The 57,671-nt window shown below is 70.4% G+C and carries 44 protein-coding genes and 1 pseudogene (2 of these 45 only partly in view); 13 read left to right on the top strand and 32 right to left on the bottom strand.

The genetic code is table 11. The features are described from left to right. Nucleotides 1-1,748: the 3' portion of an SCO5717 family growth-regulating ATPase gene (locus tag E0500_RS18745; RefSeq protein ID WP_309505097.1), read on the top strand. The gene continues 1,294 nt to the left of window position 1, outside the view; only the last 1,748 of its 3,042 coding nucleotides appear in the window; its start codon lies beyond the left edge, outside the window; its stop codon occupies nucleotides 1,746-1,748. Nucleotides 1,749-1,921: 173 nt separating this feature from the next. Here E0500_RS18745 and E0500_RS18740 read toward each other — a convergent pair whose 3' ends face one another. The 10 genes from E0500_RS18740 to rimP all read right to left on the bottom strand — a co-directional run bounded on the left by E0500_RS18740 (nucleotide 1,922) and on the right by rimP (nucleotide 14,694). Then, entirely contained in the window at nucleotides 1,922-2,155 is a 234-nt protein-coding gene (locus E0500_RS18740) for a DUF397 domain-containing protein (RefSeq protein WP_030585611.1), read from the bottom strand. Nucleotides 2,156-2,252: 97 nt separating this feature from the next. Then, nucleotides 2,253-3,209, bottom strand: coding sequence for a bifunctional riboflavin kinase/FAD synthetase (locus E0500_RS18735; RefSeq protein WP_131572106.1), 957 nt, complete (start codon nucleotides 3,207-3,209; stop codon nucleotides 2,253-2,255). A 165-nt stretch (nucleotides 3,210-3,374) separates the two neighbouring features. Continuing rightward, entirely contained in the window at nucleotides 3,375-7,067 is a 3,693-nt protein-coding gene (locus E0500_RS18730) for a trypsin-like peptidase domain-containing protein (RefSeq protein WP_181587047.1), read from the bottom strand. 250 nt (nucleotides 7,068-7,317) lie between these two features. After that, nucleotides 7,318-8,232, bottom strand: a complete 915-nt coding sequence (gene truB / locus E0500_RS18725) for a tRNA pseudouridine(55) synthase TruB (RefSeq protein WP_131572154.1) — start codon at nucleotides 8,230-8,232, stop codon at nucleotides 7,318-7,320. Continuing rightward, nucleotides 8,229-8,675, bottom strand: a complete 447-nt coding sequence (rbfA, locus tag E0500_RS18720; protein ID WP_131572153.1) for a 30S ribosome-binding factor RbfA — start codon at nucleotides 8,673-8,675, stop codon at nucleotides 8,229-8,231. Before rbfA ends, truB begins: the two co-directional genes overlap by 4 nt. Before the next feature lie 97 nt (nucleotides 8,676-8,772). Continuing rightward, entirely contained in the window at nucleotides 8,773-9,066 is a 294-nt protein-coding gene (locus E0500_RS18715) for a DUF503 domain-containing protein (protein WP_131572152.1), read from the bottom strand. Nucleotides 9,067-9,502: 436 nt separating this feature from the next. Further along, a complete protein-coding gene (gene infB, locus E0500_RS18710; protein ID WP_131570588.1) occupies nucleotides 9,503-12,598 on the bottom strand; it encodes a translation initiation factor IF-2 in 3,096 nt (1,031 codons plus the stop codon). Nucleotides 12,599-12,775: 177 nt separating this feature from the next. Beyond that, the gene (locus E0500_RS18705) at nucleotides 12,776-13,057 is read right to left on the bottom strand and encodes a YlxR family protein (protein ID WP_131570586.1); all 282 of its coding nucleotides are present in this window, start codon (nucleotides 13,055-13,057) and stop codon (nucleotides 12,776-12,778) included. Nucleotides 13,058-13,195: 138 nt separating this feature from the next. Next, a complete protein-coding gene (nusA, locus tag E0500_RS18700; RefSeq protein WP_131570584.1) occupies nucleotides 13,196-14,182 on the bottom strand; it encodes a transcription termination factor NusA in 987 nt (328 codons plus the stop codon). Nucleotides 14,183-14,184: 2 nt separating this feature from the next. Beyond that, complete coding sequence (gene rimP / locus E0500_RS18695) at nucleotides 14,185-14,694, bottom strand: ribosome maturation factor RimP (RefSeq protein WP_131570582.1); 510 nt, start codon at nucleotides 14,692-14,694, stop codon at nucleotides 14,185-14,187. Nucleotides 14,695-14,911: 217 nt separating this feature from the next. Here rimP and E0500_RS18690 point away from each other — a divergent pair, with 217 nt between their 5' ends. From E0500_RS18690 to E0500_RS18680, 3 genes are read left to right on the top strand one after another with little or no spacing between them, the layout of a single operon-like run. Next, nucleotides 14,912-15,445 carry a hypothetical protein gene (locus E0500_RS18690; RefSeq protein WP_309505096.1) on the top strand — a complete coding sequence of 178 codons (534 nt, stop codon included), beginning with the start codon at nucleotides 14,912-14,914 and terminating at the stop codon, nucleotides 15,443-15,445. Further along, nucleotides 15,442-15,927: a ferritin-like domain-containing protein gene (locus E0500_RS18685; protein ID WP_309505095.1), complete on the top strand. Its 486-nt coding sequence runs from the start codon at nucleotides 15,442-15,444 to the stop codon at nucleotides 15,925-15,927. Before E0500_RS18690 ends, E0500_RS18685 begins: the two co-directional genes overlap by 4 nt. A gap of 38 nt (nucleotides 15,928-15,965) precedes the next feature. After that, nucleotides 15,966-16,880, top strand: a complete 915-nt coding sequence (locus tag E0500_RS18680; protein ID WP_131570580.1) for an aminoglycoside phosphotransferase family protein — start codon at nucleotides 15,966-15,968, stop codon at nucleotides 16,878-16,880. A gap of 123 nt (nucleotides 16,881-17,003) precedes the next feature. Here E0500_RS18680 and E0500_RS18675 read toward each other — a convergent pair whose 3' ends face one another. The 8 genes from E0500_RS18675 to dxr form a co-directional block, all read right to left on the bottom strand. Further along, nucleotides 17,004-18,707 (bottom strand): proline--tRNA ligase, encoded by a 1,704-nt coding sequence (locus E0500_RS18675; protein ID WP_131570578.1) that lies wholly within the window; start codon nucleotides 18,705-18,707, stop codon nucleotides 17,004-17,006. Between the two features lie 115 nt (nucleotides 18,708-18,822). Next, complete coding sequence (locus E0500_RS18670) at nucleotides 18,823-19,392, bottom strand: GNAT family N-acetyltransferase (protein WP_131570576.1); 570 nt, start codon at nucleotides 19,390-19,392, stop codon at nucleotides 18,823-18,825. Nucleotides 19,393-19,556: 164 nt separating this feature from the next. Continuing rightward, on the bottom strand, nucleotides 19,557-20,411 hold the full coding sequence (locus E0500_RS18665; RefSeq protein WP_181587046.1) for a GNAT family N-acetyltransferase: 855 nt from the start codon (nucleotides 20,409-20,411) through the stop codon (nucleotides 19,557-19,559). A 393-nt stretch (nucleotides 20,412-20,804) separates the two neighbouring features. After that, entirely contained in the window at nucleotides 20,805-21,962 is a 1,158-nt protein-coding gene (ispG, locus tag E0500_RS18660; protein ID WP_152864574.1) for a flavodoxin-dependent (E)-4-hydroxy-3-methylbut-2-enyl-diphosphate synthase, read from the bottom strand. A 207-nt stretch (nucleotides 21,963-22,169) separates the two neighbouring features. Further along, the gene (locus E0500_RS18655; protein ID WP_258572843.1) at nucleotides 22,170-22,520 is read right to left on the bottom strand and encodes a transposase; all 351 of its coding nucleotides are present in this window, start codon (nucleotides 22,518-22,520) and stop codon (nucleotides 22,170-22,172) included. A 32-nt stretch (nucleotides 22,521-22,552) separates the two neighbouring features. Next, a complete protein-coding gene (locus tag E0500_RS45430; RefSeq protein WP_131565332.1) occupies nucleotides 22,553-22,966 on the bottom strand; it encodes a recombinase family protein in 414 nt (137 codons plus the stop codon). Between the two features lie 151 nt (nucleotides 22,967-23,117). Then, a complete protein-coding gene (locus tag E0500_RS18645) occupies nucleotides 23,118-24,422 on the bottom strand; it encodes an RIP metalloprotease (protein ID WP_131565304.1) in 1,305 nt (434 codons plus the stop codon). Continuing rightward, nucleotides 24,419-25,684 (bottom strand): 1-deoxy-D-xylulose-5-phosphate reductoisomerase, encoded by a 1,266-nt coding sequence (gene dxr, locus E0500_RS18640; RefSeq protein WP_131565306.1) that lies wholly within the window; start codon nucleotides 25,682-25,684, stop codon nucleotides 24,419-24,421. Before dxr ends, E0500_RS18645 begins: the two co-directional genes overlap by 4 nt. Nucleotides 25,685-25,871: 187 nt before the next feature. Between dxr and E0500_RS18635 the strand changes: the two genes are divergently transcribed. Next, nucleotides 25,872-26,327 carry a lamin tail domain-containing protein gene (locus tag E0500_RS18635; protein ID WP_131565308.1) on the top strand — a complete coding sequence of 152 codons (456 nt, stop codon included), beginning with the start codon at nucleotides 25,872-25,874 and terminating at the stop codon, nucleotides 26,325-26,327. Between the two features lie 15 nt (nucleotides 26,328-26,342). Here the strand turns inward: E0500_RS18635 and secA are convergent, their stop codons facing one another. The 3 genes from secA to E0500_RS18620 form a co-directional block, all read right to left on the bottom strand. Beyond that, the gene (gene secA / locus E0500_RS18630) at nucleotides 26,343-29,093 is read right to left on the bottom strand and encodes a preprotein translocase subunit SecA (RefSeq protein WP_131565310.1); all 2,751 of its coding nucleotides are present in this window, start codon (nucleotides 29,091-29,093) and stop codon (nucleotides 26,343-26,345) included. 31 nt (nucleotides 29,094-29,124) lie between these two features. Next, entirely contained in the window at nucleotides 29,125-29,862 is a 738-nt protein-coding gene (locus tag E0500_RS18625; protein WP_131565312.1) for a hypothetical protein, read from the bottom strand. Nucleotides 29,863-30,003: 141 nt separating this feature from the next. Next, nucleotides 30,004-31,953 (bottom strand): acyl-CoA dehydrogenase family protein, encoded by a 1,950-nt coding sequence (locus E0500_RS18620; RefSeq protein WP_131565314.1) that lies wholly within the window; start codon nucleotides 31,951-31,953, stop codon nucleotides 30,004-30,006. A gap of 468 nt (nucleotides 31,954-32,421) precedes the next feature. On the opposite strand from E0500_RS18620, the gene E0500_RS18615 reads away from it, so the two are divergent. The 3 genes from E0500_RS18615 (at nucleotide 32,422) to E0500_RS18605 (ending at nucleotide 37,114) form a co-directional block, all read left to right on the top strand. Beyond that, nucleotides 32,422-33,435: a LacI family DNA-binding transcriptional regulator gene (locus E0500_RS18615; protein WP_131565316.1), complete on the top strand. Its 1,014-nt coding sequence runs from the start codon at nucleotides 32,422-32,424 to the stop codon at nucleotides 33,433-33,435. Between the two features lie 248 nt (nucleotides 33,436-33,683). Further along, nucleotides 33,684-35,738, top strand: a complete 2,055-nt coding sequence (locus tag E0500_RS18610) for a TIM-barrel domain-containing protein (protein ID WP_131565318.1) — start codon at nucleotides 33,684-33,686, stop codon at nucleotides 35,736-35,738. 80 nt (nucleotides 35,739-35,818) lie between these two features. Next, a complete protein-coding gene (locus E0500_RS18605) occupies nucleotides 35,819-37,114 on the top strand; it encodes an AI-2E family transporter (protein ID WP_165935054.1) in 1,296 nt (431 codons plus the stop codon). 132 nt (nucleotides 37,115-37,246) lie between these two features. Here E0500_RS18605 and E0500_RS18600 read toward each other — a convergent pair whose 3' ends face one another. The 5 genes from E0500_RS18600 to E0500_RS18580 all read right to left on the bottom strand — a co-directional run bounded on the left by E0500_RS18600 (nucleotide 37,247) and on the right by E0500_RS18580 (nucleotide 44,064). Next, nucleotides 37,247-39,715 carry a CBM35 domain-containing protein gene (locus E0500_RS18600; RefSeq protein WP_131565320.1) on the bottom strand — a complete coding sequence of 823 codons (2,469 nt, stop codon included), beginning with the start codon at nucleotides 39,713-39,715 and terminating at the stop codon, nucleotides 37,247-37,249. Nucleotides 39,716-39,815: 100 nt separating this feature from the next. Further along, nucleotides 39,816-40,661, bottom strand: a complete 846-nt coding sequence (locus E0500_RS18595; RefSeq protein ID WP_131565322.1) for a carbohydrate ABC transporter permease — start codon at nucleotides 40,659-40,661, stop codon at nucleotides 39,816-39,818. Then, complete coding sequence (locus E0500_RS18590; RefSeq protein ID WP_131565324.1) at nucleotides 40,658-41,590, bottom strand: carbohydrate ABC transporter permease; 933 nt, start codon at nucleotides 41,588-41,590, stop codon at nucleotides 40,658-40,660. The genes E0500_RS18595 and E0500_RS18590 overlap by 4 nt, the downstream gene beginning before the upstream one ends. Before the next feature lie 34 nt (nucleotides 41,591-41,624). Beyond that, complete coding sequence (locus E0500_RS18585; RefSeq protein WP_131565326.1) at nucleotides 41,625-42,956, bottom strand: ABC transporter substrate-binding protein; 1,332 nt, start codon at nucleotides 42,954-42,956, stop codon at nucleotides 41,625-41,627. 70 nt (nucleotides 42,957-43,026) lie between these two features. After that, a complete protein-coding gene (locus E0500_RS18580; RefSeq protein ID WP_165935055.1) occupies nucleotides 43,027-44,064 on the bottom strand; it encodes a LacI family DNA-binding transcriptional regulator in 1,038 nt (345 codons plus the stop codon). 157 nt (nucleotides 44,065-44,221) lie between these two features. Between E0500_RS18580 and E0500_RS18575 the strand changes: the two genes are divergently transcribed. Then, nucleotides 44,222-46,357 carry a glycoside hydrolase family 36 protein gene (locus E0500_RS18575; RefSeq protein ID WP_131565336.1) on the top strand — a complete coding sequence of 712 codons (2,136 nt, stop codon included), beginning with the start codon at nucleotides 44,222-44,224 and terminating at the stop codon, nucleotides 46,355-46,357. A gap of 253 nt (nucleotides 46,358-46,610) precedes the next feature. On the opposite strand, the gene E0500_RS18570 is transcribed toward E0500_RS18575, so the two are convergent. Then, nucleotides 46,611-47,381, bottom strand: coding sequence for a transposase (locus E0500_RS18570; RefSeq protein WP_131565330.1), 771 nt, complete (start codon nucleotides 47,379-47,381; stop codon nucleotides 46,611-46,613). Between the two features lie 191 nt (nucleotides 47,382-47,572). Between E0500_RS18570 and E0500_RS18565 the strand changes: the two genes are divergently transcribed. Together E0500_RS18565 and E0500_RS18560 are read left to right on the top strand one after the other, a co-directional pair. Beyond that, nucleotides 47,573-47,998 carry a GNAT family N-acetyltransferase gene (locus E0500_RS18565; protein ID WP_258573369.1) on the top strand — a complete coding sequence of 142 codons (426 nt, stop codon included), beginning with the start codon at nucleotides 47,573-47,575 and terminating at the stop codon, nucleotides 47,996-47,998. Between the two features lie 150 nt (nucleotides 47,999-48,148). Further along, complete coding sequence (locus E0500_RS18560; protein WP_181586818.1) at nucleotides 48,149-49,525, top strand: IS1380 family transposase; 1,377 nt, start codon at nucleotides 48,149-48,151, stop codon at nucleotides 49,523-49,525. Nucleotides 49,526-50,215: 690 nt separating this feature from the next. Here E0500_RS18560 and E0500_RS18555 read toward each other — a convergent pair. The 3 genes from E0500_RS18555 to E0500_RS43905 form a co-directional block, all read right to left on the bottom strand. Continuing rightward, nucleotides 50,216-50,932, bottom strand: a complete 717-nt coding sequence (locus E0500_RS18555; RefSeq protein ID WP_131568632.1) for a class I SAM-dependent methyltransferase — start codon at nucleotides 50,930-50,932, stop codon at nucleotides 50,216-50,218. Between the two features lie 26 nt (nucleotides 50,933-50,958). Beyond that, nucleotides 50,959-52,431: an asparagine synthase-related protein gene (locus E0500_RS18550; RefSeq protein ID WP_181587044.1), complete on the bottom strand. Its 1,473-nt coding sequence runs from the start codon at nucleotides 52,429-52,431 to the stop codon at nucleotides 50,959-50,961. Between the two features lie 363 nt (nucleotides 52,432-52,794). Then, a complete protein-coding gene (locus tag E0500_RS43905; protein ID WP_258572841.1) occupies nucleotides 52,795-53,079 on the bottom strand; it encodes a hypothetical protein in 285 nt (94 codons plus the stop codon). A gap of 200 nt (nucleotides 53,080-53,279) precedes the next feature. Between E0500_RS43905 and E0500_RS18540 the strand changes: the two genes are divergently transcribed. Both E0500_RS18540 and E0500_RS18535 read left to right on the top strand, forming a co-directional pair. Next, nucleotides 53,280-54,620, top strand: coding sequence for a tetratricopeptide repeat protein (locus tag E0500_RS18540; protein WP_220140543.1), 1,341 nt, complete (start codon nucleotides 53,280-53,282; stop codon nucleotides 54,618-54,620). Nucleotides 54,621-54,815: 195 nt separating this feature from the next. Continuing rightward, nucleotides 54,816-54,998 (top strand): annotated as a pseudogene (locus E0500_RS18535) (site-specific integrase); the annotation flags it as partial. A gap of 194 nt (nucleotides 54,999-55,192) precedes the next feature. On the opposite strand, the gene E0500_RS18530 reads toward E0500_RS18535, so the two are convergent. Both E0500_RS18530 and E0500_RS18525 read right to left on the bottom strand, forming a co-directional pair. After that, entirely contained in the window at nucleotides 55,193-55,930 is a 738-nt protein-coding gene (locus E0500_RS18530; RefSeq protein WP_131568630.1) for a GH12 family glycosyl hydrolase domain-containing protein, read from the bottom strand. Between the two features lie 160 nt (nucleotides 55,931-56,090). Next, nucleotides 56,091-57,671, bottom strand: the 3' portion of a protein-coding gene (locus E0500_RS18525) for a beta-galactosidase (protein WP_131568628.1). Its footprint extends 435 nt past the window's final position; 1,581 of the gene's 2,016 nt are visible here — the last part of the coding sequence; its start codon lies beyond the right edge, outside the window; it ends in the stop codon at nucleotides 56,091-56,093.

Genomic DNA, 57,671 nt, shown 5'->3' with positions numbered 1-57,671 from the left:
CCGGCCAGCCCCAGTACCAGACGCCTCCGCAGGGCACGTTCGGCCCCGCCCAGCCTCAGCCCGGATACCCGGCGCAGGGCGGCCAGCAGCCAGGGGTCGACCCGCGGCAGGCCCACCAGCAGGCCCAGCCCCCGCACCCGTACCCGTACCCGTACCCGCAGGCAGCCGGATACGGCTACCCGCAGCAGGCACCCCAGGCCGGTCAGCCCCAGCCGGGACAGCCGCAGGTGCACCCTGGACAGCCTCAGCCCGGACAGCCGCAGCCCGGTCAGCCCCAGGCCGCCGGATACGGCTACCCCCAGCAGGGGCCCCAGGCCGACCAGCCCCCCGCGCAGCCGCAGCAGCCCGCACAACCCGGTTACGGCTACCCGCCCCAACAGCCCGGCTACGGCTACCCGCCGCAGCAGCCCGCCGAGCCCCAGCAGCCCGCGCCCCAGCAGCCTCCCGCCCAGGCCCAGCAGCAGGCGCCCCCGCAGCAGCCTCCGGCTCAGCCCGCCGCCTACGGCAACCAGGGCTGGAGCGCCCCGCCCGGCCCCCAGGCCGGACCCGGTGCTCCCCAGCAGCAGCAAGCCGCGCCCGGAACTCCGCTCGGTTACAACGCCGCAGTCGAGCTGTCCTCCGACCGGCTGCTGCGCAACCAGCCGAAGGCCCGCAAGAACAACCAGGGCCCGTCCCGCTTCAAGTTCGGCGCCAAGAAGGAGGAGCAGGAGCGGCAGCGGAAGCTGGGGCTGATCCGTACGCCGGTGATGTCCTGCTACCGGATCGCGGTCATCAGCCTCAAGGGCGGCGTCGGCAAGACCACGACGACCATGTCGCTCGGTGCCACGCTCGCCACCGAGCGCCAGGACAAGATCCTGGCGATCGACGCCAACCCGGACGCCGGCACCCTCGGCCGACGGGTACGGCGCGAGACGGGCGCCACCATCCGCGACCTGGTGCAGGCGATCCCGCAGCTCAACAGCTACATGGACATCCGCCGCTTCACCTCGCAGGCGCCCTCGGGGCTGGAGATCATCGCCAACGACGTGGACCCGGCGGTCTCCACCACCTTCAACGACCAGGACTACCGCAGCGCGCTCGAGGTGCTGGGCCGCCAGTACCCGATCATCCTCACGGACTCGGGTACCGGTCTGCTCTACAGCGCGATGCGCGGAGTCCTGGACCTCGCCGACCAGTTGATCATCATCTCCACCCCGTCGGTGGACGGTGCGAGCAGCGCCTCGACCACCCTGGACTGGCTGTCGGCGAACGGGTTCGCCGATCTCGTCCAGCGCTCGGTCACCGTGATCTCCGGTGTCCGTGAGACGGGCAAGATGATCAAGGTCGAGGACATCGTCGCGCACTTCGAGACCCGCTGCCGCGCTGTCGTCGTGATCCCCTTCGACGAACACCTCTCGGCCGGCGCCGAGGTGGACCTCGAAATGATGCGTCCCAAGACCCGCGAGGCCTACTTCGATCTCGCCGCCATCATCGCCGAGGACTTCGCCCGTACCCAGCAGGGCTTCGGCAACCCGAGCATGCAGTACCAGCAGCCGCAGCAGGGGTACGCGCCCCAGCAGCAGCCCCAGCATCCTCAGCAACCCCAGCAGCCCTACGCCCCTCCGGGCGGCGCCCCCCAGCCGGGGCAGGGCTGGCAGCAGCCCCCGCAGCAGCCCGGCCCGGGCCAGGGCTGGCAGCAGTCGCCCCAGGATCCGCCGGCGAACCAGCCCCAGCAGGGCTCCGTACCGCCCGGCTGGACACAGCAGTAGCGGACCGGTGGCAACGACCGGTGGCAACGTCTGAGGGCCGGCACCTGCACGGTGCCGGCCCTCAGACGTCAATGCTCTGGTGTCAATGACCAGACGTCAGAGCTCTCATATCACCCGCATCACGAGTGTCACGCGCATCAGTTCCATCACGCGCTTCACGAGTGCCACTCGTATCACTGCTGGAGGTCGAACTCCCCGTCGCGCGCCCCCAGTACGAACGCCCGCCACTCCGCCGCGGTGTAGCGGAGCACCGTGTCGGGGTCCGCGGAGTTGCGCATCGCGACGGCACCGCCCTCCAGATAGGCGATCTCCACCCGCTCGTCCTGGGGCCCATCAGGGGAGCCGACCCACTCGACGCCACTGATGTCCATGGCGTACAGCGCTTCCTTCTCCTGCTCGGTCGCCACCGGGCTCACTCTCCGTTCAACTGACCTTACGGACCGGGGAGATTCTACAAACCGGCAGACCTCAGACGGACCCTTCGGGTCAGACGGAACCTTCGGGTCAGCCGGAGCCTTCGGCGGCCTCGACCAGCTCACGGCAGCGCTTCACGTCGCCCGCCATCGCCTCCAGCAGCGCCTGAAGCGATTCGAACTTCCGCTGCCCGCGCACGAAGGCGAGGAAGTCGACGGCGACGTGGAGCCCGTACAGGTCGAGACCGACCCGGTCGATGGCGTACGCCTCCACGGTCCGCTCGGTGCCGTCGAACTGCGGGTTCGTGCCGACGGAGATGGCGGCGGGCATGGCCTCACCGTCGACGTGCAGCCACCCGGCGTAGACGCCGTCGGCGGGGATGGCGGTGTGCGGGAGCGTCTCCACGTTCGCTGTGGGGAAGCCCAGTTCGCGGCCGCGCTGCGCGCCCCGTACGACGATGCCCTCGACGCGGTGCGGGCGGCCGAGGATCTCGTGGGCTCCCTCGACGTCCCCCTCGGCCACCAGACGCCGGGTCAGGGTCGATGAGAAGGGCTGCCCGCCGCCCGCCTCGCCGGTCACGTACAGGTCGACGACCTCGACCTCGAAGTCGTACGTCTTGCCCTGCTCGGCGAGGAACGCGACGTTGCCCGCCGCCTTGTGGCCGAAGCGGAAGTTCGGGCCCTCGACGACGGCCTTGGCGTGCAGCTTGTCGACCAGGACCTTGACCACGAAGTCGGCCGGCGAGAGCTTCGAGAACTCCTTCGTGAAGGGGAGGATGAGCACCGCGTCCACGCCCAGCTGCGCCATCAGTTCGGCACGGCGGTGGTGCGAGGCGAGCAGCGGGGGGTGGCTGCCCGGTCGGACGACCTCGCTGGGATGCGGGTCGAAGGTCACGACGACGGACGGAACGCCCAGCTCGCGGGCGCGGTCCACGGCGTGCCTGATGATCAGCTGGTGCCCGCGGTGGACGCCGTCGTAGGAGCCGATGGTGACGACGCTGCGCCCCCAGTCCTGGGGGATGTCCTCCAAGCCACGCCAGCGCTGCACTGTGCCTGCTCCTTGTCGAAACGTGTCGAACCCGTGTCCGTGGTTGCCGCGTACGCAGGTCTAAGGGTGCCATGCCGGTTGCTGTCGGCCCGCATCGGCATGGAGGCTGTGACAGGTGGCACGCGGACGGTTACACGACCTCCCGCAGCGCACGCCTCGGCCGGCTCACGCGGGGACCCGTACCCCCGCGAGGTTCTCGATCATCCGGCGGGCGCTCGGGCCGACCACCGCGGCCCACTCCGCCGGCGAACCGCTGAGCCATCCCGACACCTGCACCGCGAAGCCCGGGACATGGCGGGCGAGGTCCACGAGACCGCGGTCGAAGCGGGTGGCGCCCTCGGGAGTGCGGACGAGGAGGAGGCCCGTACGGCGTACGAGCTCACGGAACGACGATCCGCCGTCCCCGCCGTCGTCCCCGCCATGGATCGTCTCGCCGTCCCCGCCACGACTCGTCCCGCGCACCGCGGCCCGCAGCACCGCCTCCAGCACGGCCGGGTCCCGCTCGCTCGCCAGCAGCAGGTCCAGCAGCTCACGCCGCAGCCCGCCCGAGGCCGGGGTGTCCGGCACGGCGAGGACGCCCGCGAATGCCGCCCGCACCTGCGGGGGACCGCCCGCCAGCAGACCGGCGACCAGCGGGAACAGCACCTCGCGCGTGGCGGGCCCGTGCTCCAGCCGCCGGTCGACGTACGCGGCCACGCGCCCGGCGGCCTCCGGGCGCAGCTCCACGACCTCGCGGATCAGGGCGGCGACCTGGCGCGCGAGGACGGGTGTGGTGACGTCGGCCAGGGTCCGCAGGACCTCGTCCGAGCCCGCCCGCAGCGAGCGCAGCCGCAGCCGGAACGCGTCCAGCACCTGGTCCGCGTGCGTGGCGAGCGCGGGCACGAGCGCGCTCGCGGGCAGGTGCGGGTCGCCCGCGGCGAAGCGCTCCAGTGCCTGCGGGAGGTGGCGGGGCCGCGCCCGGGTGTCCCGGACGAGGAGGGCGAGCGCACCGCCGTGCAGGGTGATGTCGGCGGGGCGGGCCAGCAGGGCGAGCGCGACGTAGCGGATGAGCTCGCTGTCGGCCTCCGTGCGCACGTGCGGCACGGCCCGCAGCGCGTACGTGAGGGCCGCCACCCGGCGCGCCGGGCGCTCGTCGTGCGCCCACCGGTCGACGGCCCGGCACACGGCCGAGGGCTCCTCCTCGGCGAGTACGGCGAGGAGCTCGTCCCCGCGCCGGTGGGCGCTGTCCACGAGCGCTTCCGCCAGATCGTCCAGGGCACGGCGCCGATGGGTGTGCAGCAGCGCCTGGGCCGCCGTCGCCACGGTCGCGTCGGGGGTCGCGGCGAGGGGACGGTCGTCGGCGAACCAGCGGGTGAGATGGGGCTGTACGGCGGCGGGGTCGGCCGCCAGGAGCCGGGAGACGGCGTCCAGGTAGCGGGGGCCCTCGCCCGTGGATGGGTCGGCGACGACGAGGCGTCGCAGCAGGTCGAGCCGCTCCTCCTCGGGCAGCGGCAGCGCCTCCCAGAACTCCGGCCCGAACTCCCCCGGTACGCCCCGGCCCTGGGCCCGCCACAGGACGACCCACTCGGTGAGCAGCCGGAGCAGCCCCAGGTGAGCGAGCGCGTCGGGCACACGCTGCAGGGTCTCGGTGACCAGGTGCACGGCCCACCAGACGGAGTCGCAGTACGGCGCGGGCCGGTCCGGCAGGAGGGCGTCCACGGCGAGGAGCAACTCCTCCAGGCGGTGGGCGAGTTCGAGCGGCCCCTCTTCGCGTGCGAGGTGGAGCAGGGCGTGGACGACGGGGCCGATGCGGTGGCGGGGGACGGTCGCGCAGGGGGTGCCGTGAGGGGGGAGGTCGCCGTCCGGGGTGTCGGCACCCTTCGGCTCCCGGGTCGGGGCCCGGTCCCGGCCCCGGTGCACCAGCGCGTGCAGCGCCGCGTCCAGGTCGAGGTGCGTGCCCTGGATCCAGTCGGCGAGTTCCTCGTGGGCGAAGCGGTAGCCGTCGCCCACGGGGACGAGCAGGCCCTCGGTGAGCACGGCGGAGGCCCAGCCGGTGGTCCCGCCGAGCCGCCGCCCCGGCGCCGGGCCCCAGGGGAAGACGGACTCGAAGGACGTCCGGTCCAACTGCCCCTGTCCGGGCCCCAGACAGCGCCGTGCGGCCTCGTGCACCTGGCCGGAGACCTGGGCCGCGAGCCGACGTACGGCGGTGCCGCGCAGCCCGTTCTCGGCGGCGAGGCGTTCGGCGACGCGCAGGCACATCAGGTCCAGGTGGGCCGAGAGGACGTCGTGGCGGTCGACGCGTCCGTCCGGGGCGTCGGGCAGGGCGGCCCGCACCTCCGAGAGCAGCCGCAGGGTGAGCGGATGCCGCGCGTCGGGCTCGGCGAGAGTGCCTTCGGGGATGCCGTAGCGTGCGCGGGCCTGACGTGCCTCGTCCTCGCGGAGATCGCCGAGGCGGATGCGGAGTGGGGTGTCGGGGGGTGTGCGGTCCGGTGGGGGTTCGCATCGGGGTTTGTCGCCCCCGCCGCCCCTACCCGTCCCATCCTTCCCTGGGGGCTGCCACCTCCAGATCCCCGCATCGGCCTGAACGGCCTCGTCCTCAAACGCCGGACGGGCCGAGTGAGCGAACCCCGCCCCAACCGTCTCCCAGTACTCCTCCCGGCACGCCACCACGAGTCGTGTGCCCGTGGTCCGCAGCCAGTCGTCCGTCGCCTCGGTCCACTCGGCCAGGCGGTGGGCGAGGGCGGGGGGCATCTGCTCGGGGCTGTCGAGGAGGAGCAGCAGGGGGCGGCCGCCGGCCAGCGCGAGACGGGTGAGGCGCTCGGGGGTGATGTCGCCGAGTTCGCCGCCGTACTCCCCGGGCAGCACGGCCGACGGGAGCGCCTCCTCCGTGCGCGACGCCGCCACGATCCGTCCCGCTCGCTCCAGGGCCCGCCTGATCGCGTCCCCGACCGACTCGTCGGTGCCCCTCAGGTCGGCGCCGCGCAGCCAGAGCGTCGGTGCCGGTTCCGGGCCCCGGGCGCGCCGGTCGGCGAGGGCGGCCAGTTCCGTCGTGCGGCCGCTGCCCGGGGCGCCGACGAGTCCGAGGACGGCGGCCTGCCCGGCCTTCCCTTCGGTGAACGCCGCGAACTCCCGTACGACATCGGCCCGTTCGACCAGGTCCACGGTCGTCGGGGGCCCTTCCCAGCCCACCGAGGCGGCCGTGAGTTCCAGGATGCCCGCCAGGTTGAGGTCCGGCCCGTACGCGGGCACGGTCGCCGCGTTGCGCGCCAGGAGCTCACCCAGCGGCCCGTCGCCCTTCCGCAGGGGTACCGCGAAGCCGGCCGTGCCGTGCTCGGTGTGCAGCGCGGTGCCCAGCACGGCGATGACGGTGCCGGTCGCGGAGTCGAGCACAGGGCCACCGGCCGCCCCGCCGCCCGGACGCAGTGCGTCACGGCCCGCTGTGCCGATCGCCAACTCCAGGGCCCCGCCGAGCAGATGGGCGCCGCCCCTGGGCGCGTACGTCACGTCGGCGGCGCCCAGGACCCGCGCCTCGCGCCACCCGCCGGCGGCGATCCTGACGTACGTACCCGTCCCGACCACGTCCCGTACGGCGATGGGCAGCGGTGCAAGGCCGAGTCCGTCGGTGCGGACGAGCGCGAGGTCGAGCGCGGGCAGGGGGGTCACGTCGGCGGCGGTCACCGCGCAGGTGGGGCCGCCGGGGGCCCGGAGCATCAGCCGGGTCAGTCCGTCGACCGCTTCGTGACTGGTCAGGACCGTGCCGTGGTGGTCGGCCACGAAGCCCGTACCGCGCGGTCGTCCGGCCGGGTCGCAGATCCGCACCAGGATCTCGTCCCGCCTCTCCCGGCCGTCGTACGCTGTCTGACGGCCTTGCCCGCCCATGCCTGAACCTCCCCGACCACCCCGCCGTGCACTGCTTCCGACGGTAGGCAAGCGATGATCAACGGAACAGATCGCCGGGCGAACGCGCCCCCTTCCACCCCCTCGGTTCACTCCGAGCGCCTGCTCGTTGGGGTGAATAGCGGGGGGCGGATGGATACACCCTTGGGTGGGGGAACCGAGGGGGGACCGTGGAGCGGCGGGATGGAGTCCCCGTGTTCGCCGCTCCACGGGAAGGCACTCTGCCAGGGCGTCAGCCGAACACCGCCAGGCTCTTCGCCTTGCCCTTCTGTTCCTCGACCAGGGCCAGGAACCGGCCCTCCGGGTCGAAGACGGCCACGGGGCCGGTACCCGCGTACGCGTCGGGCATCTCCAGCCGTACACCGTTCAGCAGCAGCCGGGCTCGTCTGGCGTCCACGTCCCAGCGGGGGAACGCGGCCGCGGCGGCCTCGGCGATGGGCATGACGGTGAGGTCCTCCTGGAGCTGGTCCAGCGTCCTCGCCGAGTCCAGCTTGTACGGACCCACGCGCGTGCGCCGCAGCGCGGTGAGGTGGCCGCCCACGCCGAGGTCCGCGCCCAGATCCCGGGCCAGGGCCCGGATGTACGTACCGGACGAGCAGACGACGGAGACGATCAGGTCGAGCACGGGGGTGCCGTCCTCGGCGACCGCTTCGCGGACGTCGTAGACGGTGAAGGAGGAGACCGTCACCGGGCGGGCCGGGATGTCGAAGTCCTCGCCGTCACGCGCCCGCTTGTACGACCGTACGCCGTCGATCTTGATGGCGCTGACCTTGGACGGCACCTGCATGATGTCGCCGGTCAACTTGGCGACCCCGGTGTCGACGGCCTCACGGGTGATCTTGGAGGCGTCCGTGGAGGTGGTGATCTCCCCTTCGGCGTCGTCCGTGACCGTGTTCTGTCCGAGGCGGACGGTTCCCAGGTACTCCTTCTCGGTCAGCGCGAGGTGGCCCAGGAGCTTGGTCGCCTTCTCGACGCCGAGGACGAGCACGCCGGTCGCCATCGGGTCGAGGGTGCCGGCGTGCCCGACGCGGCGGGTCTTCGCGATCCCGCGCATCTTGGCGACGACGTCGTGCGAAGTGAAGCCCGACGGCTTGTCGACGATGACAAGGCCGTCGGGCGGGGTGGGCTTATGGGTCTTCTGGGTCATTCGGCGTTGTCGTCCTCGTGCTCGCCCGGCTTCTTGTACGGGTCCGCCTCACCTGCGAACTGGGCGCCGGACGCGGCTTCGCGCACCGCGGCGTCGGAGGCCCGTGCCCTGTCGAGGAGGTCCTCGATGTTCCGGGCGGTGTCCGGGAGGGCGTCCGCGACGAAGGCGAGGGTGGGCGTGAACTTCACGCCCGCGGCCCGGCCGACCTCGGAACGGAGGATGCCCTTGGCGCTCTCCAGTCCGGCGGCCGCGGCCTCCCGCTCCTCCTCGTCCCCGTACACGGTGTAGAAGACGGTCGCCTCCCGCAGATCGCCCGTCACCCGGGTGTCCGTGATGGTGACGTGGGAGCCGAGCCGCGGGTCCTTGATCCCGCGCTGCAGCTTCTGGGCCACCACCTCTCGGATGAGGTCCGCCAGCCTTTTCGCCCGCGCGTTGTCGGCCACTGGTCCGTCTCCTCGTTCTTCCTGCTGTTCTGTGGTTCTGCGTGTCTGTGTCTGTGTCTGTGTCTGTGTCTGTTGTGTGGTGCGGTCGCGGGGGCGTTCAGTCGTCCTCGCCGTGGAAGCGGCGCCGCACCGAGAGCAGCTCCACCTCCGGGCGACCGGCCACCAGGCGCTCGCACCGGTCCAGTACGTCGGTCAGGTGCCCCGCGTCGCCCGACACCATCGCCAGGCCGATGCCGGCCCTGCGGTGCAGGTTCATATGGTCGACCTCCGCCGCGCTCACCGCGAACCTGCGTTGGAGTTCCGCCACGATCGGGCGGACGACGGAACGCTTCTCCTTCAGCGACCGGACGTCGCCGAGCAGGAGGTCGAAGGACAGAGTCCCCACATACATGTGTGTCCGGATGACCCGCCGGTACGGGATCGGTGGCCCCGCCATCCGTGTGGCAGGGACATCAGAACCGTACAACGAACCCGGCAGGTGGCTCGACGGGATTGTTCACGCCCCCGCCGCCCCTACCCTTCCCATCCTCAGGGGCTCCGCCCCTTCGACCCCGGCCAAGGGGCTGCGCCCCTGGACCCCCAGGGCTTCGGGGCTCCGCCCCGGACCCCGTTTCGGGGCCGGCCCCGGACCCCCGCTCCTCAAACGCCGGAGGGGCTGGATTTCCAGCCCGTCCAGCGATCGAGGACGAGGCCGTTCAGGCCGATGAGCAGGGGTCTGGGGGCGGCAGCCCCCAGGGATGGGACGGGTGGGGCGAGAAAGGACCGGCGGGGTGGCCCGGCAGGACGGATCCTGCCGGGCCACCCCGACCCGGTTCAGCCCGCGGGCATCACACCCGCGGCTTCTCGCGCATCTCGTACGTCGCGATGACGTCGTCGACCTTGATGTCGTTGAAGTTGCCGAGGTTGATACCGCCCTCGAACCCTTCGCGGATCTCGGTGACGTCGTCCTTGAAGCGACGCAGGCCCTCGATGTTGAGGTTCTCCGCGATGACCTTGCCGTCGCGGAGCAGGCGGGCCTTGGTGTTCCGCTTGACCTCGCCGGAGCGGATGAGAACACCCGCGATGTTGCCCAGCTTGGACGACTTGAAGACCTCGCGGATCTCCGCCGTACCGAGCTCGACCTCCTCGAACTCCGGCTTGAGCATGCCCTTGAGGGCTGCCTCGATCTCCTCGATCGCCTGGTAGATGACCGAGTAGTAGCGGACGTCCACGCCCTCGCGCTCGGCCATCTGCTGCGCACGCCCGGCGGCGCGCACGTTGAAGCCGATCACGATGGCGTCCGAACCCATCGCCAGGTCGATGTCGGACTCCGTGACCGCACCGACGCCGCGGTGCAGGACCCGGATGTCGACCTCTTCGCCGACGTCCAGCTGGAGCAGGGAGGACTCCAGGGCCTCGACCGAACCAGAAGCGTCGCCCTTGATGATCAGGTTCAGCTGCTGGACCTCGCCGGCCTTCAGCACCTTGTCCAGGTCCTCCAGGGACACGCGGCGCGTGCGCTTCGCGAAGGCCGCGTTGCGCTCACGGGCCGCACGCTTCTCGGCGATCTGGCGGGCCGTGCGGTCCTCGTCGACGACGATGAAGTTGTCGCCGGCGCCCGGGACGTTGGTGAGACCCAGGACCTGGACCGGAGTGGAGGGGCCGGCCTCGGCGACGTTGTTGCCGTTGTCGTCGAGCATGGCGCGCACGCGGCCGTAGGCGTCGCCCACCACCATCGTCTCGCCGACCCGCAGCGTGCCTCGCTGGACGAGCACCGTCGCCACGGCACCGCGGCCGCGGTCGAGGCGGGACTCGATCGAGATGCCCTGCGCGTCCTGCGTCGGGTTGGCCCGCAGGTCGAGCGAGGCGTCGGCGGTCAGGATGACCGCTTCCAGCAGCGAGTCGATGTGCAGACCCTGCTTGGCGGAGATGTCGACGAACATCGTGTCGCCGCCGTACTCCTCGGCCACCAGGCCGTACTCGGTCAGCTGACCGCGCACCTTGGTCGGGTCCGCGCCCTCGACGTCGATCTTGTTGACCGCGACGACGATCGGGACCTCGGCCGCCTTGGCGTGGTTGAGCGCCTCGACCGTCTGCGGCATGACGCCGTCGTTGGCCGCGACGACCAGGATCGCGATGTCGGTCGACTTGGCACCACGGGCACGCATGGCGGTGAACGCCTCGTGACCCGGGGTGTCGATGAAGGTGATCTTGCGATCCTCTTCGTTGACCTCGGTCGTGACCTGGTAGGCACCGATGTGCTGGGTGATGCCGCCGGCCTCGCCCGCGATGACGTTCGTCTTGCGGATGGCGTCGAGCAGGCGGGTCTTACCGTGGTCGACGTGACCCATGACGGTGACGACCGGCGGGCGGACCACGAGGTCCTCCTCGCCGCCCTCGTCCTCGCCGAACTCCAGGTCGAAGGACTCCAGGAGCTCGCGGTCCTCCTCCTCGGGGCTGACGATCTGAACGGTGTAGTTCATCTCGTCGGCGAGGAGCTGGAGCGTCTCGTCGGAGACGGACTGGGTCGCGGTGACCATCTCGCCGAGGTTCATCATGACCGCGACGAGCGACGCCGGGTTGGCCTTGATCTTCTCCGCGAAGTCGGTGAGCGACGCACCGCGCGACAGGCGAATGGCCTCGCCGTTGCCGCGAGGCAGCATCACGCCGCCGACCGACGGGGCCTGCATGGCCTCGTACTCCTGACGGCGCTGCCGCTTCGACTTGCGGCCACGACGCGCGGGACCGCCGGGACGGCCGAAGGCGCCCTGCGTGCCACCGCGGCCACCCGGACCACCGGGACGACCGCCGAAGCCGGGACGGCCACCGCCGCCACCGCCGGGACCACCCGGGCGACCGGCGAAACCGCCGCCACCGCCACCGGGACCACCGGGACGGCCGGCGAAGCCGCCGCCACCGCCGCCACCCGGACGACCGGCGAAACCGCCGCCACCCGGACGACCGCCGCCGCCACCACCGGGACGACCGCCACCACCGGGACCACGCCCGCCGCCGGGGCCACCGCCGCCGGGACGCGGGCCGGCAGCCGGACGCTGCGGCATCATGCCGGGGTTGGGACGCGGACCGCCGGGGCCGCCGCCGGGACGCGGACCGCCCTGCGGACGGGGCATGCCGCCCGGCGTCGGACGGGAACCGCCCGGAGCCTGGGGACGCGGACCGCCACCGGCCGCACCCTGCGGACGGGGACCACCCTGACCGCCGCCCTGCGGACGCGGAGCGCCACCGGGACCACCGGGGCCGCCGTGGCCACCGGGCCGGGGCGCACCGCCCGGACGGGGCGCCTGGGGGCGCGCCATGCCGGTGGAGCCGCCGGAGGTGAAGGGGTTGTTACCCGGACGCGGACCGGCCGGACGGCCGCCGGGACGCGGCGCGCCCTGACCACCCGAACGCGGTGCACCGGGTCGGGGCGCCTGGCCCTGACCGCCGGACGGACGGCCGCCACCGGGCTTCGGGGCACCGGGACCCGGACGGGCACCCGGACGCGGGCTCGAGGCCGGGGCCGGCGACGGGGGCGCCGTGAACTCCGGCTGGGCCGGAGCCGGAGCCGCCGGGGCGGGCTTCGGCGCGGGCTTCGGGCCGGGCGTGGGGCGCGGACCCGGAGCCGGGGCCTGGGCCGGGGCCGGGGCCGCGGGCTTCTCGGCCACGGGCGGCTTGGGAGCCACCGGTCCCGGGCGCGGGCCCGGACGGGCGGCCTGCGCGGGAGAGGGCGCCGCCGGCCTCGCCGGGGCAGCCTTACGGGGGGCCGCCGACTTGGCGCCCCCATTGCCCTGCTGGAGGGCATCGGTCAGCTTGCGTACTACAGGCGCCTCGATCGTCGAGGACGCCGAACGGACGAATTCACCGAGTTCCTGGAGCTTGGCCATGACGACCTTGCTCTCAACCCCGAACTCCTTGGCGAGTTCGTATACCCGGACCTTAGCCACTTCGCTCCTTTTAGGTCCGGGTTGCGGCCGGACCGTCGCTACTTCATGGGCGTACTCATCGCGTACTCATCGAGTGCTCATCGCAATCTCGACCTACTTCCGACTCGCGAGGTACCTGGCCGCACGGGGTTCCGTACGACACGTCTTACGGTGTTGCATGCTCAGCACAACCGGTGCTCAGCAACTGTCTGGCTGCTCGACGTAACGGCGCAACGCCTTTATGTCGAGCGGACCCGGGACGCGCAGCGCCCTCGGGAACGCCCGGCGGCGTACCGCCTGGTCAAGACAGACCGGGGCCGGGTGTACGTAGGCACCCCGGCCGGGCAGCGTACCGCGAGGATCGGGAACGCACTGTTCCTCGATCGCCACGATCCGCAACAGATCGTTCTTGGCCGCTCGCTCCCGGCACCCCACACAGGTGCGCTCAGGGCATGCGCGGGCACGCGTCCGGCCAGACACCCCTAAGTCTACCTCCCCGCACCGACCTCACCCCTTCGGGGCAAGGATCGAACGGCTGTTGTCGTGATCCAACCGACCTGCGGCTTGGATCTATTCCCCGCTCCCCGGGAAGTACCCCGGGGAGCACTACTCGGTCGGCTACTCGGTCGGCTGCTCCGTGTCCGGCCGGATGTCGATCCGCCAGCCGGTCAGCCGGGCCGCGAGGCGGGCGTTCTGCCCCTCCTTGCCGATCGCCAGGGACAGCTGGTAGTCCGGGACCGTCACCCGTGCGGAGCGGGCCGCCATGTCGACGACCTCGACCTTGGAGACCCGGGCCGGCGACAGCGCGTTCGCCACCATCTCGGCCGGGTCGTCCGACCAGTCGACGATGTCGATCTTCTCGCCGTTCAGCTCACCCATGACGTTGCGCACGCGGCCGCCCATGGGGCCGATGCAGGCGCCCTTGGCGTTCAGCCCGCTGCGCGTGGACCGGACCGCGATCTTCGTCCGGTGACCGGCCTCACGGGCGATGGCGGCGATCTCGACCGACCCGTCGGCGATCTCCGGTACTTCGAGCGCGAAGAGTTTCTTCACCAGATTGGGGTGCGTGCGGGAAAGGGTGACGGACGGACCGCGGACCCCCTTCGCCACCCGGACGACGTACGACCGAAGCCGCATGCCGTGCTGGTACGTCTCCCCGGGGACCTGTTCCTGCACCGGCAGGATGGCCTCCAGCTTGCCGATGTCGACGAGGACGTTCTTCGGGTCGCGGCCCTGCTGGACGACACCGGTGACGATGTCGCCCTCGCGGCCCGCGTACTCGCCGAGCGTCGCGTCGTCCTCCGCGTCCCTCAGGCGCTGCAGGATGACCTGCTTGGCGGTGGTGGCGGCGATACGCCCGAAGCCCGACGGGGTGTCGTCGAACTCGCGCGGCTCCTGCCCCTCCGACAGGTCCTCGGGGTCCTCCTTCGCCCACACGGTCACATGGCCGGTCTCCCGGTTGAGCTCCACGCGCGCGTGGCGGCGGCTTCCCTCGGTGCGGTGGTAGGCGATGAGGAGGGCCGACTCGATCGCCTCGACCAGCAGGTCGAAGGAGATCTCCTTCTCCCGCACCAAGCCCCGCAGGGCACTCATGTCGATGTCCACGGCTACGCCTCCTCCTCTTCCTTCATGTCCTTCTGTTCCTTGCGGTTGAACTCCACCTGGACGCGCGCCTTCGCGATGTCGGCGAAGGCGAGCCGGCGGGCGGTGGCCTTGCGGCCCTTGACTCCGGGGACTTCGACGTCGAGGCCGTCCTCGTCCACGGTGAGGATTCGCGCGACCAGGTCGCCGCCCTCGAGGAGCTGGAACCTCACCAGGCGGTCCGTGGCACGCACATAGTGCCGGTGCTCGGTGAGGGCGCGCTCGGCACCGGGGGTGCCGACCTCCAGGTCGTACGTCCCCTGGCCCATCGCGTCCGTCTCGTCGAGCTTCGCCGAGAGCGCGCGGCTCACATCGGCCACGGCGTCCAGATCGGCGCCCGAGTCGGAGTCGACGACGACGCGGAGCACACGCTTGCGTCCGACCGAGTCCACGGCGATCTCTTCGAGATCCAGGCCCTGGGAGCGTACGAGCGGTTCCAGCAGTTCTCGCAGCCTCTCGCTCTGGGTGGTGCTCATCCGGGTGACTCCTCGGCCGCGTGTGCTGTTGTGGGGACGTCGCGTGTCAGGTCAAAGGGTATCGGTTCCCGAGGTGTGTTGCCGTCCACTGGGGGCGCCTGACACTGGCTCCACGGCGCCGGTGACGGATAGTGCGCCGGTGCGCGGGTACCGTGATCACGGACTAAACCGCTTTTCCGTTCGTAGGACCCTTACGACCCTCCCGAGGACGTCTGCCGTGCCGTTCACCCTGCCGTCGCGCAACCCGTCTGCCGGGCCGCACAGAAGGAGCCTGCTCGCCGGGGCCGCGGGCGCGGTTCTGCTCGTGGGCTGCTCGCCCGGCTCCGAGTCGGCCACCACCGTGGACAGCCGTTCGGCCGCCGACCGGGCACGCGCGCGCGTGGCGCGCGACAGCGAGGCACTTGCCGAGCGGTACACCGCCGTGCTCGCCGCGCACCCGGCGCTGGCGGGGCTGTTGGAGCCGCTGCGGGCGGAGGTCGTCCGGCACGCGGAGGCGTTCGGGGGCGGCGCGTCGGCGACACCGTCGGCCTCGAAGTCGCCGTCCGCGCCGGCGTCGCGCTCGGCGAGCCCCTCCCCCGTTCCCGCCGACGAGAAGTCCGCGCTCGCCGAACTGGCCAGGCACGAGAAGCAGCTCGCGGACCGCCGCACGAAGGCACTCCTGGAGGTGCCGGGCGAACTCGCCCGGATGATGGCGTCCGTGGCCGCGGCCGGGGCCGGACACGCGTTTCTGCTGACGGAAGGTACGAAGTGAGACGGATCGCCGGCGCGGGCGGGCCTTCGAAGGCCGACGAGCTCAAGGCGCTGCAGGCCGCGCTCGGGGCCGAGCACGCCGCCGTGTACGGGTACGGGGTCGTCGGCGGGAACATCGGTGAGGCCAGGCGGGAGGAGGCCAGGGAGGGCTACGACGCCCACCGCGCCCGGCGCGACGAACTCGCCCGCGTCATACGGGACCTGGGCGGCAAACCGGTGGCCGCGGACGCGGCGTACACGCTGCGCTTCCCCGTGGGGGACCCCGACTCCGCCGCACGGCTCGCCGTCGAGCTGGAGGAGCGGGTGGCCGGCGTGTACTCCGACCTCGTACGGGCCAGTGAGGGCGACCGGAGGATGGCGGCCGCTCGGGCGCTCCGGGAGGCGGCGGTGCGGGCGGTCCGGTGGCGGGGCGGCAGCGTAGCCTTCCCTGGTCTCACCGAGCGGGCGGCCACGCGGACCCCGTCGGCGGCACCGCACACCTGAACGCGACCTGGGAAGGGAACGACTCGCACATGGCTCGCATGCCTTTCGAACCTCCGCAGCGCCTCGTGCGGGCACTCACCGAGGCGCGGCTGGGCGGGGCCGACGGGGCCGGCGACTGGCTGGACAAGCTACCCGATCTGGTACAAGAGGCCGTCGCGCTACGCGAGTTGACCGTCGAACGGGTGCAGGCTCCCGGAGGGCGCAGCAGCCTGGTGCTGCTGGTGCGGCAGTTCGACGGAACGCCCGCCGTGCTGAAGCTGGCGCCGCACCGGGCCCGGCCCGAGAGCGAGCGGGCGGCCCTCGGCCACTGGGACGGGCGGGGCGCGGTACGGCTCCTCAACCCCGGCGACACACCGGGCGTGCTGCTGCTGGAGCGGCTGCACCCCGACCTGTCCGTGCGGTCGCTGCCCGAGGCCAAGGCGCTGTTGGAGGCGACGGGGGTGCTGCGGCGGCTGTGGGTCGAGCCGCCGGACGGTGACGGGCGCCTCTTCGAGACGGTGGCCGAGCGGACGGGACGGCAGGCCGAGGCGATGCGGGCCGACGCCGCCGACGAGGACGTCGCGCCGCTGGTCGCCGCCGCGCTCGCCGCGCGGGACGAGTTGCTCGCCTCACCGCCCGAGGAACTGCTGCTGCACGGGACCTTCCGGCAGAGCAAGGTGCTCGCCGGTGAGCGGATGCCCTGGTTGGCCGTCGGGCCCGATCCGGTGGTCGGCGAGTGCGCGTTCGACCTGGCCCGGCTGGTCCGGGACCGCGTGGAGGACGTGATCGCCTCGCCCTCCGGGGCGGCGACCACCCGGCGCCGGGTGAAACGGCTCGCCGAGTCCCTGGACGTGGACCAGGAGCGGCTGCGGGGGTGGGCGCTGTTCCGGTCGGTGGAGTCGGGGCTGCGGGCCCGCCGGGTGGGGCGGCCCCGGGACGCGGAGTTGTTGCTGGAGTTCGCGGGGTGGTTGTGAGGTGCCCGGACGGGTACGGGTGCGGCGCTGAGTGCTGCCCCTGATCGTCGTAGGCCGAGGCCGGCTGGAGGCCGCTCTGGTAGCGCGTCTCCAACCGGCCTTCCGCCGGGCGCTGTTACGCCGTCACGCCGTCAGGCGCGCGATGGCCTCGTCCACGGTCAGCTCCTCACGCTCACCGGTCTTCCTGTCCTTGAGCTCCAGCACGCCCTCGGCGGAGCGGCGGCCGGCCACCAGGATCTGCGGGACGCCGATGAGTTCGGCGTCGGTGAACTTCACGCCCGGGGAGACCCCGGCCCGGTCGTCCACGAGGACGCGCAGACCGGCGGCGCGCAGCTTCTCGGAGACGTCGAGGGCCAGCTCGGTCTGCAGCGCCTTGCCCGCGGCGACCACGTGGACATCGGCCGGGGCGACCTCCCGCGGCCAGCACAGGCCCTGATCGTCGGCACTCTGCTCGGCCAGCGCCGCCACGGCACGCGAGACGCCGATGCCGTACGAGCCCATGGTGACGCGGACAGGCTTGCCGTTCTGGCCGAGGACGTCGAGCTTGAGGGCGTCGGCGTACTTGCGGCCGAGCTGGAAGATGTGGCCGATCTCGATGGCGCGGTCCAGCTTGAGGCCGGTGCCGCAGTTGGGGCACGGGTCGCCCTCCTCGACGACCACGACGTCGACGTACGCGTCGACCTCGAAGTCACGGCCCGCGACGACGTTCTTCGCGTGCGTGTGCTCCTTGTTGGCGCCGGTGATCCAGGCCGTGCCGGGTGCCACGCGAGGGTCGGCGATGTAGGTGACCTTGTCACCCAGGCCCTGCGGACCGACGTAGCCGCGGACGAGGTCCGGCCGGCCCACGAAGTCCTCCGCCGTCACCAGTTCGACGACCGCCGGGGAGAAGTGTGCCTCGACCTTGTCCATGTCGACCTCGCGGTCGCCGGGAACGCCGACGGCGACGATCTCGCCGTCGACCTTGACGAGGAGGTTCTTCAGGGTGGCGGAGGCCGGGACGCCGAGCGAGGCGGCGAGGGTCTCGATGGTCGGGGTGTCCGGGGTCGGGATCTCCTCGGCGGCCGGCACGTCCGCCGCGTCCACCGGCTTCAACTCGTACGTGATCGCCTCGGTGTTGGCCGCGAAGTCGCAAGCAGGGCAGTCCGCGAAGGTGTCCTCGCCGGCGGCGGCCGGGGCGAGGAACTCCTCCGACTTGGAGCCGCCCATGGCGCCGGCGGTGGCGGCGCAGATGCGGTAGTCGAGGCCGAGGCGCTCGAAGACCCTCTGGTAGGCCTGGCGGTGCGCCTCGTAGGACTGGGCGAGGCCCTCGTCCGCGAGGTCGAAGGAGTACGAGTCCTTCATCAGGAACTCGCGGCCGCGCAGGATGCCGGCGCGCGGGCGGGCCTCGTCCCGGAACTTCGTCTGGATCTGGTAGAGGATGACCGGCAGGTCCTTGTAGGAGGACGCCTGGTCCTTCACGATCAGCGTGAAGATCTCCTCGTGGGTGGGGCCGAGGAGGTAGTCGCCGCCCTTGCGGTCCTTCAGGCGGAACAGCTCGGGGCCGTACTCGTCCCAGCGGCCGGTCGCCTCGTACGGCTCACGCGGCAGCAGCGCGGGCAGCAGCACCTCCTGGGCGCCGATCGCGTCCATCTCCTCGCGGACGATCCGCTCCACGTTGGCGAGGACCTTCTTGCCGAGCGGCAGCCAGGTCCACACGCCGGCGGCGGTGCGGCGGACGTAGCCCGCGCGGACCAGCAGCTTGTGGCTGAGGACCTCGGCGTCCGCGGGGTCGTCGCGCAACGTCTTCGCCAGCAACTGGGACATGCGCTGCACCGGTGCGTTCGCCATGATTCTCGTACTCCTGCTGCGTAAGGGTGATGGCAAGGAGGTTAGCCGTGCGGTGCTTCCCGGTGGAAATTGACCAGAGCCGCAGGGCCTCGGAGTCCCAGGGCCCCGGGGTCGCTCAGTGGCGGCGCAGGGGCAGTGGGGCGCCCATCACCGCGTACGGCTTCGGGGCGCTCGGGAACAGCACCTGGCGGGCCAGGTCCTCGTAGCCGAGGGAGCGGTACAGGCCGCGGGCCGGGCTGTCGGTGTCGATCGCGGAGAGGATCGAGCGGGGTTCGGCAACGCCATCGGTGATGGTGGTGATCAGGGACCGGCCGATGCCGTGGTTCTGGTAGTGCGGGTGGACGTGCAGTTCGGTGATCACGAAGGAGTCGTCGAGCCAGCCGTCGTGGCCTCGGGCGCGCAGATACGGTTCGACGACGGTGGACCACCAGTGCGCACGGTTGTTGGGCATGCCGTAGACGAAGCCCACGAGCCGGTTGTGGGGGGTGGTGGCGCCGAGCGCGTGGGCTCCCGGGTAGGTGAGGTGCCGCAGGACGATCTGCCGGCGGACGGTGACCTCGTCGGCGCCGAGCCCGAAGGCCACGGCCTGGACGGCGAGGGCCTCGTCCACGCGCGCGGCGAGATCCAGCGGGCCGATGACCACGTCGCCGGGGTTGCGGGGGCCCTGACCGGGAAAGCGCAGCATGTCGGGGAGACTACCGGGGCGCTGCGTCGGGTTGGGCGGTGGGGACTGACGGTTCTCGGTCAACCACATGGTGTTCGTGGTTACTCGTCGTTCGTGGGTGCTCGTCGCGTCAGTGGCTGCGCGTCGTGCGTGGGTGCTCGTCGTTCGTGCGTACGCGCGCCCGCTCAGAACAGCACGCTCATGAAGGCGCCGATCTCTTGGAAGCCCACTCTTTGGTACGTGCGCCGGGCCGCGGTGTTGAAGTCGTTGACGTACAGGCTCGCCACGGGAGCCACGTCCGTGAGGGCGTAGCGCAGTACGGCGGCCATGGCGGGGGCGGCGAGGCCCCGGCCGCGGTACTCGGGGGCGACCCAGACGCCCTGGATCTGGCAGGCCTGGTGGGTGGCCGCGCCGATCTCCGCCTTGAAGACGACCCTTCCGCTCGCGTCGAGGCGGGCGAACGAGCGACCGGAGCCGACGAGTTCGGCGACGCGGGCCTGGTAGAGGAGCCCCCCGTCCCCGGCGAGAGGCGATACTCCGACCTCCTCGGTGAACATCGCCACGCACGCCGGCATGATCGTCTCCATCTCGTCCTTGCGGATGCGGCGGACGCACGGGTCCGGGGCGACGACGTGGGCGGCGGGGAGCCGGTCGGTGACCATGAGCGGCTGGTGGGCGCGGACCTCGCGGGCAGGGCCCCAGCTGGGTTCGAGAAGGCGCCAGAGCTGGGCGGTGGGTTCGGCGGGGCCGACGATGGAGGAGCAGCGGCGGCCCGCGCGGCGGGCTCGGTCGGCGAAGGCGCGTACGGCGCGGGGGGTGGCGCAGATGGGGACGAGGTTGGCGCCCGCGTAGCAGAGGCTGGTGAGCATGCCGTCCTCGTACCAGCCCCACATCTCGCCGCCCAGGCGCCAGGGGTCCAGGCCGGCGACCTGTACCCGCGACGTCACGAAGGCGTTCGCGACGGGCTCGCGGTCTAGGACGGCGAGTGCGGCGTCCAGGTCACTCGGTTCGAGGACCCTGGTGGTCGTCTGGGTCAACACGTGCGGGGGCCTCACCCTGGGGACTGCTGATCTCCGCACTGTACCCGGCGAATTTGCGGCGCGCCGCCTCGATGAGGTTGCCCGCCGGGCGGGACGGTACGGGGGTGGGGGCGGGTGGCTTCTGTGATGCCGTGCGGCCGGTCGTCGGGGGTTCCTCGCCCCCGCCGCCCCTACCCGTCCCATCCCCAGGGGCTCCGCCCCTTCGACCCCGCCGAGGGGGCGGAGCCCGTTTCGGGGGCCGGCCCCCGGACCCCCGCGCCTCAAACGCCGGAGGGGCCGGAACGTGCGAGGACGAGGCCGTTCAGGCCGACAGCGGAGGCTGGGGGCGGCAGCCCCCAGGGACGGGACGGGCAGAGTCGACCGGGGCGCAACCAACCCGGTCGCAAGCGGAGCTCAGCCCGCCACCGACACCGACGGCTCGCCCGACATGACGCCGGCCTTCTCCATTTCCTCGGCGATCTTCATCGCCTCCTCGATCAAGGTCTCGACGATCTTCGACTCGGGGACCGTCTTGATGACCTCGCCCTTGACGAAGATCTGGCCCTTGCCGTTGCCGGACGCGACGCCGAGGTCGGCTTCGCGGGCCTCGCCGGGGCCGTTCACGACGCAGCCCATGACGGCCACCCGGAGGGGGACCTCCATGCCGGTGAGGCCCGCGGTCACTTCCTCGGCGAGCTTGTAGACGTCGACCTGGGCACGCCCGCACGACGGGCAGGAGACGATCTCCAGGCCGCGCTGACGGAGGTTCAGGGATTCGAGGATCTGGTTGCCCACCTTGACCTCCTCCACCGGAGGGGCCGAGAGGGAGACGCGGATCGTGTCGCCGATGCCCTCGGCGAGCAGCGCCCCGAAGGCCACGGCGGACTTGATGGTGCCCTGGAACGCCGGGCCGGCCTCCGTCACACCCAGGTGGAGGGGGTATTCGCACTGGGCCGCGAGCTGCCGGTAGGCGTTGACCATCACCACCGGGTCGTTGTGCTTGACCGAGATCTTGATGTCCCGGAAGTCGTGCTCCTCGAAGAGCGACGCCTCCCAGAGAGCCGACTCGACCAGGGCCTCCGGGGTCGCCTTACCGTACTTCTGCAGCAGCCGCCGGTCCAGCGAGCCCGCGTTGACACCGATACGGATCGGCGTGCCGTGCTCCTTCGCGGCCCGCGCGATCTCCTTGACCTTGTCGTCGAACTGCTTGATGTTGCCCGGGTTGACCCGGACCGCCGCACAGCCCGCCTCGATCGCCGCGAACACGTACTTCGGCTGGAAGTGGATGTCCGCGATCACCGGGATCTGCGACTTCCGCGCGATCGTGGCGAGCGCGTCCGCGTCGTCCTGCGTCGGGCAGGCCACCCGCACGATCTGGCAGCCGGACGCGGTGAGCTCCGCGATCTGCTGCAGCGTGGCGCCGATGTCCGACGTACGCGTCGTGGTCATCGACTGCACCGATACCGGCGCGTCTCCGCCCACTGCCACGGACCCGACCATGATCTGCCGGCTCTTCCGGCGCTCGGCGAGCTTGGTCGGAACGGACGGCATGCCGAGAGAAATCGCAGTCATCTGCTGTGCAACCCCAAGTTGTGGATCAGGATCCGGTCCCGTGAGCAGCGGGCTCCAGGGCCGAGATTACGGCACGGACCTGAACCGAAGCACACGGCTGCCTGACGATCCGCCCCATGGCATGCAATGGGGGCAGGCCGGGCGGGGTGCGGGATCCGGAGGACAGGCTCCGTGGTTGATCACCATGCCCGGCCTGTGGCAGAACGCTCAGAAGAGGGTCCCGACGTCGAGATCCGTGTGGATGACCAGCGTTGGGGCGGCCTCGTATCCGGCCACCCGCGTGCCCTTGCCCTCCTTGTTGAGGAGCTTCACGATGTCGTCCCAGACGCCGTTGGTCAGCCAGGTGCCTTGTCGGCACCGGACCTTGTTCGGCGCTCCGAACTTCTCCGGAAGGTCGCGCCAGTGAATTCCGGTACGCAAGCGGTGCAGCATCCCCATAAGGGCTGCTCGCAGGTCCAGCGGTGACCGAAAGTGGTGCGCAGGATGCGTGGAGCGGAGCAATTCCTCGATGCGGCAGCAACGGCCCGCTGTGCGGCGGGATCGAGGCCAGCAGATCATTGACGTGCCTCGCCACCTGCTCCTCCACGTAATCAGCGGGCAGGAAGACACAACCGCAGGGGACCGCTGTGTCCCATCCTGAACAGCGATACGTCCGTACTCCGTCTTTGCTGCGGAAACATCCAACGTTGGGACGCCCGCAGAGCCCATGGATTCGTCCCGTGAGCGGGTAGGCGTATCCGGTCCGCCGAGAGAATCGGAGGCAACGGGATCACCGCAGTGGCGCCATGCAGGGGACGTCCGTCACTTCCGAGCCTGGTGCAATGGCCGCCCCATTGCTGATCAGGACGACGAAACACCGCTTCTCCGAGAAATGCCGCGCTCTGCAAGCGTCGGTGAAGGTTCACGCGTGTCCAGCGCTTACCGCTCCGAGTGAGGATTCCGCGGCCGTTCAGCTCCTCCGCGAGGTCCGTGAGGGTGCGCCCGCCAGACTGGCCAGACCCCAGGGTGTTGGCGCACCGCTGGGGTCACCCATAAACAGCAAGAACGTACGAAGTCCGCGTCTGTGGTATGCGAAAAAGTCGCACTCTTCGCTCGTGTGAGTTACACGAGCGAAGAGTGCGACTTACCGTCCTCGCGACAGAAAAAGTCTGTTTGTTAGCTGATCCTGACCGGGTTAACGACATCCGCGATTAGGACCAAGATCGTAAAGCATACAAACACCCCGGCCACCACATAAGCCACCGGCATCAGCTTCGCCACGTCGAACGGGCCCGGGTCGGGGCGGCGCAGCACCTTCGCCACGTTGCGGCGCAGTGCCTCCCACAGGGCCCCCGCGATGTGCCCGCCGTCGAGCGGGAGCAGCGGGAGCATGTTGAACAGGAAGAGCGAGAGGTTGAAGCCCGCCACCAGCATCAGGAACGTGGCGAGCCGCTGGGTGGCCGGAATGTCCATCGTGGCGATCTCGCCGCCGACGCGGGCCGCGCCGACCACACCCATGGGCGAGTCGGCCTCGCGCGGGCCGTCACCGAAGGCCGCGTCCCACAGGGCGGGGATCTTGGCGGGCAGGGAGATCAGCGACTCCACGCCGTTCTGCATCATGTCGCCCATGCGGTCCACGGACTGCGGGAACGTCTGCGGGACGATGCCGCTGGCGGGTGTGAAGCCGAGGAAGCCGGCGGTCACGTACTGGCCCTGGACGTAGCCGCCGTTGCCGTCGGTCTTGCTGACCTGGTTCTTTATGAGGGTGGCGGTGAGGTCGAGCTGCCTGCCGTCGCGCTCGACGGTGAGGGTGACGTCCTTGCCGGGGTTGGCGCGGATGTCCTCCTGGAGGGTGGACCACTCCTTCACGGGGACGCCGTTGAAGGCGACGATCTTGTCCTTCGCCTTGAGGCCGGCCGCCTTGGCGGGGGCGGCCTGGTCGCCCTTCTCGCAGGTCGAGCGGTTCGCGCTGGCCTGGATGACGCAGTCCGAGACCTTGCCGACCGTGGTGGTCTGCATGTTGGTGCCGAACGTCATCATCACGCCGACGAAGATCACGACGGCGAGGATCAGGTTGGCGAACGGGCCCGCGAACATCACGATGACGCGCTTCCAGGGCTTGCGCGTGTAGAAGAGGCGGTTCTCGTCCCCGGGCTTGAGCTCCTCGTAGGCGGCCGCGCGGGCGTCCTCGATCATCCCGCGGAACGGCGACGTCGAGCGGGCCTCTATGCGGCCGTCCTTGCCGGGCGGGAACATGCCGATCATGCGGATGTAGCCGCCGAGCGGGATCGCCTTGATGCCGTACTCCGTCTCGCCCCGGTGGCGCGACCAGAGGGTGGGGCCGAAGCCCACCATGTACTGGGGCACGCGGATGCCGAAGAGCTTGGCGAACGACAGGTGGCCCAGCTCGTGCCACGCGATCGAGATCCCCAGGCCGATCACGAAGACGACTATGCCGAGAATCGTCATCAGGGTGGTCATGCACGCGCCTCCGCGGTGGTCCGCTCGGTCGAGGTGGCCTTGGTCAGTTCCCGGGCCCGGGCACGCGCCCAGGTCTCGGCTTCGAGGACGTCCGCCACGGTCAGGGAAGTTCCCGTTCCGGGTACGCCGTGTTCCTCGACGACCCGGGTGACCGTCTCCATGATCGCGTTGAACGGCAGGGTGCCGTTCAGGAACGCGTCGACACATTCCTCGTTGGCGGCATTGAACACCGCCGGGGCCGTGCCCGCGAGCTGTCCGACGTGGCGGGCGAGCCCGACAGAGGGGAACGCGTCAGTGTCGAGGGGGAAGAACTCCCAGGTGGACGCCTTGGTCCAGTCGAAGGCGGGGGCGGCGTCGGGGACGCGCTCCGGCCAGCCGAGGCCGATGGCGATGGGCCCGCGCATGTCGGGGGGCGTCGCCTGGGCCAGTGTTGATCCGTCCGTGAACTCAACCATCGAGTGGACATACGACTGCGGATGCACGACCACCTCAATGCGTTCGAAGGGAATGTCGTACAGCAGGTGTGCCTCGATGACTTCGAGGCCCTTGTTGACGAGCGTCGCCGAGTTCACGGTGATCACCGGTCCCATGGCCCAGGTCGGGTGCGCGAGGGCGTCCGCCGGGGTGACGTTCGCCAGCTCCGCCTTGGTACGGCCCCGGAACGGGCCCCCGGAGGCGGTGACGACCAGCTTGCGCACATCGGCCCGGGTGCCGGCGGCGAGGGCCTGGAACAGGGCTGCGTGCTCGGAGTCGACCGGGATGATCTGGCCCGGCCTGGCCAGCGCCTTCACCAGCGGGCCGCCGACGATGAGCGACTCCTTGTTGGCGAGCGCGAGCGTGCGGCCCGCCTCCAGGGCGGCCAGGGTGGGTGCGAGGCCGATGGAGCCGGTGATGCCGTTGAGCACGGTGTGACAGTCGGAGGCGGCGAGCTGGGTGGCGGCGTCCGGGCCCGCGAGGATCTCGGGGAGCGGCTCGGTGCCGTACTGGCCCCTCAGGGCCTCCTTCAGCGCGGGGACGGCGTCCTCGCGGGCGACGCCGACCGTCCGGACCCGTAGCCGGTACGCCTGCTCGGCCAGCAGCCCCACCCTCCCTCCGGCGGCCAGGAGCCCGGTGACACGGAACCTGTCCGGGTTGCGCAGGACGAGGTCGATGGCCTGGGTGCCGATCGAACCGGTCGATCCGAGGACGACGACATCCCGGACCCCGGCGACGGGGTCGAAGACGAGATGCGGATCGGCGAGAGGGGCTGGACTGTCGGTCATCCCCCCATTGTGGCCGCACACGGCGCCCGGCCGGACAGCGCGTCGGGCTGCCGGCTCCCTTAGCACCATGTGTCATCCGACAGAGGCATATAGCCGTTTGTGAAGCACGTGTGAAGGTGAGGTGATATCACTGCTGTTCTGATCGGCGTACGGCCGGTCGGCAGGACGACATCTGGGGGGATTCTCCATGCGCAGAGGGATACGCGCCGCGCTGCCCGCGCTCGCCGGAGCGGTGGCTCTGACCGGGACACTGCTGAGCACGCCGGCCGAGGCCGCCGGCGGGGTGGTCATCCACCGTGTGTACTTCGACAGTCCCGGCACGGACGACCGCTCGAACACGAGCCTCAACGCCGAGTGGGTGCAGATCAAGAACACGAGTTCATCGGCGATCCCGCTGAGGAACTGGGTGCTGAAGGACGCGTCGAACCACAAGTACACCTTCCGGGACGTGAAGATCGGCGCGGGCAGGACGATGAAGGTACGCACCGGCCGTGGCTCGGACACCGCGGCGAACAAGTACCAGAACCGGCGCGCGTACGTCTGGAACAACACCAGCGACACGGCCACGCTGACCAAGGCGAACGGCACCAGGGCCGACTCGTGCTCATGGACGACGCGGGACCCCAGCGACAAGTACTGCTGATCCGTCCCCTACCGCCTACCTCTTGCGGCGCCGCTTCGCGCGGGACTGCCGTGTCCTCGCCCTCGCCGGGCGGGCCGCGCCCTGCGGGGGACCCGCCTCCCCGGAGCCGTCCGGCATCGCGTCCACCGGGGTGAAGTCGCCCTCGACGACTCCCTCCACCGTGTCCATGGTCGGGGCGGTGAAGTGGAGGGAGTCCTGAGGGCCGGGGGTGAGGCCGCCGGCGGTGGGGTCGAGGTTGAAGACGTAGCCGACGGACTCCTCCTTGATGGCGTCGGTCATGGCGACGAACATGTCGAAGCCCTCACGCTCGTACTCGATGATCGGTTCGCGGCCGAGGGTGAAGCGCAGGCCGATGCCGTCGCGGAGGTAGTCCATCTCGTAGAGGTGCTCGCGCCACTTGCGGTCCAGGACGGAGAGCATCACCCGGCGCTCCAGCACACGCAGCACGTCCTCGCCGAGTTCCGCCTCGCGCTCCGCGTAGCGGGCGTGGATGTCCTCGGTGAGCGCGTCCACGATGTGCTGGGCGGTGAGGCCGGCACGGCCGCCGAACTCCTCGTCCAGGTCGTCCAGGGTGACCCGCACGGGGTACAGCTGTTCGACGGCGGTCCAGAGCCGGTCCAGGTGCCACTCCTCGGGGAAGCCGTCCGCGGTCTCCGACTCGACATACGCCTGGACGGTGTCGTCCATGAAGTGCAGGAGTTGTTCACGCAGGTCCTGGCCCTCCAGGACACGGCGCCGCTCGGTGTAGATGAGCGTGCGCTGACGGTTGAGGACCTCGTCGAACTTCAGGACGTCCTTGCGGGACTCGAAGTGCTGCCGCTCCAGCTGCGCCTGGGCGGAGGCGACGGCGCGGGTGACCATCTTGTTCTCGATGGGGACGTCGTCGGGGACGTTGGCGGCGGCCATCACCCGGTCCACGACCTGGGCCTGGAAGAGTCGCATGAGGTTGTCCTGGAGCGAGAGGTAGAAGCGGGACTCGCCGGGGTCGCCCTGCCGGCCGGAGCGGCCACGGAGCTGGTTGTCGATGCGGCGGGCGTCGTGCCGCTCGGTGCCGAGGACGTAGAGGCCGCCGAGCTCGGTGACCGCGTCACGCTCGGCCGCGACCTGGGACGCCACGCGCCGGACGACGGCCTGGCGCTGCGCCTCGTCCGCCTCGTCGGGGAGTTCGGCGAGGGCGAGGGCCTCCGGGTTGCCGCCCAGCATGATGTCGGTGCCGCGACCGGCCATGTTGGTGGCCACGGTGACCGCTCCCCTGCGGCCCGCCTGGGCGACGATCAGGGCCTCGCGCTGGTGGTTCTTGGCATTGAGCACCTCGTGCCGGATGCCCCGCCTGCGCAGCAGCCCGGACAGTGCCTCGGACACCTCGACGGTGGTGGTGCCCACCAGGACCGGCTGGCCCTGGGCGTGCCGCTCCTCTATGTCGTCGACCACCGCGGCGAACTTGGCGTCCTCGGTGCGGTAGATCAGGTCCGGCTGGTCCGTGCGGACCATCGGCCGGTTGGTCGGGATCGGGACCACGCCGAGCTTGTAGATCTGGTGGAACTCGGCGGCCTCGGTCATCGCCGTGCCGGTCATGCCGGAGAGCTTCTCGTAGAGGCGGAAGAAGTTCTGCAGGGTGATCGTCGCGAGGGTCTGGTTCTCCTCCTTGACCTGCACGCCCTCCTTCGCCTCTATCGCCTGGTGCAGGCCCTCGTTGTAGCGGCGGCCGGCGAGGAGGCGGCCCGTGTGCTCGTCGACGATCAGGACCTCGCCGTCGACGACGACGTACTCGTGGTCCCGGCGGAACAGTTCCTTGGCCTTCAGGGCGTTGTTGAGGTGGCCGACCAGCGGGGTGTGGTCGGACTCGTAGAGGCTGTCGATGCCGAGCTGGTCCTGGATGAACTCCACCCCGCGGTCCAGCACGGCAACGGTGCGGTTCCTCGGGTCGTACTCGTAGTGGTACTCGTCGCGCAGCGCCCGCAGCCGCTCCTTGTCCAGGGGCCTGACGAAGCGCTCCTCCTGGATCTCGACCCCCTGCATGGGCCGCACCAGCGTGGCGAAGGCCTCGTACCAGTGGGGGGCCTGGTCGGCGGGGCCGGAGATGATCAGCGGGGTGCGGGCCTCGTCGATGAGGATCGAGTCGGCCTCGTCGACGATCGCGAAGTGGTGGCCGCGCTGCACGAGCTCGTCCTGCGACCAGGCCATGTTGTCGCGCAGGTAGTCGAAGCCGAACTCGGTGTTGGTGCCGTAGGTGATGTCGCAGTCGTACGCGGCCCGGCGCTCCTCCGGGGTCGAGCCGGTGCGGATGACGCCCACGGTCAGGCCGAGGAACCTGTACGCCCGGCCCATCCAGTCGGCGTCGCGCTGGGCCAGGTAGTCGTTGACGGTGACGAGGTGGACGCCCTGGCCGGCGAGGGCGTTGAGGTAGACGGGCAGGGTGGCGACCAGGGTCTTGCCCTCGCCGGTCTGCATCTCGGCGATGTTGCCGCGGTGGAGGGCGGCGCCGCCCATGACCTGGACGTCGAAGTGACGCATGCCGAGGGTGCGCCGGGCTGCCTCGCGCATGGTGGCGAAGGCCTCGGGCAGCAGGTCGTCGAGGGTCTCGCCGTCGGCGTACCGCTGTTTGTACTCGTCGGTGAGGGCGCGGAGTTCGGCGTCGGTCAGGTCCGTGAAGTCCTCCTCGATGGAGGCGACCTGTGCGGCGATGTGGTGCAGTCGGCGCAGGGTCCTGCCCTCGCCGGCCCGCATGATCTTGCCGGCGACGGTTTCCAGTCCGAGAGCGGGCATTGTCCGAACCCCCAACCACCAGGAGAAAGAATCACATGTTCCGTTCCGGGGAATTCCCGGGTTCCGGTTTACCTGCTGCCGCGTCCGCGACGTCTTCCGTGGCGCCCACGTCCATTGTGTCCGCAGTCGCGGCGTCTGCACCCATGACGTCCGAGCCCACGGCCTCTGAACCCATGGCATCCGCGCCCATGACGTCCGCGGCCACGACGTCCGCGCCCATGACCTCCGCGCCCATGCCCTCCGCAGCCACGACGTCCGCGTCCATGGCGTCCGCAGCCACGACGTCCGCGTCCATGGCGTCCGTGAGCATCCGGATCCAGTGGTTCGCCCGCTGGAGAATGCGGACGCCCTGCTGGTTCGCCGTGATCACCTCGCGCAGTACGGGGTCCTTGACCACGTCGAGCGCGCCGCGGAAGAGCTGCTGGATCACCGGACGCTCGCCCGGCAGCCCGGCGTCCAGCAGCGCGTCCACGTCGTGCGGATCGATCCTGCGCACATGTACGGCGTCGAAGCCGGTCACGGGCGGCCTCGTCTCCTCGTCGACGACGGCCAGCGCGCACTCGTTGAGCAGTACGGCCAGGGCGTCCCGTTGGGTCTCGAAGGACTCCGGGTCCGCCATGCGCAGCTTCTCGGCCATCGGCAGCACTTCGTCCCGGACCGCCCGCAGCGCCCGTACGCGATCCGTCTGAAGGAGATACCCCCAGGCCTCGCGCCGGGCATACGTCAGCTGGACGGAAATTGCGTGACTGTCCCCGATTCCATGGCGCATCTGTCGTCCCCGTTCGCCTTCTGTCCATTGTTGACGCGAGATTTTCGAGCGGCAAGCAGCGGAATGACGACGGGGACGGCAGTGAATTCCTGGGAGGAATATCGAGGGACGGGACACGGGGTGCTTCAGCGACGGGGTGCTTCAGCGGATGGGACGGTGGACGTTCTCCCGGCGGGACGGTCCGGGGGTCGCGTCGGCGATCCACGGGCCCTCGCCGGACGGGTCGATCACGCCCTGCTCCAGCCACTCGTACGTGCCCGACAGCACCCCCTTGACGACCTTGCGGTCCAGGTCGTCGGTGTTGGTCCACAGGCGGGCGAAGAGTTCGTCGACCCGGACGCGGGACTGGCGGCAGAAGGCGTCGGCGAGCTGGTAGGCCTCGCGCCCGTGGTCGCCGGTGGTGCGCAGGTGCTCGGCACGTACGCAGGCCGCGCTCATCGCGAACAGCTCGGCGCCGATGTCGACGATCCGGCCCAGGAAGCCCTGCTTGGTCTCCATCCGGCCCTGCCAGCGGGACATGGCGTAGAAGGTGGAGCGGGCCAGCTTGCGGGCGCTGCGCTCGACGTGACGGAGGTGGACGGAGAGGTCGACGTGGCCCGCGGGGTGGAAGTCGCCGTACGCGCGCGGGAGCTGGCCCGCGCCCGCGACGAGCTTGGGCAGCCACTTGGCGTAGAACACGCCGGCGTTCGCGCCCGCCTTCGCCTTGTCGGAGAGGGACTTCTCCGGGTCGATCAGGTCGCCCGCCACGGACAGGTGGGCGTCGACGGCCTCGCGCGCGATCAGCAGGTGCATGATCTCGGTGGAGCCCTCGAAGATACGGTTGATGCGCAGGTCACGCAGGATCTGCTCGGCGGGGACGCCGCGCTCGCCACGGGCCATCAGCGACTCTGCGGTCTCGAAGCCGCGGCCGCCGCGGATCTGGACCAGTTCGTCGGCCATCAGACAGCCCATCTCGGAGCCGTACAGCTTGGCGAGGGCGGCCTCGATGCGGATGTCGTTGCGGTCCTCGTCGGCCATCTGCGAGGACAGGTCCACGACCGCCTCCAGCGCGAAGGTCGTGGCGGCGATGAAGGCGATCTTCGAGCCGACCGCCTCGTGCAGTCCGACCGGCCTGCCCCACTGCTCGCGGGCACCCGACCACTCACGGGCGATCTTCAGACACCACTTGCCCGCGCCGACGCACATGGCGGGCAGGGAGAGCCGGCCGGTGTTCAGCGTGGTGAGGGCGATCTTCAGGCCCGCGCCCTCGGGGCCGATGCGGTTCGCTGCCGGGACGCGGACCTGGTGGAAGCGGGTCACGCCGTTCTCCAGGCCGCGCAGGCCCATGAAGGCGTTGCGGTTCTCGACGGTGATGCCCTCCGAGGCGGCCTCGACGACGAAGGCGGTGATCCCGCCCTTGTGGCCCTCGGACTTCGGTACGCGGGCCATGACGACGAGGAGGTCGGCGACCACGCCGTTGGTGGTCCACAGCTTCACCCCGTCGAGGACGTAGTCGTCCCCGTCCGGTACGGCGGTCGTGGCGAGGCGTGCCGGGTCCGAGCCCACGTCCGGCTCGGTCAGCAGGAAGGCGGAGATGTCGGTGCGGGCGCAGCGCGGCAGGAACGTGTCCTTCTGTTCCTGGGTACCGAACAGTTTCAGCGGCTGCGGTACGCCGATCGACTGATGCGCGGAGAGCAGGGCGCCGACCGCGGGGCTCGCGGAGCCGACGAGGGCGAGCGCCTTGTTGTAGTACACCTGGGTGAGGCCGAGGCCGCCGTACTTCGTGTCGATCTTCATGCCGAGGGCGCCGAGCTCCTTGAGCCCGTCGATGACGGCGTCGGGGATCTGTGCGTCGCGCTCGATGACGGACGAGTCGATCTTCGTCTCGCAGAAGTCGCGCAGCTTTTCGAGGAACTCCTCGCCGCGCTGCGCGTCCTGGTCGGCGGGCATCGGGTGCGGGTGGATCAGGTCGAGCCGGAAACGGCCGAGGAAGAGCTCCTTGGCGAAGCTGGGCTTGCGCCAGTCCTGCTCACGGGCTGCCTCCGCCACCTGGCGGGCCTCGCGCTCGGTCACAGCGGGTCGGGGGGAAGGGGAAGCGGGTGCTGCGGACATGAGGCTCACCTCGCCGCGAATAGGGATCTTGGGGCAGGTCCTTACTGACCGGTGCTACTCGATCGTATGTACCCGATTCCGGTCACCCTCACCAGTCCTGGCGCAGCGACCGGCCCAACGCCGGATCGTTGGCATGCGCCCCTCCCTTGGCCGCCGGTCGCGCGCGACGACACCGCCGGGCGCCCCCGCTGCCCCATGGGCTCCAAGGGCTCCATGGGCTGCTCCATGGCCCCTACGGGCCGCTCGTGGTAGGCAGGGGGCCCGCCCCGGGAGCGGCACTCCGGGGCGAACCGGCGCACCCGGACCGCCACCCGGACCCCTTGGCCCCCATCCCCGAAAGTCCGTGTCGAAGCGCTTCGACAACCTATGGACACCCACTCACCGTCAAGCTACTGTCGAGCCGTCCTCACTCGTCATTGCCCGCAGCGCGCACTGTCGAAGCGCTTCACACCACGCTTGGAGAGCTGGATGGTCACCCTCGCCGAGGTCGCCCAGCACGCCGGAGTCTCGGCGAGCACGGTGAGCTATGTCCTCAGCGGCAAGCGGTCCATCTCCGCGGGCACCCGGCAGCGGGTCGAGCGGAGCATCCAGGAGCTCGGCTACCACCCGAACGCGGGGGCCCGGGCCCTGGCGAGCAGCAGGTCCAACATCATCGCGCTGATGGTCCCGCTCCGTACGGACATGTACGTGCCCGTGATGATGGAGATCGCCATAGCGGTGGCGACCACCGCCCGCACCCACGGGTACGACGTGCTGCTGCTCACCGGCGAGGAGGGCCCCGACGCGGTCCGGCGCGTCACGGGCAGCGGGCTCGCCGACGCGATGATCCTGATGGACGTGGAGCTCGACGACGAGCGGCTGCCGTTGCTGCGGCAGTCGGGCCAGCCGTCGGTGCTCATCGGCCTGCCTGCCGACACCACCGGACTGACCTGCGTCGATCTCGACTTCACCGCGACGGGCGCCCTGTGCGCCGAGCATCTGGCCATGCTCGGCCACCGGGACATCGCCGTCATCGGCGAGGCGCCCGCCGTCTACGAGCGGCACACCGGTTTCGCCGAGCGCACGCTCGACGGGCTGCGGACCCGCTCGCGGGAGCTGGGGCTGCGCGTGCTGCACCGGCCCTGCGAGGGCGGGTACGACGTGATGGCCGTGACCCTCGCCCGGATCTTCGACGAGCGCCCGGGCACCACGGGCTTCGTCGTGCAGAACGAGTCCGCGGTCGCACCCCTGCTCGCGCTGTTGCGGCAGCAGGGGCGCGCCGTGCCCGAGGACGTGTCCGTGATCGCTGTCTGCCCGGACCAGGTCGCCACCCAGGCGTCCGTGCGGCTCACCTCGGTCGCCATACCGGCGCAGGAGATGGGCCGGCACGCGGTGGAGCACCTGGTCGCGAAGCTGGACGGGCGCGGGACGGACGAAGTCGTGCTGCTCGCACCGGAGTTGACGGTACGGGCGAGCACCGGCCCGGTGCCGTCCGCCGGCTGACCCCGCACTTCTCCGCGTTCTCCGCTCGATCAGCGCCTCTCGCTCCGTCAGCGCCGTCCGTTCCGTCCGTACCTCCGTTCGATCAAGCCTTCCCGTTCCGTCAGCGCCCCGCTCGATCAGCGCCTCCCGTTCCAGCAGCGCCTCGCGCTCCATCAGTGCCTCCCGTTCGATCAGCGCTTCCCGTTCGCCGGCCCTGCCCCGCCCCTCGCCGGCGCCCCCCTGTCTGCACTCCTTCAGGAGCACCCGTCATGAACCAGCCTGCCGAGAACCAGTCCCAGGTCAGCCTCGCGCAGTCCTCCCCCACCGTCGGCACGTTCCGCGAGCGGGACGGTGCCCTGGAGTGGAGCGGCCGCCAGGAGACCGTTCTCATCGAGCCCTGGGGCCCCGACGCGGTCCGGGTCCGGGCCCGCCTCGGTGGCCCGGTCCTCGACGGGCTGCCGGGTGCCCTGCTCGACGACCCGCCCGCCACCGGGAGCACCGTCAAGATCGAGGACGGCCACGGGCAGCTGACCGTCGGCGCGCTGACCGTCGACGTCAGCGCCGAGGGCCGGCTCCGCTTCGTGCGCACCGACAACGGTGCCGAGCTCCTCGCGGAGGAGCGTGCCCACTTCTGGTGGCCGGGCCCGCGCCTGTACACCGCCGTCGGCAACGGCCACCACCGCCTGGAGCAGCGCTTCGCCGCGTACGACGACGAGAAGCTGTACGGCCTCGGGCAGCACCAGCACGGACGGCTCGACCAGAAGGGCCTGGTCCTCGACCTGGTCCAGCGCAACGCCGAGGTCGGCATCCCCGTGCTCACCTCCAGCCGCGGCTACACGCTGCTGTGGAACAACCCGGCGATCGGCCGGGTGGAGCTCGCGGGCAACGGCACGCGCTGGGTGGCGGACTCGGCCCGGCAGATCGACTACTGGATCACGGCGGGCGGCCCGGCCGACGCGCAGCGCCGCTACAGCGCGGTGACGGGCCGGACGCCGATGCTGCCCGAGTGGGCGGCGGGCTTCTGGCAGTGCAAGCTGCGCTACCGCACCCAGGACGAACTCCTCGCCGTGGCACGGGAGTACAAGCGGCGCGGACTGCCCATCGACGTGATCGTGTGCGACTTCTTCCACTGGACGCATCTGGGCGAGTGGAAGTTCGACCCGGACGAGTGGCCCGACCCGGCGGGCATGGTGCGGGAGCTGGACGAGCTCGGGATCAAGCTGGTCGTGTCCGTGTGGCCGTCGGTGTCCCCGCTCTCGGAGAACCACCCGGTCATGGAGCAGCGCGGCTACTTCATCGGCACCCAGTACGGGCCGGTGGCCCACGCCGACTGGCCCGACAAGCAGGTCGCCTCCACCGTCCAGGTCGCCTTCTACGACGCGACGAACCCCGAGGCCCGGGAGTTCGTCTGGTCGCGCGTGCGCGACAACTACCTGGAGCCGTACGGCATCACGTCCTTCTGGCTGGACGCAGGCGAACCGGAGATCAAGCCGGGCTTCCAGGAGAATCTGCGCTACTGGGCGGGTCCGGGCCTGGAGGTCGGCAACATGTACCCGCGCGAGAACGCCCGCACCTTCTACGAGGGCATGCTCGCCGCCGGGGAGACCGACATCGTCACCCTCAACCGTTCGGCGTGGGCGGGCAGCCAGCGCTACGGCGCCGCCCTGTGGTCCGGTGACATCCCCACGGACTTCACGAGCCTGCGCCGCCAGATCGCGGCCGGCCTCAACACGGCCCTGTCCGGCATCCCGTGGTGGAACACCGACATCGGCGGCTTCCACGGCGGCGATCCGGACGAGAAGGAATACCGCGAAGTGATGGTCCGCTGGTTCCAGTTCGGCGCGCTGTCCCCCTTGATGCGCCTGCACGGCTTCCGCGAGCCGGGCATGCCGCTCGGCCCGGAGATGACCGGCGGCCCGAACGAGGTCTGGTCGTACGGTGAGGAGGCCTACGAGGTCCTCGCGATGTACCTGCGGCTGCGCGAGCGCCTGAAGCCGTACGTCCTGGAGGTCATGCGGGAGGCCCACGAGGAGGGTCTGCCGGTGATGCGGCCGCTGTTCCTGGAGTTCCCCGAGGACCAGGCGGCCTGGTCCGTCGACGACGCGTACCTCCTCGGCGCCGACCTGCTGGTGGCGCCCGTGCTGACGGCGGGTGCGACCGCCCGGACGGCGTACCTGCCGGCGGGGGCGCGCTGGACGGACGCGTGGACCGGTGAGGAGTACGAAGGCGGCGCGCCGGTGACCGTCGACGCCCCGCTGGACCGCATCCCGCTGTTCCTGCGGGACGGGGCCCGGCTGCCGATCGCCGAGCCGATCGCCGAGTAGGCACCCGCGTCCAATCCCCGTTCAGGGGCCGGGTCTACGCTGGAGCGCCACGGCCACGCGAGCGGAGAGACACAGACAGCATGAACAGCCGTACGGGAGTTCCTCGCCGAGGCACCCGCGGGGGGCGGCCGGGCCGTCACAACGGGCCGATACGCAGAGCGCCCCTGCACAGGACGCGGACGACGATACGCACCACCGGCGCGCCCCTCGGCATACCGGGGGCGGCCGGCCCGGTGGCCGCGGGCGGCTCCCGCGGTTTCCTCCCGGGACCCGCCCGACGGCTCGCCGGGTGGAGCGCGCTCACGCTCCTCGTCACCGGTGTCCTCGCCGTGGGTGTATGGCTGTGCATCACGTTCCAGACCGCCGTCACTCCGGTGCTGCTCGCGCTGCTCGGCACCGCGCTGCTCGGCCCGTTCTACCGGCGGCTGGTCGCGATGAAGTTCAGCAGGTCCGTCGCCGCCGGGCTGACCTGCGCCGCCGTGGTCCTCGTCGTGGGCGGGGCCGCGTACGTCGTCGTGGCCGCGCTGATCGACACCGGCGACCAGATCATCTCCTCGCTGCGGAACGCGGCGGAGTCGCTCGGCGACGAGTTCGGCCTGGCGGGAACGTCCCTGGACGACCTCGCCAGGAACGCGAAGGGCCTGCTGTCGAAGTTCGGCGGTACCGCGGCCTCCGGGGTGCTCAGCGGGGTCGGCGTCGTCAGCGAGTTCATCGCGATGGCCGTTCTGGCGCTGCTGCTCATGTTCTTCTTCCTGCGCGACTCCGACCGGGCGGTCGCCGCACTGCACTCGTTCGCGCCGCGAGGCTCGGGCGAGAGCGTCGAGGTCATGGCCCGGCGTGCCTTCCAGGCGATCGAGGGCTTCATGCGGGGGACGACGCTCATCGCCTTCATCGACGGCGTGTGCATCGCGGTCGGCCTGCTGATCCTTCAGGTGCCGGGCGCCGTGGGGCTCGGGGCACTGGTGTTCGTCGGCGCGTACATCCCCTATCTGGGCGCCTTCCTCTCGGGCGCGGTCGCCATCCTGGTCGCGTTCGCGGACCGCGGCCTGGTGACGGCGCTGTGGGCGCTGGGCGTGGTCCTGGCGGTGCAGCTCCTGGAAGGGAACGTGCTCCAGCCGATGATCCACAGCCGGACGGTGCAGATGCACCCGGCGGCGATCCTGCTGGCCCTCACGGCGGGCGCCTCGATCGCCGGGATCCTCGGCATGCTCCTCTCTGTGCCCCTCACCGCGGCGGCGTTCGGTGTGCTGTCGGAGCTGCGGGGCCGGTACGGGGACGGAGCGGGAGAGGAAACGGCCAGGACGGCCAGGACAGCCAGGACGCCCGGGGCGGTCAGAATGCCCGGGGCGGCCGGGAGTCCTTCGACTGCCCGGTGACCGGGACCTCGCCGAGCGAGGGAAGGCTGCCCGGCCTCACCACGCCCTGCGGGCCGAGGCCGACCGGCCCCGACCGCACGGCCTCGGCCACCGGTGGGTCCCGGTGGCCGAGGCCGTCCGCGGTCCCGGGGCCTAGCCGACGACCCGGCCCAGTTCGATCCGGTCGATGTTCGGCGCCCACGCGCCCGCGTTCCCGAACGTCACCTTGTTGGCGCCCTTCTTCAGGTCGACCGGGACGCCCACCGTCCAGTAGTCGTCCCAGCTCCAGGTGTTCTTGAAGGTGACCTTCCGCGGGGCGGCGGTGCCGACCGTGATGTCCGCCGTGCGGGACATGATGTCCGTGTTGTAGGCGTGGCCGTTGTCGCGCCGGTCGTTCTGCGCGTAGTGGACGACCAGCACGTAGCGTCCGGAACTGGGCGCGTCCACGGTGAACGCGGCGGTGCTGGCGGCGCTGTTGCCGAGCCATCCGATGTAGGAACCCGCGGAGGCGTGGGCGGAGTCGACGAGCCTGGTCCCGCCCGCGAGGGTGGCCGCGGCGCCCTCGTACGAGAGCGTGCCGGAGTTCGAACCGTCGCCCGAGACGTCGAGGGAGCGGACGGCTGCCCGCTCGGCGGTCACGGCCACACGGTTGTTGCCCGCGACGAGATAGAGCCGCAGGGGCCGGCCGGGCGCCGCCGTGACCGTCTCTCCGTGCAGGCCCAGCTTCACGGCCGCCGAGGCCTGCGGCACCACCGTGTAGTAGCCGTCGCGCGGTGCGTAGACGTCGAAGACCGCCTTGTCGCCGTCAGCCAGGACGAGGGCGCCCGTGCCGGTCCCGGCGGAGGAGGAGTAGTCGTACGCGGGCTTCCCGCTGATGTCGGCGAGCGTGGCCTCGTACGAGGCGGACGGCGCGCCGGTGCGGGCGGTCAGGTCGACGCGGTCGAGGGTGACCTCGGCGTCGCCCTTGGCCAGCGTCAGCACATGGGTGCCGGTCGGCAGCTCCACGCGGACGTCGTTCTTGGCGCGGTAGGTCCAGTTCTCGGTGGAGGGGTAGGTGACCGTGACCGGGTCGCCGCCGTCGACGGACAGCTTCTGGGTGGCGGGTGCGCCGGACTGGTTGCCGTACAGGATCGCCAGGTCGTACGTCCCGGCCCTGGGCACCGTCACGGTGAAGTCGACCTTGCTGGCGGTGGTGTTGAGGGAGCCGACGTCCTTCGTCCCGGAGGCCGCGTAGCCGTTGGCGTTGCTGACCGTGCCCTGGGTGTAGACCTGGCCGCCGGTGATGGCCGCGTCCTCGGCCTCGTACGACGCCGACCAGGGGACGGAGGCGGCGGCCGGGGTTCCGGAGCCGCCGGGCGTGAGGACGACGCGGTACGCGGACATCTTGTGCATGCCGCGCAGCGGGACGGTCACCGTGCCGTCGTCCGCGACCTGGACCTTCGTACGGGCGAGGACGCGGGGCGCGGCGTGCTGGCCCTCGTAGCCGGACCAGGCGGCCTCGGCGACGGTCGCGGTGACCGTACGGCCGAAGAGGGACCGGGAGACGTTCTCGACCACGACGTCGCTGTCGCCGCCGGAGCCGCCGAGCAGGACCTGGGCCTGGCGGCGCGAGGTGTCGAGGGAGGCGAGACCCTGGAGGGTGTCGATGGTGTTGGCCTGCGGCGGGGTCACCCTGACGGTGTCGCCGGTCAGCCCGGCGTACCAGCGGAAGAACCACCAGCCGCCGTTGGGGATGTTCGACCGTACGACGTGGCCGCTGAGGTTGCCGGCCGCGTCCCAGTAGGCCGCGTTGGCGTACACCTTGTTCCGCTCGAACATCGAGACCCACTGCACGAGTTGTCCGGGCACGGACAGGTCGCGGCGGTTGGCGTACTCGTCGATGTTGATCTTCAGCGGGGCTATGCCCGCTTCCCGCTCCAGGGCGCGGTAGTTGTCGTAGTGCGCCTGGAAGTCCCGCAGGGAGCCGGAGCCCAGCTCGTGCCAGGTCATCACCTGTGGCAGGACGTTCTCGCGCTTGGCGAAGGCGAGGAAGTCCTTCAGCAGGCGGGTGTGGTACGCGGCCTCGTTGGGGCCGGCGATCCTCGCGTCGGGGTCGATCGCGCGGATGCGCTGGTACACCGTCTTCCAGTCCTTGAAGAACCGGTCGCGGTTCACCTCGTACTGCGCCTGGTCGGAGACGCCGAGGTTGTACCAGATCTGGTCGGGCTCGTTGAACGGGATATAGACGAAGCGGTCGCTGTTCGGGTCGGCCGCTACCTCCTTGACGATCCTGTCGACCTTGGGGAGGTAGTCGTCGATACCGAGGTCCTCGTAGGGCCACTTGGCGTAGATGTCCTGCATCATCACGTTGATCTCGCCGCCGCCGTTGCGGAAGAACGACTTCGAGACGGTGAGCGCGTCGCCGTTGGGGTGCTGGGCGCCGCCCTCCGGTTTCTGCGAGATGCTGGTGACCTTCAGGGGCTCCAGGGCCGCGTCGCTGGGCACCCCGTCGTCGCTGAGGCCGTAGAGAGCTCCGTTCGCGCCGAGCATCACCGGGCCCTCGGATGCGGAGAGGTCGACGGTGAGGCGCTGCGGATCGGCGGCGGCTGCCGCGGGACCGGCAGCGGGGAGGGTGCCTGCCATTGCGGTGACTCCAAGTACGGCGGTGACCAAGGTGGTTCTGATACGGGATCTCGTGCGGGCTCGCGTGCGGGTGGGGGTGATCACTCTGCTGGTCCTCCAGTCACTTGACGGCTCCACTGGTGATTCCGGACACGATCTTTCGCTGGCCGACGAGGAACACGGCGACCATGGGCAGGCTCATCACCACGACGTACGCGAAGACGAGATGCCAGTTGTTGAGGTAGAGCTGGGCGCTGGCGACCTGGTAGAGGTTCAGCGGGAGGGTGGCCCGCTCGCCGCCGCCGAGGACGAAGAAGGCGTAGAAGATGTCGCTCCAGGCGTAGAGCATGACCATGATCGTCGCGGTGGCGATGACCGGCCTGAGCAGTGGCAGGACGATCCGTACGAAGATCCGTGACGGCTTCGCCCCGTCGATCCGTGCCGCCTCCTCCAGTTCCACGGGGATGGCGCGGATGAAGCCGGTCATGAAGAAGATCGACGTCGACAGATACATGCCGGTGTAGACGGCGATCATTCCGGGCCGGGTGTTCGCCAGGCCCAGCTGTCGCAACTCCATCACGATGGTGATGACGGCGGGCGGCAGCAGCAGTCCGCTGATGCACAGCGCGTACGCGGCCGACACCAGCTTCGACTTCCTGCGCGCGAACACCCAGGCGGCGCCCGCGCCGAGGATCAGCACGAGGACCACCGAGGGCACCACGACGAGCAGCGAGTTGAGGAACCCGCGCAGCATCTCGCCCTGGCTGACGGCGTTCTCGTAGTTGCTGCCGGGCTGCCACCGCCCCGGCAGGTCCAGGTTGGGCTTGATGGCCTCGGCCTGCGGCTTGGCCGAGGTGACGATGACCAGCCACAGCGGTACGCCGACGGCGAGAGCGGCGAGGAGGAGGACGAGGGCGGGGCGGCCGTACCGCCAGGCGACAGACGGGCCTGCAGTGACGGTGCTCACAGCATCTGCTCCCTTCGCCTCAGGCCGACCACCAGCGGGATCGCGACAGCGACGACCACCAGGAACAGGACGAGGCTCATCGCGGAGGCCTGCGCGTACAGGCCCTGTCCGAAGATCCGGAACATGTAGATGTTGAAGACCTCCGTGGAGGCCGCGGGGCCGCCGCCCGTGGTGGCCTGCACGATGTCGAAGGTGTTCATCGAGCCGATCAGCGCGGTGGTGACGTTGAAGGTGACGGCCGGCGCGAGCATCGGCCGGCGCACCGACCAGAAGGTCCGCCAGGGCCCGGCGCCGTCGCACTTCGCGGCCTCCAGCATCTCGCCGGGGATGCCCTTGAGCCCGGCGAGATAGATCAGCATGGACAGGCCCATCCACTTCCAGCCGTGGACGAGGGTGACCAGGACGAGTGTCCAGGTCGTCGAGCCCAGCCAGGGAACGTCCGTGCCGAGGACGGAGTTGACGGCGCCGTCCTGGTCGAGCAGGGCCTGGAAGACATAGCCGGTCGCGAGCGCCGAGATCAGCACCGGCAGGAAGAAGACCGCCCGGAAGAACCGGTTGAACCGGCTGTCGTCCTCCAGCAGCAGCGCGAGCACCAGCCCGAAGCCGTTCTGGAACAGCGCCGCCAGCAGGGCGTACAGCAGGGTCGTGCGGATCGCGCGCAGCAGCGATCCGTCCTCGGCGATGGTCCTGAAGTTGTCAAGGCCGGTGAAGGCGATGTCCGGGTGGTACGAGGACCAGTTGGTGAACGGGTAGTAGAAGTTGAGCAGGTTCGGCACCAGGAAGAAGCCCGCGAAGACGACGATCGCGGGGAGCGCGAACCACCAGGGGTGATGCACGGCGGCGCGCGGCAGCCGTCCGACTCTCTTCCGTGTGCCCTCCACGGGCACCTGTTTGCGCGTACGTCGCGTGCGTATGGCTGTGTCCGCCATCGGTTTGTCCCCGCCCCGTGGTCGTCTTGGTCGTCTAGAAGCCCGGCGCGCCCTGGGCCTTGGCCACCTGCGCGAACTGGTCCTGGATCGCCTGCGCCACCTGCTGCGGGTTCTTCTTGCCGAAGATCATGTCGGCGAGGTAGAGGTGCGTGTCGGGGGCGACGATCGCCTTGGCCTGGAAGACCCCGATGGCGTCGGGCAGGGCCGCGATCTGCGCCTTGGACGTCTGCGGGAGGCCGTCGGGGGCCGGCACGGACGGCTGCACGGACGGGATCTTCATCGCCTTGATGTAGTCGGGGTAGTCGGGGCCGAGCCAGAAGGCGAGGAACTGGCGGGCCGCGTTCTGCCGCTTGTCGTCACCGGTCTTGAAGGCGACGACACCGTTGGTCTGGTCGGGCGAGTACATGCCGGTGGCCGAGGAGTTGGCGATCGGGAACCAGCCGATCCTCTGGTCGATCTCGGCGGTGGAGTACTTGGCCTGCAACTGGCTCTGGAAGGAGGTGACGTTGAGGACCATGCCTGCCTCGCCCTTCCACAGGGCGTCGGCCTGCCCGGTGAAGGTGCCGGTCCGGTAGTTCTTCTGGGCGAGCCCGGCGTCGAGGAGCTTGTCCTTGTACTTCTTGACGGCGTCGACGACGACCGGGTCGGTCCACTTCTCCTTGTTCTCGTTCAGGTCGGCCCACCACGAGTTGGCGAGGTCGGTGAGCTGGACCTGCATCTGCCACTGCAGGGGCCACTTGTCGCCGCCGGCCTCGTAGAACGCGGCCGCGTCGGTCTCGTCGACGACCTTGTGGCCCAGCGCCAGCAGTTCGTCGTACGACTTCGGGAAGTCCTTCTCGGTGAGTCCGGCCTGCTGGAAGACGTCCTTGTTGTAGTAGACGCCGAGCATGGCGGGGCTGGTGACGACGGCCGCGTACCGCTTGCCGTCGATGACGCCGAGCGACTTCTCGGTGTCGCCGAGCTTCGACACCCACGGCTCCCCGTCGAGGGTGAGGATGTTCTGCTGCGGCTGGATGAAGGGCAGCGTGGAGATGGACGGCTGCCAGAACATCAGGTCGGGCCGGTCGCCGGAGGCCAGCTTGGTCGGCACGTTCTGCTCGTAGAGGTCCGGGATGGCCTGGGTCTCCACCGTGGCGCCGGTGGCCTTCTCGAAGGCGTCGATGACCTGCTTGGGCGCGTTGACCGTGTTCTGTGCGGTCCACATGGTCAGCTTCACGCCGTCGAGGCGGGCCGTCGGGTCGACCGCCGTCTGCTTCGTGTCCGAGCCGTTGCTGCCGGAGTCGCCCGCGGTGGGGTCGCTGCACGCGGTGGCGGCCAGGCCAACGGCGCAGAGGAGGGCCAGGGTGGGGAGGGCTCTTGTCTTCATCGCGCGCCTTTCGAGAACGGTGGTTCAGGGCAGGGCAGGATTCGCAACAGCTGTGCTCGTGCGGGGAGGGTCAGGCCCTGGCCGACGGCGGCCCCGAGCTCTCCCGCACCACCAGTTCCGGTACGGAGACGGGGTGCGGGGCGATCTGGGCAGACTCCTCCAACACGCCGTGCAGCAGGGCGAAGGCGGCCCGACCGAGGCCGGTGAAGTCCAGGCGTACGGTCGTCAGGGACGGGGTGAGGTAGGCGGAGTGCGGGGCGTCGTCGAACCCGGCCACGCTCACCTCTCCGGGCACGGACCGGCCGGCCTCGTGCAGGGCGCGGAGCACTCCGAGCGCGAGGTCGTCGTTGCCGCACAGGATCGCGGTGACGGCCGGGTCCTTCGCGAGTCTCAGACCCGCGGCGTGACCGCCCGCCGGACCCCAACTCCCCTGCACGGGGCGGGGTTCCGGCGCTCCGGCCTCCTTCAGCGCCTGCCGCCAGCCCGTGGTACGGGCGCTGGTGCGGCGAGTGCTGGACGGGATGGCGACGTAGTGCACGGTCTCGTGGCCGAGGGAGAGCAGATGGCGGGTCGCCTCGTGAGCGGCCTCGCGGTCGTCGGTCCACACCCAGGGGCGGTCGCCGCCGGGTGGGCTCGCAGGGGTCTCGACGACGCCGACGACCGGCAGCTCGGCGGGGACGGCACCCAGGGCCCGTACACCGGCCGGATCGTAGGCGATCACGATCAGTCCGCCGCCCGCGTCGGCGGCCCGCTGCACCTCGGCGGCGACGGCGGGTTCCTCCGCCGATTCGAGGACGCCGATGCCCACCGCGTACGACGCGGCACGGGCGGCCTCCTCGACGCCCCGGAGGATCGAGGCGTAGCCGTAGTGGGTGGTGTTGGCGGTGAGTACGGTCACGGCCCTGCTGCGTCCGCTGGCCAGGGCGAGCGCGGTGGCGTTGCGCCTGAAGCCCAGTTCGTCGATGGCGGCGAGCACCCGTTCGCGGGTGGACGGCTTGACGCTGGGATGGCCGTTGATCACCCGGGAGACGGTCTGGTAGGAGACCCCGGCGGCGGTCGCGACGTCCCTGATGCTCGCCGGGCGCCTTGTGTGACCGGTCACATTCATGCCAGGATTGTGACCGGTCACACATGGGCCGTCAAGAGACCGTAACGAGGGATTCACGCGAGCGCGTCCGACAGTCCGGCAGTCCGGCGTGTGGGCGGCGTACGGATGGGACGGCTCAGGAGGGGGAAGCACCTTGACCGACACGGCAGAGGCGACGATGAGTGGCCCCAACTCCTCGCACAGAGCGTTCTCTTGGGGACACGCGGCCCTGGACGCCGAGTTCGCCACGGCCGACGACGGAACCCTGCGGCTGGTCCGGCTGGGAAGTTCCGGTGACCCTGGTGACACCGTGGACCCCGAAACCGCGCTGCCATTGGTCGAGTTGACCGCCCTGGGCCACGGCAGCGGCTGGTCAGGGCCGCGCTTCACCGGCACGGCCTTCGGCACACGGCTCGCGTACCGGGGTCACGACAGCGGCAGCGGAGCGGGCTGGGAGTGGCTCACCGTCGAACTCCAGGATCCGGTAACGGGATTGACAGCGTTCGTCGAACTGTCCTCCCCCACGGGGCTGCCGGTGCTCCGCTCGCGTGTCCGGCTCCGCAACGAGGGAACACAGCCCCTCGTCCTCCAGTCCGTCAGCAGCCTGCTGCTCGGCGGTCTGCCCTCCCCCGGCGCACTCGACGTGCACCGGGCCCGCAACGACTGGCTCGCCGAGTGCCGTTGGTACACGGAACCACTGCGCGACTCGGTCGCCGACATCCACGTGGACGCCCACCAGCACGACAGCCGCGCCGCCCTCGTCCTCACCGGCCGCGGCAGCTGGCCCACCGACGGCCATCTGCCGATGGGGGCGCTGACGGAGCGGGACGGCGGCCGGACCTGGCTGTGGCAGATCGAGTCCCCGGCCGGCTGGCGCTGGGACCTGGGCGAACGCGCCCACGGTACGTATCTGGCGCTGAACGGCCCCACGGACGCGGAACACCAGTGGCGCGTCCGGCTCGTTCCGGGCGAGGAGTTCACGACGGCCCCGGCGGCGCTGGCCCTGGGCTCCGGCCTCGACGACGCGATGGGTGCCCTGACCTCGTACCGCCGTGCCGTGCGCCGCCCTCACCCGGACCACACCGCACTCCCTGTCGTCTTCAACGACTACATGAACACCCTCATGGGCGACCCGACGACCGAGAAGCTGCTGCCGCTGATCGACGCGGCCGCCGACGCCGGAGCGGAGTACTTCTGCATCGACTCCGGCTGGTACGACGACGACACCGAGGGCTGGTGGGACAGCGTCGGCGAGTGGCTGCCCTCGCCGCGCCGCTTCCCCGACGGCGGCCTGCGGGCGGTCCTGGACCGGATCCGCGAGCGCGGCATGGTGCCCGGGCTGTGGCTGGAGCCGGAGGTCGTCGGCGTCCGCAGCCCGATCGCGTCGGCTCTCCCCCCGGATGCCTTCTTCCAGCGCGACGGCGTGCGCTTGGCCGAGCAGGGCCGCCACCAGCTCGACCTGCGGCACCCGGCCGCCCGCGCGCACCTCGACAAGACGGTGGACCGGATCGTCGGGGACTGGGGCGTGGGCTATCTCAAGCTGGACTACAACATCGTGGTCGACCCCGGCACGTGTGCCCCCGGGGACGCCTCCCCCGGCTCCGGCCTGCTCGGCCACGCCCACGCCTACCTGGACTGGCTGTCCGGCGTCCTGGACCGGTACCCCGGGCTGGTCATCGAGAACTGCGCCTCCGGTGGCATGCGCATGGACGGCGCCACCCTGGCCGTCACCCAGCTCCAGTCCACCAGCGACCAGCAGGACCCGCTGCGCCTCCCGCCGATCGCCGCCGCCGCGCCGACCGCGGTCCCGCCCGAGCAGGGCGCCGTCTGGGCGTACCCGCAGCCCGAGTACGACGACGATCTGATCACCTTCACCCTCGGCGGGGCACTGCTCGGCCGAGTCCACCTGTCCGGCCACCTGAACCGCATGTCGGAGCACCAACTCGGGCTGGTACGGGACGCGGTGGAGACGTACAAGGCGATCCGCGCCGACCTCGCGCGTGCCGTGCCGTTCTGGCCGCTCGGTCTGCCCGGGTGGACGGACGAGTGGCTGGCGCTGGGGATGCGGGTACCGGGCGGGCCGTCGTACGTGTCGGTGTGGCGCCGTGACGGGGACAGCGAAGGGCAGCAGAGCGAAGTGCGGCTTCGGCTCGGGCACTTGGCGAGCGGGGAGGGCCGTACGGTCCGCACGGAGATCCTGCACCCGTCGGCTCCGGTCGCCGGCTCGGCGGTCTGGGACGGGGACGGCCTGCGGGTGTCACTGCCGCGCACGCCCACCGCGCTGCTGATCCGTCTCGACACAGGGGCCCCCTGAGCGAGGGCACTACTGGCGTGGGGGCGGGCGCCGGCCCGTCTCCCGTCCAGGTCAACGAGAGCCGCCTTGCTCAATTCCAGATCCTTGACACACCGAGAACCTCGGAAGTTGTAGTGATCGGGATTCGCAGCAAACTCCGCCGCCCCAGGGGGAAGGGCACCGGAAAGCTGCGGGAGAACCTGCAAGTACTTCTGCGGATCTAAGGACTGTCCCGTAAATGATCTCGGACACTGCTGACCGGCTCGTTCCTTGGTCACCCGGCGAGGGCGAGGTTGTGCAGGCGATCGATGCCGAGCACGGCGTGGTGGACGCCGTCGCCTTTCAGGCGGAAGTCACGCAGGATCTTCCAGCTCTTCATGCGGGCGAAGACGTGCTCGACGCGGGCGCGGACCTTGCGGTGGGAGGCGTTGTGTTCCTCTTTCCAGTCCGGGAGCTCGGTCTGACCGGGCTCGCGGCGGTGCGGGATGACCAGGCCGGTGGCCCGGTAGCCGCCGTTCGCGATCACCACGGCCTTGCCGACGGCGGCCTTGGCACCGGACAGCTCCCACGCCTTGCAGCCGTTGCGGTTGCCGGGCAACGGCCGGCCGACAGCGACGACGAGCCGAGTGTCTGCGTCAATGACGACCTGGTGATTCGTGGAGTACCGATAGTTCTTGGACTGCTCGGCGACGTTGTGGTCACGGGTGGGGACCAAGGTGCCGTCCACGATCAGCACAGTGCCCCTGCGAAACCTCTTGCGCGCCTGGAGTGCGAGCGACGGTGCAAGGTGGTCGATGATGCGGCCGGCGGCCGACTTCGATACCCCGAACAGCGGCGCCAGCTGCCTCAGAGTCAAGTTCGTCCGCCAGTACGCGGCGACCAGCAGAACCCGGTCCTCCAGCGGCAGGCTCCACGGTCGCCCCCTGCGGACCGCGTCCGCGCCTTCGCGTCGCAGTGCGGTCAGCAGCTTGCTGAACTGCCGCGGGCTCAGCCCGGTGAACGGGGCTATCCAGGACGGCTCCGACGCCGTGATCACACCAGCCACACCAAGATCATCTCCTGTGACGGAGCGTCTCCGCGCGATGTCCGGCGGAATCGGATGGTGTGGCACGGCTCCGGCGTCGAGAATCGCCGAATGCATGAAGTGAAGCTGTCCGACGGGATCATCACTCTGTCCCCGCTGCGCCTGGGCGATGTGGAGGCGCACCTCGCGGGGGAGGATGAGCTGCTCGTTCGCTGGCTCAACGGCGCCCCGGGACACGTGAGGGCGTCGAAGCGTACTTCCGGCATTGCCAGGAACAGTGGGAGACTGCCGGGCCGCTCCGCGCTTTCGGCATACGGGTGGGCGCCGACGAGGTGCTCGCGGGGACGGTCGACTTGCGGTTCGCGGGAGAGGGGCTGGCTCCCGGTCAGGTGAACATCGCGTACGGCCTCTATCCGTCCTGGAGGGGACGTGGTCTGGCTACCCGCGCGGTCCTCTTGGCGTCCCAGTACGCGGCGAATGAGGGCGGAGAGGAGGCGGTGATCCAGGTGGAGCCAGAGAATCCCGCATCGGCCGCAGTCGCGCAGCGGGCAGGGTTCACCCCCGGCAAGCAGACGCGCAGCAAGGACGGCACACGGTTCATCTGGCACAGCCGAGAGCTACACGTCACTACCCAGTGACGAGGGGCAGTTATGGGACAGCCCTTAGCCTCGCGCTTTCACGAGGTGGAGTGTCCGAGGCTTGATCAAATAAGTGGAGAGTGCTCCTGACCTGCAACGATGGGACTTGTCTAGGGTCCTGTTGGCTGCAGGGAAAGAAGCACTCTCCAGGTGAAGAAGCGTATCGGGTCGTACCCGCGTGTCCGCATCGAGGGCGGCGGCCGGGCGGTGGTCTCGCAGGCCGGGGGCGTGCTGCTGGTCGAGACCGTCCGCAAGGCCGGCCTGGACACCGCGATATCAGCAGCGCTGACGCCGTGGCGGAAGGCTCGGGCGGTGCACGACCCGGGCAAGGTCCTGCTGGACGTGGCCCTGGCGGTTGCGCTGGGCGGCGACTGCCTCGCGGATGTCGCCATGCTGCGGGCCGAGCCGGCCGTGTTCGGGCCGGTGGCCTCCGATCCGACGGTCTCCCGCCTCATCGACGCCCTTGCAGCCTCCGGGGAGAAGGCCCTGCGGGCCATCCGTGCCGCGCGGGCTGAAGTCCGCCGACGTGTCTGGCGGTTGGCCGACCGGGAAGCGCCTGATGCGGGCGGGACGGTGACCGTGGACCTCGACGGGGTGCTGGTGATCGCGCACTCGGACAAGGAGGACGCCGCACCCACGTGGAAGCGAACCTACGGCCACCACCCGCTGATGGGGTTCGTCGACCACGGACCGGGCGGCACGGGTGAACCGGTCGCAGCCCTGCTCAGACCGGGCAACGCGGGATCGAACACGGCCACCGATCACATCACCGCCGCTCAACTGGCCTTGGCCCAGCTGCCGAAGAAGTACCGGCGCGGGCGCCGGACCCTGATCCGCACCGACTCCGCGGGCGGCACCCACGACTTCGTCGCCTGGCTCGCTCAGCGGGGACGGTGGCTGTCCTACTCGGTCGGCATGGTGATCACCGAGGCGATCCACCAGCATGTGCTGAAGGTTCCGGCATCGGCCTGGACGGCGGCCGTCGAGGCGGACGGCGGGATCCGCGACGGCGCCTGGATCGCTGAACTCACCGGCGACGTTCTGGACGGCTGGCCGGAGGGTATGCGGCTGATCGTCAGAAAGGAACGACCGCACCCCGGGGCCCAGTTGCGGCTCACGGATGCGGACGGCATGCGGCTGACCTGTTTCGCCACCAACACCTCGGGCCGGCCGATCGCCGGGCTCGAGCTCCGTCACCGGCTGCGGGCCCGGGCCGAGGACCGCATCCGCGCCGCCCGGGCCAGCGGCCTGCGCAACCTGCCCCTGCACCGCACGGCCCAGAACCGGATCTGGCTGGAGATCGTGCAGATCGCTCTCGACCTGCTGGCCTGGATGTCGACGCTCGCCCTGACCGGCAAGGCCAGGCTCTGGGAGCCCCGCCGGCTACGGCTCCGCCTGTTCACCGCGGCCGGACAGCTCGTGACCACCGGCCGTCGGCGAACCCTCCGCCTGGCCCGGCACTGGCCCTGGACCGGTCACATCACCGCAGCCCTCGACCTGCTCACCCAACTGCCCGACCCTGGCTGACCAGCAGATTCCCCGTCCCTTCGACAGCACCCCAACACCCGGAGCAGTGGAATCCGGCGCCATCCCGAGGCGACACTCGGGCCTTCGGCCTGCACCGCCTCAGCCCACGGCACGAAAACGGTCCACCGACTCCGTCGGCGGACCGTCACGAAACTTCGAGGTTAGCAGCCGCCACCGGTGATGCGTGAACGCTTCCAATTGTCACCCTTGACGCCCTCTGCACCCTTGGGACCAATGCAACCGCCTCTCCTCAATTCACCCACCGCCAGTGCCTTCAGGTTGTTATAGACACCCCGTGGGACATCGACGTCAGTACTCTTTCCGCGCTTTGAGGACCATCCGTCACTACCGAAAATCCCGAATTCCTTACCCCTGTGATAGACGTTGATCTCAAAGTCCATCGTGCCACCGATATCGAATCTGTCGACGCGTCCGGTTTAGTTACTCCCGAAACTCACGGGATCCTTCGGACCGCGTACACCTGCGTTGTGCACGAGGACCGGAGTCGAACCCGCCAGCACACAGTACGTGTGCTACGCGCCTCCTCACTACCTGCTTCTTCGCAGGTCAGCGCGTGAATTGCGTTCCGCTGGTGTCCGTGGTTGTGCGGGGGAATCCGTGGGTGTTGCCGTCACTACTGCCGTCAGGAGTCGGGCGGCTGGCACTGGTGCCTTGTCTCGCCCCCGCCGGTCACCGCAGAGTTTCTCGGGCCACCGTGTACACGGTTGGGCCGGTGAGCCCTCCACCTGTGCCGTCGCTCATGTCCAGGACCTCGAAGCCAGCACCCTCCGCGTAGCGTTCCAGCTCACGGGGGAACAGGACGCGCCTGCGGATCACGTCTCGCGCCTCGTCGCCCGAAGGGAGCGCCCAGTGCCGATGCATGGTGTTGATCTGGGTCCGCAGGTCCCACGTGTGGCGGATGGTGACGGTGGCGGGTCCCCTCGGGGTGTCCACCGTGGCAGTGGTCGGCTCGGTCCGGGTGATCGGGGCGACGGGGGAGCACAGCACGAGCAGCGCGCCCGCCCGGGCGTGGGCCGCGAAGGTGGCGAAGACCTGGCCGATCTCGTTGTTGTCGTACACGTAGGCGAGGCTGTTACCCATGCAGGTCACTACGTCCATGCGTTTGCCGAGTCGTACGGTGCGCATGTCGCCGGGGCGGATGTCCAGCTCCGGCCGGGCCTGGTGGGCGTAGTCGACCAGGCCGCGCTGGAGGTCCACGCCGATGCACTCGAAGCGCTTGCCCAGGATCTCCAGGTCCCGCCCGGTACCGCATCCGAAGTCGACCAGGGTCCGGGCGTCCGGCCTGTGCAGCTCGATCAGGGTCTGGCACATCCCGGCGCTCGTGCTGTCGGACTGCACCACGTCGTAAAGTGCCGGATCGCGGTAGAGGAGGTTTGTGTCTTCCACGTGCTCGGCTTCCGTGTTGGGGCTGGTCACATGAGGCTTCGCAGTCCGACCTCCAGGGCGAGCACATCGCACAGCAGATCGGGAACGACCGAGGCAGCGTCGGCGTCCCTCCGCGCCTCGGCGAGCGCCTTCCCGTCAACGTAGCCGAGGTCCACCAGGATGGACTCCTTCAGCATGTCGTCCAGTACGGGCAAACCGTAGGCCCGCAGGCCCTTTTCCAGAACGGCCAGGAAGTTTTCCGGTTCGGCCGGCGCGGCCACCCACTCGGGCAGCCCGGCCCGTCTGATCCGTTCGCGGAACAGCGCTTTGCCGCACTTGTGTTCGTGCGGTAGCTGCTCCATGAACCGCACGATCCGAGGGTGCACGAGCGGGCTCACCGGCCAGATTCCGGCCCGGAGGAATCCAGGGTTGTGCATCCCGAACGCCATCAGGGTCGGTACGGGCAGTATCGGGATGGGCGCCAGATGCTCGTTCACCTCGGCGAGCGCACGGGCCGCCTTGGCTCCGAGCCACGGTACGGGTTCAGGCATCGGCAGTTCGGCCCGCGTCCTGGAGTGGTATGCGTTGATCTCGTCTCCGCCGCTGCCCGTGAACATGATCTCGCACCGCTGGGCGGCTGCCTGCTCGCGTACGACATCGAATGCCTCCTGGTAGAAGGCTCCCGCCGGATCGTGCGGCTTGCGCAGGGCGCGCACGCCTCCGGGGCAGAAGGGTGGGTGCTGCATGGCGGTGGTGGCCGTGTCCCGGAAGCCGCAGTGCTCCACAAGGGCCCAGCGCCGCTCACTCTGTTGCCTGCCGGTGCTTCCTCCCATCAGCAGGCCGAAGCTGTGCATCTCGGGGAAGCGTGCCCCCTTCACGGCCAGGGCGACGTTCCCGGAGTCCGCGCCGCCGGACAACTCGACGCCCACGCACCCGGTTGCCGACGGCGCCTGGCGAATCACGTCGGCCAGCAACCCGTCCAGAGCCGCGAGTGGATCAACGCCGGGCCGCAGCGTGCGGGGCTCAAGTACGTGTTCGGCCTGCTCCGCGTAGCGGATGCTGAGCCCCGAGGGGCTGAACGTGGCCGATGCCCGTTCCGTGAGGCGGTAGACGTCTTCGAACAGCGTCTCGGACGTGTAGCGGTGCTGTCTCGTCAGCGTTCGGGCGACGACGCGCGGCACCAGGCGATCGGCCCGTAGATGCGGCCGCAGCAGCGTCAGGTCCCACGAGGCATGCAGTGCGCCGCCCCTCTCTGTCAGGTAGAGCGGAGCTGTACCGAAGACACCCGCTGACACACGGACTTCGCCCGGCTCCATGACGAGTTCGACGAAGTCGGCCCCGTCCCGCTTGCACTCCTGCACCCGGACCCGCACGCGCGACGCCTGGTCGTCGTGGACCTCCATGATCAACGCGGACACGTTCGCGGGCTCGATCCAGCTCCCACCGTTGATCCAACGGCCGCCCCGTGGTGTCCACTTGGGCTGCTGGAGATCAGCCAGGCGCAGACGCATCGACAGCATGTCGTCCCCTTCCAATGTCGTGCGGCGGGGCGGGGCCGCGAGCAGCCCCACCCCGCCTGGCGTCAGACCTCGATCACTTGCTGCAGTGGTCGCCGTTGTTGTCGCCACCGCCCGGCATCTTGTCGAGCAGCGCGGCCTCGACGGCCGGGACGCCGATGATCAGGTCGCCGGTGAACAGCTCGTCCACGTTCATCGCTTTCTCCCTTACGGTTTTCAGTGGACTCCGCGGCGGATGCTGCGGAGTTGGACCCGTCCGGCTGCCGGACCCTTGCGAAGAAGGCAGCCGGACGGGGTGCCCACCGCTTCCGACGGCGGGCCCTCCCTCGTCACAGGTGGGGAGCCTGCATTCGTGACGGAGAGGAGTCAGGTGGGTGTGGATGCGGCGGCCACGCCCAGGACGAAGCCGACCGATCCCGAGATGGTGATGATCAGGAGCGGCCCGGCGTAGCAGCCGACGACAGCGGCTAACCGCCTCAGTCGCTCTCCGCGACCGCGCTCGTTGACCTCGCGTACCGCGGCGCTCAGCCTCGCTGCCCCGTCCTGCGACGGCGTTGGGCAGTGCTGCGGGCAGCGACACGGCGAGAACCGATTCGAACTCGGCGGCAGGTCCGCGCCCCCGTAGGTGTCGATCCTCAACACCCCGTCCATGCCCCGCTCCTCAGTCATCCGGGCCAGACGGGCCCGCGCGTCACTTCTCATCCCTCAGCCCCTCAGACGACGGTTGCGGCGAGGTCTCGCCGTTCCCTGCTGTCTCTACGCAACCGCACGACCACGCTCAGCGGTACCGTTGCCGCAGCACCAGGACTTGAAAGCCTTGAAAGCTCGCAAGAGCACGGGGAGTTGAGGGCATGGCCAAGCGTGAACCGAACGTGGCGCTCGGTCGCCTGCTCTCCGAAAGCCGTTGGACTCATCGCCAGTTCGCGCGGGCGGTGAATCGCGTTGGAACGGAGACCAGCACGCCCTTGCGTTACGACGAGTCGGCGGTGAGCCACTGGCTCGGCGGCACCGTCCCCCGCGGTGCGGTGCGCGCATGCATCCTCGAAGCCCTCTCCCGCCGCCTCGGCCGCCCCGTCACCCATGCCGAAGCCGGGCTGCCCGTTCCACGCGATCGCTCATCCGCGGCTGCGGATACCGTGGAAGGGGTGATCGACCTGGGGAGGCTGGATATGGACCCGTCCCGCCGCAGCGTCCTGGGGGTCGGCCTGTTCTCCGTGGCCGTCGCCATTCCCGGCTGGCCTGATGTGGTTGGGCGTGCAGATGCCGTCCAGTCCGGCCGCACAGCACGCATCGGCATGAACGAAGTGAACATGGTCGTCGCCATGACCGAGCGTGTCTCCGAGCTGGACGATGAGTTCGGCGGCCGTCACGCACGTCCCATGGCGGCCTCGTTCATGGTCAACACCGTGGCCTCCTACCTGCGCGCCGACGCACCCGAGGACGTACGCAAGGCGATGCTGTCCGCCGCCTCGGACCTGCTCTACCTGACCGGCTACATGGCGGTGGACGAAGGGCTGCACGGTCTCGCGCAGCGCTACTACGTCAAGGCCCTGGAACTGGCGGGCGCTGCCGAAGACCACCTGACATACTGCACCACCCTGCGAGGCATGAGTGTCCAGGCAGTTGACCTCCGTCACGGGGCTAAGGCCATGGAGCTGGCCGACGCCGCTGCCGCCGCCTCCCCGAAAGCAGGCCCTCGGATGCTGGCCTTCCTCGTCGGCCAGCAGGCGCACGCCGCCGCGCAGACCGGCGACCGTACGGGCGCGCTGCGCTACATCCGGGAGGCCGAGGCGGCCATGGACCGTGCCGAGTCACGCGGCAAGGCATTCGGCTCGTATGACCCCTCTTCGCTCAACTACCACGTCAGCCAGGTACGTTACGAACTCGGTGACAAGGCCGGAGCCGTCGACGCCATGCAGCAAGCGGACCGGCTCCGCCCCAGCGTGTACCAGCGCACACGCGTACACCGTCGTGGCCTGTTGGCAGAGCGGCAGTTGGAACTCGGCCACCTGGAAGCGGCCTGCGTCACCTGGCACCAGGCCCTCGACGACTACCCCAAGGTGCAGTCCGACCGCGCCGACGAACGCGTGAAGGCAATGTTCGGTCTCTTGCGCCCTCATCTGAAGAACGCGACGGCCCGCGACCTGTACGACCGAGCACGGACGCTCGCACCACCGTCGCTGGTCACCTGACCCCCGTCGCAGCTTCAAGCCCAGCCACAGAAAGCCAACCACGACGGCGGGTGCGCCGAGAGATCACCCGCCATGTGTGCTTCCAGTAGCCCGGCTCGCCTCGACCACGCCTCTTCGTGCCGTCACGGTATCTGCGCTGCTCCGGCCTGGCCTGCGGGTAATGACCTGGGCGACTCGGGACGCGCCCCGCGCGACCTCACGTACTGGTTCGGCAGCATCGCCGTCCACCGGCTCCGCGAGAACACCCACACCCGCTACGCCACCTGCGTCCGCATCCCCCGCATCCCCGACCTCGGCGACAAGAAGGCCCCGCGGCTCGCCGCCAAGGACGTACGCACCTTCCTCGACCGCCCGCGCACCACCTGCCAGTGCGGCACCGACCGGGCCAGCTTCAGCATCGCCCGGTAGGCCGCCCGCGACCAGGTCATCCTGGCCGCGGGCGTCATCGCCGACAACGTCATCGACCGCGATTCCTCCCAGACCTGAACACCCGGGGGTTCCTCGCAGAACAGGTGGACTTCGACGGCCCGGACCAGCGCCGCGTGGGGTACGGCACCGGCCCGGGCCCTCGCTCAGCTGCTGCTGACGGTCAGGTTGTTCGTGGTGAAGTCCAGGCCGCCGGACGACGAGGTGATCTCGTAGCCGAACTGGACGTCACCGATGGTCTCGTTGCCGAACCAGCCCTTGGTGTCCTTGATCCACTTGAGGATCGGGAGGATGTTGACGGTGCCGGAGCTGGAGTCCGAGGTGCGCAGGAACGAGAACACCTCGTTGGAGCCGTTGTTGCCCTTGTAGACGTTCCAGGTGTGGCCGCCGAGGGTGGCCGAACCCTGCGGGCTGCCGAGCGGGCCGACGGCGCCGTTGTAGTTGACCCAGAGCATGATCTCGTAGTCGTAGTCCGTGTCCCAGATGTCGTACGAGGTGTTGTACGCGCCCGAGGACGGGACGGTGACGTTGTAGCTGCTGGTGAGCGAGGCGATCGAGGTGATCGGCTTGTTGATCACCTTCTTGGAGTTGGGGTAGGACTTGATGCCGCCGGTGTTGGGGTGGTCGGCCCAGACGCCCCAGTTGGTGCCGGAGTTGGCCCAGACGCACTGGCTGCCGGCGCCGGAGCCCCAGATGTTGTTGTAGAGCGTGTAGCCGTTCAGGTTCGTGTTGCCCCACTGGTCGCAGGAGTTCCAGATGGCGGCCGAGGCGGGGGCGGAGGCGAGACCGACGGTGGCGCCGACGGCCATCGCCGGGGCCAGCACCGCCATGGTGATCTTGCGCAGTGTGCTCTGTGTGCTCGTGTTCTGTGCGCTCTTTGCCATGGTGTCCCTTCCATGGGTGGGGGGAATTGCGGAGAGAATTGCGGGGGGATCACCACGCCTCAGGTGAGGACGTGGTCTTCTCCGGCGGCGGGACCGAGTTGCCCGGCGCCGGAGGAAGCGGTGGATGCCGGAGGAAGCGGTGGTGCCTCGGGGGGCGCGTTCATGGCTTCAGCACCGCCACGCCGTACCGGCCGAGGACCAGCGAGCCGGTGACCGTCGACCCGGTCAGCAGGTCGCGGTGGGTGCCCGGCACGTCGACCGTGATCTCGTCGCACCCGTGGTTGAGCACGAAGAGAAGGTCGCCGCGGCGGATCGCCTCCACCCGCTCGGGCAGCCCGTCGAGCACCGGCCGTACGCCCGCGCCGTCCGCCACGCCCGCCAGCAGGTCGCGCAGCGCGGCGGGTTCGGGCAACGTGGACACGTACCAGGCGCGGCCCTTGCGCAGGACGGCCGGCAGCCCGTCCAGCTCGCCGCCCTTGTAGCGGGCGACCACGTCCGCGTCCGCAGCCTGGAGTTCCTCGGACCACAGGGTGCCGTGGAAGCCCTCGCACTCGGCGTGCTCCCCCGCGTCGAGCGGCCACCACTCGTGCAGCGTGCGGATGCCGAACAGCTCCCGCAGCCGCGCGTCCATGCCGCCGGGCCGTACCCGGTCGTCCTCGTCGGCCACTCCGGTCAGGAAGCCGCATACGAGGGTGCCGCCGCCGTGTACGTAGGCGAGGAGGTTCTCGATCGCGGCGTCGCCCAGCAGGTAGAGCTGCGGTACGACGACGAGCCGGTACGCGGACAGGTCGTGCTCGGGGTGGGCGAACGCGGTGGTGAGGTGGGCCTCCCACAGGGCGCGGTGCCAGGCCCGCACGACCTGCGGGTAGTCGACCTCGGACGAGAGCCGGCCGTCCTGGGCGACGGCCCACCAGGAGTTCCAGTCGTGGAGGAGGGCGATGTCGGAGGTAATGTGATGCCCCGTCATCTCTCCGCCGATCAGGGCCAGTTCGGCGCCTATCCGCTTGACCTCCTGGAACGTACGGCCCTGCTCCCCCGCGTGGCCGACCATCCCGGAGTGGAACTTCTCGGCGCCCTGGCGGGACTGCCGCCACTGGAAGTAGCAGACGGCGTCGGCGCCGCGGGCGACGGCCTGGAAGGACCAGAGGCGGTTGAGGCCGGGCGGCTTGGGGTGGTTGACGCCGCGCCAGTTGACGGCGCCGGCGGCCTGTTCCATGAGCATCCACGGCCCGCCGCCCGCCTGGGAGCGGGTCATGTCCTGGACCAGGGCGCCGTCCTGCGCGCCGAACGGATCGCGCGGGTCCGGGTAGAGGTCCACGGAGACGACGTCCTCCTCCTCGGCCCACCGCCACGCGTCCTGGCCCACCCACATCGGCATGAAGTTGGTGGTGACCGGGATGTGCGGGGTGTGCCGGCGGACGATGTCGCGCTCGATGACGTAACACTCCAGGAGCATGTCGCTCGTGAAGCGCCTGAAGTCCAGGACGTGGGTGGGGTTCTTCATGTAGTGGGCCCGGCGCGGCGGCAGGATCTCGTGCCAGCCGTCGTATCCCTGACCCCAGAACGCCGTGCCCCAGGCCTCGTTGAGGGCGTCGAGGGTGCCGTACCTGTCCTGGAGCCAGCGGCGGAAGGCGGTGGCCGCCTCGTCGCCCCAGTCGTAGGTGCAGTACTCGTTGTTGATGTGCCACATGGTGAGGGCGGGGTGGCTGCCGTAGCGGGCGGCGAGGTCCTCGGTGATGGC

This window comes from Streptomyces sp. KM273126 (assembly GCF_004337435.2).
In the GTDB taxonomy this organism is placed as follows: domain Bacteria; phylum Actinomycetota; class Actinomycetes; order Streptomycetales; family Streptomycetaceae; genus Streptomyces; species Streptomyces acidicola.
The sequence above is the reverse complement of the archived record's forward strand: the minus strand, read 5'-3'. Positions and strand labels throughout refer to the sequence as shown.

What these genes read in the sequence shown, in the direction of transcription:
- E0500_RS18670 (WP_131570576.1), bottom strand. Translation starts at nt 19,392, where the DNA reads ATGCTGCGCTTTCCCGGTCAGGGCCCCCGCAACCCCGGCGACGTGGTC.
- rimP (WP_131570582.1), bottom strand. Translation starts at nt 14,694, where the DNA reads ATGAGCACCACCCAGAGCGAGAGGCTGCGAGAACTGCTGGAACCGCTC.
- E0500_RS18715 (WP_131572152.1), bottom strand. Translation starts at nt 9,066, where the DNA reads ATGTATGTGGGGACTCTGTCCTTCGACCTCCTGCTCGGCGACGTCCGG.
- E0500_RS18730 (WP_181587047.1), bottom strand. Translation starts at nt 7,067, where the DNA reads ATGGGCGGGCAAGGCCGTCAGACAGCGTACGACGGCCGGGAGAGGCGG.
- E0500_RS18645 (WP_131565304.1), bottom strand. Translation starts at nt 24,422, where the DNA reads ATGACCACCCTGATGACGATTCTCGGCATAGTCGTCTTCGTGATCGGC.
- E0500_RS18635 (WP_131565308.1), top strand. Translation starts at nt 25,872, where the DNA reads ATGCGCAGAGGGATACGCGCCGCGCTGCCCGCGCTCGCCGGAGCGGTG.
- secA (WP_131565310.1), bottom strand. Translation starts at nt 29,093, where the DNA reads ATGCCCGCTCTCGGACTGGAAACCGTCGCCGGCAAGATCATGCGGGCC.
- E0500_RS43905 (WP_258572841.1), bottom strand. Translation starts at nt 53,079, where the DNA reads ATGGACGGGGTGTTGAGGATCGACACCTACGGGGGCGCGGACCTGCCG.
- E0500_RS18620 (WP_131565314.1), bottom strand. Translation starts at nt 31,953, where the DNA reads ATGTCCGCAGCACCCGCTTCCCCTTCCCCCCGACCCGCTGTGACCGAG.
- E0500_RS18600 (WP_131565320.1), bottom strand. Translation starts at nt 39,715, where the DNA reads ATGGCAGGCACCCTCCCCGCTGCCGGTCCCGCGGCAGCCGCCGCCGAT.
- E0500_RS18675 (WP_131570578.1), bottom strand. Translation starts at nt 18,707, where the DNA reads ATGGCGAACGCACCGGTGCAGCGCATGTCCCAGTTGCTGGCGAAGACG.
- E0500_RS18590 (WP_131565324.1), bottom strand. Translation starts at nt 41,590, where the DNA reads ATGGCGGACACAGCCATACGCACGCGACGTACGCGCAAACAGGTGCCC.
- E0500_RS18580 (WP_165935055.1), bottom strand. Translation starts at nt 44,064, where the DNA reads ATGAATGTGACCGGTCACACAAGGCGCCCGGCGAGCATCAGGGACGTC.
- E0500_RS18585 (WP_131565326.1), bottom strand. Translation starts at nt 42,956, where the DNA reads ATGAAGACAAGAGCCCTCCCCACCCTGGCCCTCCTCTGCGCCGTTGGC.
- E0500_RS18605 (WP_165935054.1), top strand. Translation starts at nt 35,819, where the DNA reads ATGAACAGCCGTACGGGAGTTCCTCGCCGAGGCACCCGCGGGGGGCGG.
- E0500_RS18550 (WP_181587044.1), bottom strand. Translation starts at nt 52,431, where the DNA reads ATGCTGTCGATGCGTCTGCGCCTGGCTGATCTCCAGCAGCCCAAGTGG.
- E0500_RS18575 (WP_131565336.1), top strand. Translation starts at nt 44,222, where the DNA reads ATGAGTGGCCCCAACTCCTCGCACAGAGCGTTCTCTTGGGGACACGCG.
- truB (WP_131572154.1), bottom strand. Translation starts at nt 8,232, where the DNA reads ATGACCCAGAAGACCCATAAGCCCACCCCGCCCGACGGCCTTGTCATC.
- ispG (WP_152864574.1), bottom strand. Translation starts at nt 21,962, where the DNA reads ATGACTGCGATTTCTCTCGGCATGCCGTCCGTTCCGACCAAGCTCGCC.
- E0500_RS18540 (WP_220140543.1), top strand. Translation starts at nt 53,280, where the DNA reads ATGGCCAAGCGTGAACCGAACGTGGCGCTCGGTCGCCTGCTCTCCGAA.
- E0500_RS18625 (WP_131565312.1), bottom strand. Translation starts at nt 29,862, where the DNA reads ATGCGCCATGGAATCGGGGACAGTCACGCAATTTCCGTCCAGCTGACG.
- E0500_RS18655 (WP_258572843.1), bottom strand. Translation starts at nt 22,520, where the DNA reads ATGATCTGCTGGCCTCGATCCCGCCGCACAGCGGGCCGTTGCTGCCGC.
- E0500_RS18610 (WP_131565318.1), top strand. Translation starts at nt 33,684, where the DNA reads ATGAACCAGCCTGCCGAGAACCAGTCCCAGGTCAGCCTCGCGCAGTCC.
- E0500_RS18530 (WP_131568630.1), bottom strand. Translation starts at nt 55,930, where the DNA reads ATGGCAAAGAGCGCACAGAACACGAGCACACAGAGCACACTGCGCAAG.
- E0500_RS18615 (WP_131565316.1), top strand. Translation starts at nt 32,422, where the DNA reads ATGGTCACCCTCGCCGAGGTCGCCCAGCACGCCGGAGTCTCGGCGAGC.
- dxr (WP_131565306.1), bottom strand. Translation starts at nt 25,684, where the DNA reads ATGACCGACAGTCCAGCCCCTCTCGCCGATCCGCATCTCGTCTTCGAC.
- E0500_RS18680 (WP_131570580.1), top strand. Translation starts at nt 15,966, where the DNA reads ATGCCTTTCGAACCTCCGCAGCGCCTCGTGCGGGCACTCACCGAGGCG.